The 55,334-nt window shown below is 66.5% G+C and carries 53 protein-coding genes, 1 other RNA gene, 2 pseudogenes and 1 riboswitch (2 of these 57 cut by a window edge); of the genes and pseudogenes, 26 read left to right on the top strand and 30 right to left on the bottom strand.

Features of this window, described 5'->3' with window-relative positions; all coding sequences use genetic code 11:
• From LZ012_RS01640 to LZ012_RS01590, 11 genes are all read right to left on the bottom strand, one after another.
• A protein-coding gene (locus tag LZ012_RS01640) for an ExbD/TolR family protein (protein ID WP_275706862.1) crosses the window boundary here: on the bottom strand, window positions 1-283 show its 5' portion. 119 nt of this gene lie to the left of the window's left edge; the window shows 283 of its 402 coding nt (coding positions 1-283); the start codon lies at window positions 281-283; its stop codon lies beyond the left edge, outside the window.
• A gap of 3 nt (window positions 284-286) precedes the next feature.
• Window positions 287-964: a protein TolQ gene (tolQ, locus tag LZ012_RS01635; RefSeq protein ID WP_275706860.1), complete on the bottom strand. Its 678-nt coding sequence runs from the start codon at window positions 962-964 to the stop codon at window positions 287-289.
• Window positions 961-1,383, bottom strand: a complete 423-nt coding sequence (gene ybgC / locus LZ012_RS01630) for a tol-pal system-associated acyl-CoA thioesterase (RefSeq protein WP_275706858.1) — start codon at window positions 1,381-1,383, stop codon at window positions 961-963. Before ybgC ends, tolQ begins: the two co-directional genes overlap by 4 nt.
• A 128-nt stretch (window positions 1,384-1,511) precedes the next feature.
• Window positions 1,512-2,570: a Holliday junction branch migration DNA helicase RuvB gene (gene ruvB / locus LZ012_RS01625; RefSeq protein ID WP_275706856.1), complete on the bottom strand. Its 1,059-nt coding sequence runs from the start codon at window positions 2,568-2,570 to the stop codon at window positions 1,512-1,514.
• The gene (locus tag LZ012_RS01620; RefSeq protein ID WP_275706854.1) at window positions 2,567-3,622 is read right to left on the bottom strand and encodes an AI-2E family transporter; all 1,056 of its coding nucleotides are present in this window, start codon (window positions 3,620-3,622) and stop codon (window positions 2,567-2,569) included. Before LZ012_RS01620 ends, ruvB begins: the two co-directional genes overlap by 4 nt.
• A complete protein-coding gene (gene ruvA / locus LZ012_RS01615; RefSeq protein ID WP_275706852.1) occupies window positions 3,622-4,200 on the bottom strand; it encodes a Holliday junction branch migration protein RuvA in 579 nt (192 codons plus the stop codon). The genes LZ012_RS01620 and ruvA overlap by 1 nt, the downstream gene beginning before the upstream one ends.
• 33 nt (window positions 4,201-4,233) lie before the next feature.
• Entirely contained in the window at window positions 4,234-4,767 is a 534-nt protein-coding gene (ruvC, locus tag LZ012_RS01610; RefSeq protein ID WP_275706850.1) for a crossover junction endodeoxyribonuclease RuvC, read from the bottom strand.
• On the bottom strand, window positions 4,764-5,612 hold the full coding sequence (locus tag LZ012_RS01605; protein ID WP_275706847.1) for a DMT family transporter: 849 nt from the start codon (window positions 5,610-5,612) through the stop codon (window positions 4,764-4,766). Before LZ012_RS01605 ends, ruvC begins: the two co-directional genes overlap by 4 nt.
• Window positions 5,613-6,116, bottom strand: a complete 504-nt coding sequence (locus LZ012_RS01600) for a 3'-5' exonuclease (RefSeq protein ID WP_275706845.1) — start codon at window positions 6,114-6,116, stop codon at window positions 5,613-5,615.
• Window positions 6,117-6,132: 16 nt separating this feature from the next.
• Window positions 6,133-6,609: a hypothetical protein gene (locus LZ012_RS01595; RefSeq protein ID WP_275706843.1), complete on the bottom strand. Its 477-nt coding sequence runs from the start codon at window positions 6,607-6,609 to the stop codon at window positions 6,133-6,135.
• 78 nt (window positions 6,610-6,687) lie between these two features.
• Window positions 6,688-7,413 carry a YebC/PmpR family DNA-binding transcriptional regulator gene (locus tag LZ012_RS01590; protein WP_275706841.1) on the bottom strand — a complete coding sequence of 242 codons (726 nt, stop codon included), beginning with the start codon at window positions 7,411-7,413 and terminating at the stop codon, window positions 6,688-6,690.
• A 146-nt stretch (window positions 7,414-7,559) separates the two neighbouring features.
• Between LZ012_RS01590 and LZ012_RS01585 the strand changes: the two genes are divergently transcribed.
• The 8 genes from LZ012_RS01585 (at window position 7,560) to LZ012_RS01550 (ending at window position 13,023) form a co-directional block, all read left to right on the top strand.
• Window positions 7,560-9,182: a helicase HerA-like domain-containing protein gene (locus tag LZ012_RS01585; protein WP_275706838.1), complete on the top strand. Its 1,623-nt coding sequence runs from the start codon at window positions 7,560-7,562 to the stop codon at window positions 9,180-9,182.
• A 94-nt stretch (window positions 9,183-9,276) separates the two neighbouring features.
• The gene (locus tag LZ012_RS01580) at window positions 9,277-9,882 is read left to right on the top strand and encodes a hypothetical protein (protein WP_275706836.1); all 606 of its coding nucleotides are present in this window, start codon (window positions 9,277-9,279) and stop codon (window positions 9,880-9,882) included.
• Between the two features lie 118 nt (window positions 9,883-10,000).
• On the top strand, window positions 10,001-10,714 hold the full coding sequence (locus tag LZ012_RS01575) for a hypothetical protein (RefSeq protein WP_275706834.1): 714 nt from the start codon (window positions 10,001-10,003) through the stop codon (window positions 10,712-10,714).
• A gap of 152 nt (window positions 10,715-10,866) precedes the next feature.
• Window positions 10,867-11,118, top strand: a complete 252-nt coding sequence (locus LZ012_RS01570) for a DUF1272 domain-containing protein (protein WP_275706832.1) — start codon at window positions 10,867-10,869, stop codon at window positions 11,116-11,118.
• A gap of 36 nt (window positions 11,119-11,154) precedes the next feature.
• Window positions 11,155-11,502: a GFA family protein gene (locus LZ012_RS01565; RefSeq protein WP_275706830.1), complete on the top strand. Its 348-nt coding sequence runs from the start codon at window positions 11,155-11,157 to the stop codon at window positions 11,500-11,502.
• A 9-nt stretch (window positions 11,503-11,511) separates the two neighbouring features.
• Window positions 11,512-11,865 (top strand): cupin domain-containing protein, encoded by a 354-nt coding sequence (locus tag LZ012_RS01560; RefSeq protein ID WP_275706828.1) that lies wholly within the window; start codon window positions 11,512-11,514, stop codon window positions 11,863-11,865.
• A gap of 40 nt (window positions 11,866-11,905) precedes the next feature.
• Complete coding sequence (locus LZ012_RS01555) at window positions 11,906-12,124, top strand: hypothetical protein (protein ID WP_275706826.1); 219 nt, start codon at window positions 11,906-11,908, stop codon at window positions 12,122-12,124.
• Window positions 12,125-12,162: 38 nt separating this feature from the next.
• Window positions 12,163-13,023, top strand: coding sequence for a LysR substrate-binding domain-containing protein (locus tag LZ012_RS01550; RefSeq protein WP_275706824.1), 861 nt, complete (start codon window positions 12,163-12,165; stop codon window positions 13,021-13,023).
• 15 nt (window positions 13,024-13,038) lie between these two features.
• On the opposite strand, the gene LZ012_RS01545 is transcribed toward LZ012_RS01550, so the two are convergent.
• The 5 genes from LZ012_RS01545 to LZ012_RS01525 form a co-directional block, all read right to left on the bottom strand.
• A complete protein-coding gene (locus tag LZ012_RS01545; protein WP_275706822.1) occupies window positions 13,039-13,605 on the bottom strand; it encodes a c-type cytochrome in 567 nt (188 codons plus the stop codon).
• Between the two features lie 37 nt (window positions 13,606-13,642).
• Window positions 13,643-14,611 (bottom strand): alpha-ketoacid dehydrogenase subunit beta, encoded by a 969-nt coding sequence (locus tag LZ012_RS01540; RefSeq protein ID WP_275706820.1) that lies wholly within the window; start codon window positions 14,609-14,611, stop codon window positions 13,643-13,645.
• Between the two features lie 10 nt (window positions 14,612-14,621).
• Window positions 14,622-15,584 (bottom strand): thiamine pyrophosphate-dependent dehydrogenase E1 component subunit alpha, encoded by a 963-nt coding sequence (locus tag LZ012_RS01535; protein WP_275706818.1) that lies wholly within the window; start codon window positions 15,582-15,584, stop codon window positions 14,622-14,624.
• A 168-nt stretch (window positions 15,585-15,752) separates the two neighbouring features.
• On the bottom strand, window positions 15,753-17,087 hold the full coding sequence (locus LZ012_RS01530) for a GAF domain-containing protein (protein WP_275709592.1): 1,335 nt from the start codon (window positions 17,085-17,087) through the stop codon (window positions 15,753-15,755).
• Window positions 17,087-17,569, bottom strand: coding sequence for a hypothetical protein (locus LZ012_RS01525; RefSeq protein WP_275706815.1), 483 nt, complete (start codon window positions 17,567-17,569; stop codon window positions 17,087-17,089). Before LZ012_RS01525 ends, LZ012_RS01530 begins: the two co-directional genes overlap by 1 nt.
• 325 nt (window positions 17,570-17,894) lie before the next feature.
• Here LZ012_RS01525 and LZ012_RS01520 point away from each other — a divergent pair, with 325 nt between their 5' ends.
• A complete protein-coding gene (locus LZ012_RS01520) occupies window positions 17,895-18,809 on the top strand; it encodes a branched-chain amino acid transaminase (protein WP_275706813.1) in 915 nt (304 codons plus the stop codon).
• A 51-nt stretch (window positions 18,810-18,860) separates the two neighbouring features.
• Here the strand turns inward: LZ012_RS01520 and LZ012_RS01515 are convergent, their stop codons facing one another.
• Both LZ012_RS01515 and LZ012_RS01510 read right to left on the bottom strand, forming a co-directional pair.
• Complete coding sequence (locus LZ012_RS01515; protein WP_275706811.1) at window positions 18,861-19,745, bottom strand: DMT family transporter; 885 nt, start codon at window positions 19,743-19,745, stop codon at window positions 18,861-18,863.
• 14 nt (window positions 19,746-19,759) lie between these two features.
• A complete protein-coding gene (locus LZ012_RS01510; protein WP_275706809.1) occupies window positions 19,760-20,077 on the bottom strand; it encodes a chorismate mutase in 318 nt (105 codons plus the stop codon).
• A gap of 300 nt (window positions 20,078-20,377) precedes the next feature.
• Between LZ012_RS01510 and LZ012_RS01505 the strand changes: the two genes are divergently transcribed.
• Entirely contained in the window at window positions 20,378-20,944 is a 567-nt protein-coding gene (locus tag LZ012_RS01505; RefSeq protein WP_275706807.1) for a Tll0287-like domain-containing protein, read from the top strand.
• A gap of 33 nt (window positions 20,945-20,977) precedes the next feature.
• Here LZ012_RS01505 and LZ012_RS01500 read toward each other — a convergent pair whose 3' ends face one another.
• Window positions 20,978-21,868 (bottom strand): LysR family transcriptional regulator, encoded by an 891-nt coding sequence (locus LZ012_RS01500; protein WP_275706805.1) that lies wholly within the window; start codon window positions 21,866-21,868, stop codon window positions 20,978-20,980.
• A 100-nt stretch (window positions 21,869-21,968) separates the two neighbouring features.
• Between LZ012_RS01500 and LZ012_RS01495 the strand changes: the two genes are divergently transcribed.
• From LZ012_RS01495 to LZ012_RS01475, 5 genes are all read left to right on the top strand, one after another.
• Entirely contained in the window at window positions 21,969-22,850 is an 882-nt protein-coding gene (locus LZ012_RS01495; protein WP_275706803.1) for a DMT family transporter, read from the top strand.
• A 114-nt stretch (window positions 22,851-22,964) separates the two neighbouring features.
• Window positions 22,965-23,354, top strand: coding sequence for a PTS sugar transporter subunit IIA (locus LZ012_RS01490; protein ID WP_275706801.1), 390 nt, complete (start codon window positions 22,965-22,967; stop codon window positions 23,352-23,354).
• Window positions 23,355-23,368: 14 nt separating this feature from the next.
• Window positions 23,369-23,638: an HPr family phosphocarrier protein gene (locus tag LZ012_RS01485; RefSeq protein ID WP_275706799.1), complete on the top strand. Its 270-nt coding sequence runs from the start codon at window positions 23,369-23,371 to the stop codon at window positions 23,636-23,638.
• 5 nt (window positions 23,639-23,643) lie between these two features.
• On the top strand, window positions 23,644-25,386 hold the full coding sequence (gene ptsP / locus LZ012_RS01480) for a phosphoenolpyruvate--protein phosphotransferase (protein WP_275706797.1): 1,743 nt from the start codon (window positions 23,644-23,646) through the stop codon (window positions 25,384-25,386).
• Window positions 25,387-25,401: 15 nt separating this feature from the next.
• Window positions 25,402-26,232 carry a phosphate/phosphite/phosphonate ABC transporter substrate-binding protein gene (locus LZ012_RS01475; protein ID WP_275706794.1) on the top strand — a complete coding sequence of 277 codons (831 nt, stop codon included), beginning with the start codon at window positions 25,402-25,404 and terminating at the stop codon, window positions 26,230-26,232.
• 520 nt (window positions 26,233-26,752) lie between these two features.
• Here the strand turns inward: LZ012_RS01475 and LZ012_RS19760 are convergent.
• A pseudogene (locus LZ012_RS19760) lies at window positions 26,753-26,818 on the bottom strand (hypothetical protein); the annotation flags it as partial.
• Window positions 26,819-26,825: 7 nt separating this feature from the next.
• On the opposite strand from LZ012_RS19760, the gene LZ012_RS01470 reads away from it, so the two are divergent.
• From LZ012_RS01470 to LZ012_RS01445, 6 genes are all read left to right on the top strand, one after another.
• Window positions 26,826-28,136 (top strand): response regulator, encoded by a 1,311-nt coding sequence (locus LZ012_RS01470; RefSeq protein ID WP_420839489.1) that lies wholly within the window; start codon window positions 26,826-26,828, stop codon window positions 28,134-28,136.
• A 143-nt stretch (window positions 28,137-28,279) separates the two neighbouring features.
• Complete coding sequence (locus LZ012_RS01465; protein ID WP_275706790.1) at window positions 28,280-30,490, top strand: TonB-dependent receptor; 2,211 nt, start codon at window positions 28,280-28,282, stop codon at window positions 30,488-30,490.
• A gap of 182 nt (window positions 30,491-30,672) precedes the next feature.
• The gene (locus tag LZ012_RS01460; protein WP_275706787.1) at window positions 30,673-32,775 is read left to right on the top strand and encodes a TonB-dependent receptor; all 2,103 of its coding nucleotides are present in this window, start codon (window positions 30,673-30,675) and stop codon (window positions 32,773-32,775) included.
• Window positions 32,769-33,983 (top strand): sialidase family protein, encoded by a 1,215-nt coding sequence (locus LZ012_RS01455; protein WP_275706785.1) that lies wholly within the window; start codon window positions 32,769-32,771, stop codon window positions 33,981-33,983. The genes LZ012_RS01460 and LZ012_RS01455 overlap by 7 nt, the downstream gene beginning before the upstream one ends.
• An 11-nt stretch (window positions 33,984-33,994) precedes the next feature.
• Window positions 33,995-34,450: a TlpA disulfide reductase family protein gene (locus LZ012_RS01450; RefSeq protein WP_275706783.1), complete on the top strand. Its 456-nt coding sequence runs from the start codon at window positions 33,995-33,997 to the stop codon at window positions 34,448-34,450.
• A 4-nt stretch (window positions 34,451-34,454) separates the two neighbouring features.
• On the top strand, window positions 34,455-35,132 hold the full coding sequence (locus LZ012_RS01445) for an energy transducer TonB (RefSeq protein ID WP_275706780.1): 678 nt from the start codon (window positions 34,455-34,457) through the stop codon (window positions 35,130-35,132).
• Window positions 35,133-35,163: 31 nt separating this feature from the next.
• Here LZ012_RS01445 and ssrA read toward each other — a convergent pair.
• From ssrA to LZ012_RS01430, 3 genes are all read right to left on the bottom strand, one after another.
• Window positions 35,164-35,496: a transfer-messenger RNA gene (ssrA, locus tag LZ012_RS01440) on the bottom strand.
• Between the two features lie 3 nt (window positions 35,497-35,499).
• Window positions 35,500-36,027: a hypothetical protein gene (locus LZ012_RS01435; RefSeq protein ID WP_275706778.1), complete on the bottom strand. Its 528-nt coding sequence runs from the start codon at window positions 36,025-36,027 to the stop codon at window positions 35,500-35,502.
• Between the two features lie 8 nt (window positions 36,028-36,035).
• Window positions 36,036-36,629, bottom strand: coding sequence for a riboflavin synthase (locus LZ012_RS01430; RefSeq protein ID WP_275706775.1), 594 nt, complete (start codon window positions 36,627-36,629; stop codon window positions 36,036-36,038).
• Between the two features lie 128 nt (window positions 36,630-36,757).
• Here LZ012_RS01430 and LZ012_RS01425 point away from each other — a divergent pair, with 128 nt between their 5' ends.
• The 5 genes and pseudogenes from LZ012_RS01425 to LZ012_RS01405 all read left to right on the top strand — a co-directional run bounded on the left by LZ012_RS01425 (window position 36,758) and on the right by LZ012_RS01405 (window position 42,836).
• Window positions 36,758-37,897 carry an ABC transporter substrate-binding protein gene (locus LZ012_RS01425; RefSeq protein ID WP_275706772.1) on the top strand — a complete coding sequence of 380 codons (1,140 nt, stop codon included), beginning with the start codon at window positions 36,758-36,760 and terminating at the stop codon, window positions 37,895-37,897.
• An 81-nt stretch (window positions 37,898-37,978) separates the two neighbouring features.
• A complete protein-coding gene (locus LZ012_RS01420) occupies window positions 37,979-39,118 on the top strand; it encodes an ABC transporter substrate-binding protein (RefSeq protein WP_275706770.1) in 1,140 nt (379 codons plus the stop codon).
• Between the two features lie 107 nt (window positions 39,119-39,225).
• A pseudogene (locus LZ012_RS01415) lies at window positions 39,226-40,260 on the top strand (branched-chain amino acid ABC transporter permease); the annotation flags it as partial.
• Window positions 40,261-40,317: 57 nt separating this feature from the next.
• Window positions 40,318-42,081, top strand: coding sequence for a branched-chain amino acid ABC transporter ATP-binding protein/permease (locus tag LZ012_RS01410; RefSeq protein WP_420839488.1), 1,764 nt, complete (start codon window positions 40,318-40,320; stop codon window positions 42,079-42,081).
• A complete protein-coding gene (locus tag LZ012_RS01405; RefSeq protein WP_275706768.1) occupies window positions 42,081-42,836 on the top strand; it encodes an ABC transporter ATP-binding protein in 756 nt (251 codons plus the stop codon). The genes LZ012_RS01410 and LZ012_RS01405 overlap by 1 nt, the downstream gene beginning before the upstream one ends.
• 64 nt (window positions 42,837-42,900) lie before the next feature.
• On the opposite strand, the gene LZ012_RS01400 is transcribed toward LZ012_RS01405, so the two are convergent.
• The 7 genes from LZ012_RS01400 to LZ012_RS01370 form a co-directional block, all read right to left on the bottom strand.
• On the bottom strand, window positions 42,901-45,258 hold the full coding sequence (locus tag LZ012_RS01400) for a DUF6600 domain-containing protein (RefSeq protein ID WP_275706767.1): 2,358 nt from the start codon (window positions 45,256-45,258) through the stop codon (window positions 42,901-42,903).
• Window positions 45,259-45,395: 137 nt separating this feature from the next.
• Window positions 45,396-47,108 carry a response regulator gene (locus LZ012_RS01395; RefSeq protein WP_275706764.1) on the bottom strand — a complete coding sequence of 571 codons (1,713 nt, stop codon included), beginning with the start codon at window positions 47,106-47,108 and terminating at the stop codon, window positions 45,396-45,398.
• Window positions 47,109-47,189: 81 nt separating this feature from the next.
• Window positions 47,190-49,289 carry a TonB-dependent receptor gene (locus LZ012_RS01390; RefSeq protein ID WP_275706762.1) on the bottom strand — a complete coding sequence of 700 codons (2,100 nt, stop codon included), beginning with the start codon at window positions 49,287-49,289 and terminating at the stop codon, window positions 47,190-47,192.
• 70 nt (window positions 49,290-49,359) lie between these two features.
• A riboswitch (cobalamin riboswitch) is annotated at window positions 49,360-49,566 on the bottom strand.
• A gap of 45 nt (window positions 49,567-49,611) precedes the next feature.
• Window positions 49,612-49,932, bottom strand: a complete 321-nt coding sequence (locus LZ012_RS01385; protein WP_275706760.1) for a DUF2149 domain-containing protein — start codon at window positions 49,930-49,932, stop codon at window positions 49,612-49,614.
• Window positions 49,929-50,372, bottom strand: coding sequence for a MotA/TolQ/ExbB proton channel family protein (locus LZ012_RS01380; protein ID WP_275706757.1), 444 nt, complete (start codon window positions 50,370-50,372; stop codon window positions 49,929-49,931). Before LZ012_RS01380 ends, LZ012_RS01385 begins: the two co-directional genes overlap by 4 nt.
• Window positions 50,365-54,711, bottom strand: coding sequence for a cobaltochelatase subunit CobN (locus LZ012_RS01375; protein ID WP_275706755.1), 4,347 nt, complete (start codon window positions 54,709-54,711; stop codon window positions 50,365-50,367). Before LZ012_RS01375 ends, LZ012_RS01380 begins: the two co-directional genes overlap by 8 nt.
• Window positions 54,708-55,334 carry the 3' end of an adenosylcobinamide amidohydrolase gene (locus LZ012_RS01370; RefSeq protein WP_275706753.1) on the bottom strand. Its footprint extends 993 nt past the window's final position, so only the last 627 of its 1,620 coding nucleotides appear in the window; its start codon lies beyond the right edge, outside the window — the gene reads right to left on this strand; the stop codon is at window positions 54,708-54,710. Before LZ012_RS01370 ends, LZ012_RS01375 begins: the two co-directional genes overlap by 4 nt.

Raw genomic sequence — 55,334 nt, 5'->3', positions numbered from 1 at the left:
TTTCGTCGTCGCCGCGCAACGGAAGCAGCGTGTCCTTCAGGTTCTTCAGGCCCTTGACCTTGGTCGGCTTGCCGTCGGCGTCGAACACGGTCAGCGCGCCATCCTGCTTGACCTGGACCTTCAGGTACTTGTCCGGCTTCTGCGGCGCGGTGCCGGAGGTCGGCAGGTCGACCGAGCCGGTGGTCATCATCGGCGTCGCCACCATGAAGATGACGAGCAGCACCAGCATGACGTCGATGTACGGCACGACGTTGATTTCGTTTTTCAGGCGGCGCTGGCGCATGGCTTACCGCATCTGCCGCTGGATGATGTTGGAGAACTCCTCCATGAACGACTCGTAGCGTACGGCGAGACGGTCGATGTCATGCGAAAAGCGGTTGTAGGCGAGCACGGCCGGAATGGCCGCGAACAGGCCGATGGCGGTGGCGACCAGCGCTTCAGCAATGCCCGGGGCGACCGAGGCGAGGGTCGCCTGGCCGACGTTGGACAGGCCGCGGAAGGCGTGCATGATGCCCCAGACAGTGCCGAACAGGCCGATGTACGGTGACACCGAGCCGACCGAAGCGAGGAAGGCGAGGTGCGATTCGAGGCCATCCATCTCGCGCTGGTAGGTGGCGCGCATGGCGCGGCGGGAACCATCGACGATATCCTTGGGGTCGAGGTTCTTCTGGCCGCGCAGCTTGGTGAATTCGCGGAAGCCGGCTTCGAAGATGCGTTCCATCGAGCCGGCATTGTGCCGGTCGTTCACCGCGCTGTTGTACAGGCTGTTCAGATCGCCGCCGGACCAGAAGTCGCGCTCGAAGGTCTCGGTCTTGCTGCGTGCCTGGCGCACGGCGAACCACTTCATGAAGATGTAGTACCAGGACATCACGGAGACGCCGGCGAGCAAGGCCATGACGGCCTGCACGACAGCACTGGCTTCGAGAATCAGGTGGAGGATGGAGAGGTCCTGGGTGACGTTCATTTAAGCGCTTCCAGCTTGGAATACAGAAAATCGGGAATGGGGGCGGGTTTCATGGTCGCCATGTCGACACAGGCGATTTCGACGGTGCCGGTGACCAGTTCGTCGTTGCCGCGGCGCACATGCTGGCGGAAAACCACGCGCACGCGGGTCAGTTTTTCCACTTCGAGACCGACCGTCAGCTGGTCGTCGAGGTGGGCCGGACGCAGGTATTCGCAATTGGCCTTGCGCGCCACGAAACCGATGCCCACTTCGAGCGCCAGCTGGCGCTGGTCATGGCCTGCCACACGCATCCATTCGGTGCGGCAACGTTCGAAGAATTTCAGGTAATTGGCGTAGTAGACGACCCCGCCTGCATCGGTGTCTTCGTAGTAGACGCGCACCGGAATGGAGAAGGCGTTGGGGTTCGGCTCAAATTTCATCCCGGGATTTTACCTTGCGTTGCAGCATTGTTTTGTAACGGTCTGTTTCCGCGAGGATTGCCACCGTTCGCGGAAAATTGCCGACGTCCCGATGCTTAACGTCTGCCGCGCCAGTCGGATGACATAGATTATTCGTCGGCGAGCAGATCGCGGACCACGGCGCTGGCCGGCTCGGCCAGGCCCAGGTGGCGATAGATCGCCGGCGTGGCGATGCGGCCGCGCAGGGTGCGCTGCAGGTAGCCCTGCTGGATCAGGTAGGGTTCCAGCACGTCCTCGATGGTGTCGCGCGCTTCGCCAATGGCCGCCGCCAGGTTGTCGACGCCGACCGGGCCGCCGCCGAACTTGTCGATCACCGCCGACAGCAGCTTGCGGTCCATCAGGTCGAGACCGGCCGGGTCGACGTCGAGCATGTGCAGTGCCTTGTCGGCCACGCCGCGCGTGATGTTGCCGTCGGCCTTGACCTCGGCGTAGTCGCGCACCCGGCGCAGCAGGCGGTTGGCGATGCGTGGCGTACCGCGCGAACGCTTGGCGATTTCCAGCGCGCCGTCGGCGTCGATCGGCGCATTGAGTAGGCTTGCCGAACGCGAAACGATGCTCTGCAACTCCTGGGCGTTGTAGAACTCCAGCCGGGCGACGATGCCGAAGCGGTCGCGCAGCGGGTTGGTCAGCATGCCGGCCCGCGTCGTGGCGCCGACCAGCGTGAAAGGCGGCAGGTCGAGCTTGACCGAGCGGGCGGCCGGGCCTTCGCCGATCATGATATCGATCTGGAAGTCTTCGAGCGCCGGGTAGAGGATTTCCTCGACCACCGGGCTGAGGCGGTGGATTTCGTCGATGAACAGCACGTCGTGCGGTTCGAGATTGGTCAGGATGGCGGCCAGGTCGCCGGCGCGTTCGAGCACCGGTCCGGAGGTTTGGCGCAAATTGACGCCCATTTCGGCGGCGACGATGTGGGCCAGCGTCGTCTTGCCCAGACCGGGGGGGCCGAAGAGCAGGACGTGATCGAGCGATTCGCTGCGGTTACGCGCAGCTTGGATGAAGATCTCCAGCTGTTCGCGGATTTTCACCTGGCCGGTGTAGTCGGCCAGCCGCTTGGGGCGCAGGGCGCGTTCGAGCGCTTCTTCCTGCGCCGACTTGCTTTGCGGGGCGATGATGCGGTCGGTAGCGACCAGCTTGTCGGTTTCGATCATGTGTCTAGTTCCTCACGCAGCCAGCGCTGCAGCAGCATGTCGCCGAGGGCCAGCAGCACCGGCCCGAGGAAGATGCCGATAAAGCCGAAGACCAGCACGCCGCCGAGCACGCCGAGGGCGATGAGCAGGATGGACAGCCCGGCGCCGCGGGCGATCAGGATGGGTTTGACGAAGTTGTCGATGCTGCTGATCACCAGCAGGCCGTACAGCACCATGAAAATCGCCCAGCCGGTCTGCCCGTCGTTGTACAGCCAGGCTGCGGCGCCGCCCCAGATCAGTGGCGGGCCGATGGGGATCATGGACAGGAAGAAGGTGGCGAAGCCGAGCAGCATGGCGGTCGGCACGCCGGCGATCAGGAAGCCGATCATCGCCACTGTGCCCTGCGCCGCGGCGGTGCCGACGATGCCGAGCATGACGCCGACCACCGTGCCGCGCGCCTTGTCGAGCATGTCCTCGCCGAGTTCGCCACCCAGCTTGCGGGCGCCGACGTAGAGCGCCTGGCTGATTGCCGTTCCGTCGCGGTACAGGAAGAAAACGACGAACAGCACCAGCGCCAGTTGCAGCAGGCCGTTGGCGACGATGCCTCCGAGGACGAGGGCGAATTGCCGGGCCGGCGCGACCAATTGACCGAGCAGCGCCGTCAATTCGGCGCGGCTGCGGGCGACGCGGTGCCAGCTGGCGTCGATCTCGCTGCCGACGACCGGCAGGCCGCTTAGCCAGCTCGGCGCATGGGATGGCAGGCCTTGCTCGAGATAGTCCTTGAGGAAGTCGATCAGCTGATTGGCGCCGCTGGCCAGCGAGCCGGCCAAGAAGAGCATGGGCAGCAGCATTACGAGGACCAGCCCCAGGGTCATCAGCGAGGCGCCGAGGGTGTCGCGTCCGGCCAGCCGGGGGAGCAGTTTTTCGGCATAGAAACGCCAGCTGCACATCCAGATCACGAAGGCGAACAGCACGGCGCCGATGAAGGGCAGCAGCAGGGCGATGCAGCCGATGATTAGCAGCACCACCAGCGCCATCTGCGCCAGTCGCTTGGGGTCCTGTTCCTCGATCATCAGACCTTGGACAGCAGCTTGAGGGCCTGCCGGATACCGTCGGAGGTGCCGACATCGGCCGGCAAAGCTTTCATCGCCGCGGTCGCCTCCTTCTCGTTGTAGCCTAGGGCGAGCAGGGCGTTGGCGATGTCCTGCTTGGCATCATCGACCGGCGCATGCAGCGAGACGCCGGTGGCGTCGGCCAGCTTGCCCTTCAATTCGAGCAGCAGGCGCTCTGCGGTCTTCTTGCCGATGCCGGGAATCTTGATCAGGCGACCCAGTTCTTGCTGCGCCACGGCGGCCGACAGGTCGTTGACCGACAAGCCGGAGAGCACCGATAACGCCGTCCGTGCACCGATGCCGGAGACTTTAAGCAACTGGCGGAAGGCGAACCGCTCGGCCTCGGTCAGGAAACCGTAGAGGAAATGCCCGTCCTCGCGCACTGCGAAATGGGTCAGCAGCTTGGTTTTCTCGCCGGCCGCCGGCAGGTTGTAGAAGGTGCTCATCGGCACGTCGAGCTCGTAGCCGACGCCATTGACGTCGAGCACGATCTGCGGCGGATTTTTTTCGGCGAGGGTGCCGGTCAGGCGTCCGATCATGGCTTATCGCGATACTGTATGTTCAAACAGGTGTCATCCTATCAGGCGGCCGCCGCGAACGCGATAGCCGGCGGTCGCCAAAGCGCCCAGACCTTGTCCGCCATGGGCATGGGCAATGGCGCAGGCCAAGGCATCGGCGGCGTCGGCGGTCGGCGCGCCGGGTAGCGAAAGCAGTCTGACCACCATGTCCTGCACCTGTTCCTTGGCCGCCTTGCCGTGGCCGACCACCGCCTGCTTGACCTGCAGCGCGGTGTATTCGGCCACCGGCAGCCCGCCATGGACCAGGGCGCTGATTGCCGCGCCGCGCGCCTGGCCAAGGAGCAGGGTCGATTGCGGATTGACGTTGACGAACACCTTTTCCACCGCTGCCTGATCCGGCCGGTAGGTGGCGATCACTTCGCTGATCCCGGCGAACAGCGTGGCGATGCGCTCGGGCAGGGCCTGCTTGTCGTTGGACTTGATGCAGCCGCTGGCTACGTACAGGAGCTGGTTGCCGTGCTTCTCGATGACCCCAAAGCCGGTCACCCGCAGGCCGGGGTCGATGCCGAGAATGCGCGGGGCGCTCATTTCGTCCTCGCCACCAGATAGACGCCGCTCACCGCCACCACCATGCCGATCACGGCGGTCAGCGTCAGGGTTTCGCCGAAGACGGCAAAGGCGATCAGTGCCGTGGTCGGCGGCGTCAGGTAGAACAGGCTGGCGACGTTGACCGCGCTTCCGCTGCGGATGAGCAGGTTGAGCAGGCTGATGGCGCCGAGCGACAACACCAGCACCAGCCAGCCCAGCGCGAACAGGAAATGGCCGTTCCACTCGATGTTGTAGTCCTCGAAAGCGGCGACGGCGATGGCCGTGACGATGGCCGTCGGCACGAATTGGATGACCGAACCGCTGCGCAGGTCGAATTTCGGGCAAAAGCGCTTCTGGTACAGCGTGCCGGCGGTGATGCCGAGCAGCGCGACGAAGGCGGGGATCAGCATCGGGCCGAGGGCGCCGGCGCCCAGCTTGCCGGAAACGACCAGGCCGACGCCGATGAAGCCGAGGACCAGGCCGCCCCACTGGCGAGCGCTCACTTTCTCGCCCAGCCATCCCGAGCCAAAGGCGGTGAGCAGGGGCTGCATGCCGACGACCAGCGCCGTGACGCCCGCCGACAGGCCGTGCTTGATCGCCACGAAAACCCCGCCCAGGTAGATGGCGTGGACCAGTACGCCGGAAACGCCGATGTGCAGCCATTCCTGCGGCCACTTCGGCCACGGTGCCCGCGTGGCCAGCGCGATGGGCAGCATCAGGGCGATCACCAGCACGTAGCGGGTGAGCAGGAAGGAGAGCGGCTCGGCATACGGCATGCCGTACTTGGCGCCGACGAAGCCGGTGCTCCACAGGAAGACGAACAGGAAGGGGGCGAATCGTTGCATTTAAATTCCGTGCCGCCCGCAGCGCTGGCGGGCCTCGAGCAGCGTTTCGAACAGCATGCGGGCATCGCTGCTCGCCCGGTGGCGGCGCAATTGCAGGCGCAGTTCGACGGCGGCGCGGGTGGCTTGCCACAGCGTCTTCTCGCAGTCGCCGAGCAGGTCGCGGATGTCCTTCAGGGTAAAGGTCGGCACCAGGCCGGCCGCGTCGTACAGCTTGCCGAGCCAGACGTAATCGTAGGACCACGCATCGCAGTAGATGAACTGGCCGCGCAACTGGCGATTCAGGTCGAGGCAGACCTCGACGGCCGGTTTGCCCTTGGCGAGCAGGATGTCGCGGCGGATGCCGTGCACCTGCTCGGCCGATTCATCCCAGTGCGTCCACTCGGGTTCCGGCGCGATCAGCGTGCAGTAGGCCCGGCCGTTCGGCAGGTAGTAGCCGACCTCGATCGGATAGCTGCCGCGGCCGAATCCCGAGGCTTCGATATCGATGATGGCCGGCTGGATCATGCAGCGGCCGTGCGGCTCAGTCGCAAGTGGCCTGGCAGCCGCCCGGTTTGGCCGCGCAGGCCTGGTCGTCGTCGACCTTGCAGGCGGCCTTGGTCCGATGGGTGAAACTCACACCGTTTGGATAGCTGCACACCACCTTGGTCAGCGAACCCTGCTTCTCGATCTTCATGCTGCTCGCCTTCAAGGCCTGGACCTTGGCTTTCGGCAGGTCGCAGGACACGTAGCCGTCGAAAACGCCATCGGCTGATTCCCACAGGGCGTTGTTCTTCATCGCCCGGTAGTCCTTGTAGCGGATGCAGTTGTCGGTCTCGCCGCCGTAGACCTTCTTGTCGTCGCTGCAGAAGCCGCTGTAGGTGTGCTTCAGCTCGTCCTCGGTCGGGCAGGCGTTGACCTGCTTGGCGCCGCCGAGGTCCGGACAGGCGTATTGCGCCGCGGTGGCGGACAGGCTCAGGCAGGCAAGCAACAGGGCGGGGGCGAGCAGGCGAAGTTTCACGGTAAATCCTTGGTGGCGCGAACGGCAATCAAAGCGGCGCGATCCCCGCCGAATGGCAAGGGATCGTCGGCTAACGTCTTATTCTTCGATGACGGCGGTGGTATAGATTTCCTGCACGTCGTCGAGGCTTTCCAGGGCGTCAAGCAGTTTCTGCATCCTGAGCGCATCGTCGCCGACGAAGACGTTCTCGCCTTCCGGCTTCATCGTCACTTCGCTGAATTCCGGCGTGAACCCGGCGGCTTCCAGCGCGTCCTTGACGGCGATGAACTCGGTCGGTGCGGTGATCACTTCGATCGAACCGTCGTCGTTGGTGTTAACGTCGTCGGCGCCGGCTTCGATGGCGGCATCCATCAGGGCCGCTTCGTCGGTGCCCGGGGCGAAGATCATCTGGCCGCAGTGCTTGAACTGGAAGGCCACACAGCCGTCGGTGCCCATGTTGCCGCCGTGCTTGGAGAAGGCATGGCGCACTTCGGCGACGGTGCGGGTCTTGTTGTCGGTCAGGCAGTCGACCATGATCGCCGCGCCGCCGATGCCGTAGCCTTCGTAGCGGATCTCGACGTAATCGACGCCTTCGAGTTCCCCGGTACCCTTCTTGATGGCGGTGTCGATCTTGTCCTTGGGCATGTTGATCGCCTTGCCCTTGTCGACGGCCACGCGCAGGCGCGGGTTGAAGCTGATGTCGCCGCCGCCCATCTTGGCGGCCACGGTGATTTCCTTGGCGATCTTGGAGAAGGCGGCGCCGCGCTTCTCGTCCTGGCGACCTTTACGGTGCTGAATATTGGCCCACTTGGAATGACCAGCCATGATGATTTCCCACTGCAAAAAACGAAGAAGGCGTGATTTTACCCGCCGCAAGCCTTCTCGTCAGTTCGGCGGCGTCACGCGATGTCACTAAGCCCGGCCCGGGCATTGCTAGAATGATTGGATAATTTTTACTAGGAGTCCCCGCCATGTCCGATCCCCTGTACCTCGCCAAATCCGAAGACGGTTATCCCGCCCTGCTGCCGCAGATGGCCAACCGCCACGGCCTGATCACCGGCGCGACGGGTACCGGCAAGACGGTGACCCTGCAATCGATCGCCGAGCGCCTGTCCTTTGCCGGCGTGCCGGTTTTCATGGCCGACGTGAAGGGCGACCTGTCGGGCATGGGTGCTGCCGGCACCCCCTCGGAAAAGCTGCTCAAGCGCATCGCCGAACTCGGCCTCGAAGGCTTCCAGCCCTACGCCAATTCCGTCGCCTTCTGGGACGTCTTCGGTCAGGGCGGCGTGCCGGTGCGCGCCACCGTGTCCGACATGGGCCCGCTGCTCCTCGCCCGCCTGCTCAACCTCAACGATACCCAGGCCGGCGTGCTGCAACTGGTCTTCAAGATCGCCGACGACCAGGGTCTGCTGCTGCTCGACCTCAAGGACCTGCGCGCCATGGTCCAGAACGTCGGCGACAACGCCAAGAGCTACACCACCGAATACGGCAACATCGCCGCCGCCTCCATCGGCGCCATCCAGCGCGGCCTGCTGACGCTCGAACAGCAAGGCGGCGACCAGTTCTTCGGCGAGCCGATGCTCAACATCCACGACCTGATGCAGACCGACAGCAACGGGCGCGGCGTCATCAACGTGCTCGCCGCCGAAAAGCTGGTGCAGGCCCCGGCGCTCTATTCCACCTTCCTGCTCTGGCTGCTCTCCGAACTGTTCGAGCAACTGCCGGAAGCCGGTGACCTGGACAAGCCGAAACTGGTTTTTTTCTTCGACGAAGCACACCTGCTGTTCACCGATGCCCCGCAGGCGCTGACCGACAAGGTCGAACAGGTCGTCCGCTTGATCCGCTCCAAGGGCGTCGGTATCTATTTCGTTACCCAGAACCCGTTGGATGTGCCCGAGAAAATCCTCGGGCAGCTCGGCAACCGCGTCCAGCATGCCCTGCGCGCCTTCACGCCGCGCGACCAGAAAGCCGTGCAGGCCGCGGCCCAAACCATGCGCGCCAATCCCAAGTTCGATGCCGCCAGCGTCATTACCGAACTCGGCGTCGGCGAGGCGCTGGTCTCCTTTCTCGATGACAAGGGACGTCCCAATGTCGTCGAGCGCAGCATCATCTTCCCGCCCGCCTCGCGCCTCGGCCCGCTGACCGCCGACGAGCGCCAGGCCATGATCCAGGCCTCGCCCATGCTTGCCGCCTACGGCCAGACCGTCGACCGCGAATCGGCCTACGAAGTCCTCAAGGGTAAGCCGGCCGCCACCCAGGCCGCCCCCGGCGCCATCCCCGCTCCTCAGAACGGCGGCATGAATGGCAACGACTGGGGCAACCACGCCGGCCAGCCGCAGCCGCAACCGCGCTACGAACAAGCCCAGCAACGCCAGAGCGCACCGGCGCCGCAGCAGGAATCCGGCGGCGGCCTGTTCGGCGGCCTCGGCGAAATCCTCACCGGCAGCACCGGCCCGCGTGGCGGCCGCCACGAAGGCGTGCTGGAAAGTGCCGCCAAGAGCGCGGCGCGCGGCGTCGCCGGCACGGTCGGCCGCGAAATCGGCAAGCAGATCCTGCGCGGCGTGTTGGGCTCCATCCTCGGCGGCCGCCGCTAAGGCGTACTGGCGTCGAGTGCCGCACCGGCATTTGACGCCATCCCCGGCTGGCGGGACACTGGCTATCCGATGCCACTAGGCGAACCGGCCCGCGATGCCCCGCGACGATCCATCGAACATCTTCGGCTACATCGAACGCTCGCAAAAGCGCGGCTATGCCACGTTTTTCGAATGGCCGCTGAATCGTGACCTGGCCGAGCTGGGCGTCGTCCGCTACCTGCTCGCCTCCATGGAAGCTGATGGCCAGACGGCGTTCCATCAGGTGCGCAGCCGCGGCCGGGGCAGCGATCCGCCGGATTGCGAGGGAGTCGATAGCGAACACCGGCGCGTCGCCATCGAAGTCACCGAACTGGTCGATCCGCGCGGCATCGTCAACTATCAGGCCGGACGTACCGACCAGTGGATCGTGTGGACCCGCGAAACCTTCCTTGCCGGCATCAGCGAACGCCTGGCCACCAAGGCCAAACGAACCCACGCCTTGAAAGACGGTCCCTACCCTGGAGGTTATGCGGTAGTTATATTCACCGACGAGCCCAACCTGACTCAATCCGCCGTCGGTAGTTATCTGGAAAGTCACGCCTTCCCGATGTTCACCGGTTTAACGATGGCCTTCCTGCTCCTGGGCTACGACCCTGTCATCGAGCGATGCCCCTGGTTCCCGCTGCGAATCGACGACATCTCCCGGTCGACACCGCTATAGCCCCGCGGACACACGACATTCCGTGCCATTGCGAGCCAAGGGGTTGGTTACCAAAACCTGGCCGGCACACCCCTTGCGTAGTAGCACCCCATTACGATGATTTTTATGGGGTTGCACCATGGCAATTGCCTCTCTGGCCGCGTCGGCGGCGCTTTCGCTGGTTGGATCGGTCGCCAAGAGTCTGACTTCACCCAGTCGGCCGGCGGCAAGTTCAGCCGGCGGGGCGGAAAATTCTGCCGTCGTAAAAATTTCCGAGGCCGGGCGAGCACGTCTGGCGGCGGAGGCGAATAAGCTGGAGGGCAAGGCGAAGGCGGCGTACGACACCTCTCAGGGCAGCAAGGCGCTCGATATCGACACCTATTTCACGCCCGATCCATCCCAGTCGCTGCTGTCGATCCCGCTGCTGATGCCGACGCAGAACAATATCGACGCGCTGAGCCAGCAGGTATCGGCCAAGATGCCGGGCTTCCTCGCGGCGCACGGCATTCCCGAGGCGCCGGCGAGCATCAGCTATGATGCCTATGGCCAGATTCAGTTGCCGGGCAACTACGCCTACGCCGCCCAGTTTCGCGAAGCGCTGCATGACAACCCGGTCCTCGCTCGTCAGTTGAGCACGGTGAACGCCTTGTCGTCGCAGAAGACAGAAATGGCGAAATCCTTGCCGTTCGACGCCGAATACCGCGCCGCGCGAACCCCGGCGGAGCTTCAGGCCGTCATCGCCAAGTACCGCTCCCTGCTCGACGGCCACACCACGCCGTCTACGATCGCGCTGCATTTCGACGGCCAAAGTCGCCTGTCGGTGACTGCTGATGGGAAGGCGTTGGCGGCATAAAATGACACGTTGATTTCGCCGGCAGGCGAATGGACAATGCGTGAAGGGGTATGGTTGCCCGGTTGTCGGTAGCCGCCCGAGAGTCCATTGCTGAATCAGTCGTCGACTTTGAGTCGGAAAGCCCGCACTAGTCCTCATCGGAGAACAGCCCCATGCTGCAACTCAGACCGAATTGCGAATGCTGCAACAAGGATCTGCCGCCCGATTCGACGGAAGCGCGCATCTGTTCCTTCGAATGCACCTTTTGTGCGGACTGCGCGGAAGGCGTGGTGGCCGGAACATGTCCGAACTGCGGGGGCGAGTTGGTGGCGCGTCCGCGGCGGCCGGCCGAAAAACTGATCAACAATCCGGCGTCGACCGAGCGCATCCACAAGCCGGCGGGGTGTGCCAAGGCAGCCTCGTAGGGCCACTACCGATTTCATCCAGCAAGGAGAACGAACATGATCTACAAGGGTAGCTGTCACTGCGGGCAGATCGCTTTCGAGGTCGAGGGCGAGCTTTCCAAAGTCATGGATTGCAATTGCTCCATCTGTTCGCGCATGGGGTCGCTGCACTGGTTCGTGCCGCGCGACAAGCTGCGCCTGCTGACGCCGGAGAGCAATCTCGCCACCTACACCTTCGGCAAGCAGCGCATCAAGCATCACTTCTGCCCGAAATGCGGCATCCATCCTTTCGGGGAAGGTGTCGATCCGGCCGGGAACGCCATGGCGGCGGTGAATGCGCGCTGCCTTGAAGACGTGGATCTGGCGGCGCTGTCGGTCAAGCATGTCGATGGTCGCTCCTTCTAGGTTGCCGGCATGACGCAAGCCGATGCGCTGGTCGCAGCGATGAATCTGGACGGCGTGGTGGCCAGGCATTGGCAGGACGTACCGGCCCGCGAGTCGTGCCATCCGGGGTTCAGCACCCGCCTGCTCTGGTCGCAGCCGGACGGGCGCAAGGCGCTGATGTTCGAGATCGCGCCCGGCGCCGTGTATCCGGAACTCGATGTGCATACCCCCGGCCCGGAAGAGGTGTTCGTCGTCTCCGGCGTCTTTTGCGACGGACGGAACAGCTATCCGGCCGGCACCTTCATCCATCATCCCGCCGGAACGTCGCATGTGCCGCAGTCGCAGGAAGGCTGCGTGCTGTTCGTGTTCTTTCCCGAGGGCTAGTGCCCATGCGGAAATCACGTTGTCAGGAGTTCGTGTCGAAATGAGTCGAAAAATGTCGTTTGTCGCGTTGATGCCGGCAATATCGGCGCTGTTGCTGCTGGCCGGTTGCACCACCGAAACCTGGTACAAAGGCTTTCAGCAGTCGTCGGAGAGCAGGTGCCGCAATCAGCCGCCCGGCGAAAGCCAGCGCTGTCTGGATGACCTGAACCGGCAGACCTATTCCGAATACGAGAAGGAGCGGAGCGGGCAAAAGCAGTAGCATCGGCATTCCCGAACCGCCGACAACCGCCCGCGACCATGCACGATCTTCCGCCGCTCCACACCCTGCCCGCCTTCGAAGCCGCCGCCCGTCTCGGCAGCTTTCAGGCGGCGGCGGAAGCCTTGCACCTGACGCCGTCGGCGATCAGCCACCGCATCCGCCAACTGGAGGAGCATGTCGGGCAGGACCTGTTCGAGCGACGGCATCGGGCCATTGCGCTGACGGCGGCCGGGCGGCGCTACCTGACGGTGGTGCGCGACGCCCTGCTCCGGCTCGACGAGGCGAGCGCCGTGCTGCGCGCGCCACAGCGGGAACGCCTGCGCATTTCGGCGGCGCCGGCCTTGGGCAGCAAATGGCTGGTGTCGCGGGTGGCCGAGTACCAGGCGGCGCATCCCGACGTCGAATTCAGTCTGGCAACCGCCACCGGCCTCGGCCCGCTGCTCAATGGCGAGGCCGACATCGGCCTGCGCTACGGCGAAGAGGAATGGCCGGGTCTGCTCGCCTGGAAGCTGTTTCAGGAACGGGTGTTTCCGGTCTGTTCGCCAACGCTGGCCGCCAGCCTCAAGACACCGGCCGACCTCGACGCCGTGCGCCTGCTGCGCCACCCGCTGCTTTCCTGGCAGCGCTGGTTCGCCGCCGCCGGCATCCGTCATGCCGAACCGGCCGCCGGGCCGGTCTACGAGGATGCCCTGTTGATGCTGGAGGGCGCCGTGGCCGGGCATGGCGTGGCGCTGATGGCGGCGACGCTGGCCCAGCCCTACCTCGACGCCGGGCAGCTGGTGCGGCCCTTTGTCGAGGACTGCGCGGACCGCAGCTTCTACGTCGTGGCCCCGCCGGCGGTGCAGGACAAGCCTGCGCTGGTCGGTTTTATCCGCTGGCTCCAGCGGTCGACGCGCTGAGCCGGCGGTGGCCGGTCATTTGGCAGCGATGGCCGCAGACGGCGGCGTGTAGTCGGGCACCCGGTTGTTCACCGCCGGCCGCGACATCAGGTAGGCGTAGATAGCCCGCAGATCCTTGTCCGACAACGACCCGACGGCCTGCCAGGGCATCGGCGGCACGATCGGACGCCCGGCGCCCAGATGCTTGCCGGACCGCATCGCCTGGATGAAGTCGCCGACGCGCCAGGCGCCGATGCCGGTGTCCTTGTCCGGCGTCAGGTTGGCCGAATAGGAGGTGCCCCACGGCCCGGTGAAGGCCGTCATGGTGGCCGAGCCGGCCCAGTTCCAGTAGGCGTCGAGCTTGGGCTGGGCGGCGCCCGGTGCGTCGGCGGGGTGGCCGGACAGGCCGCGGGCTACGTCTTTTTCCGGTCCCTTCGGGCCCATCTTGAGCGGAATGTGGCAATCCTTGCAGCCGCCGAATTCGATTAGCTGGGCGCCGCGCTTGATCTCGGCTTGATTGCCGGCGGCTACCGATAAAGCTGGAACAAGGCCGAGGCAGGATAGGGCAGTGGCGACGGCGGCGGATTTGAGGGTGATGTGCATGGAAGTTCTCCTGTCGGGGTTGGGGCGGGGGGGCAAATCAGGCCGCGTGCGGCAGGCAGCTGCGCCGCGCCGCGTCGGCTATGGCTGCCGCTTGCGGCACGTAGGCCTGTTCGAGGGGGTAGCTGGCGGCGACCGGGGCATCCGGCCCGCCGAGGCGAACGACCGGTGCCTTGAGCGCGGCGAAGGCTTCTTCGGCCACCTGGGCGGCGATCTCGGCGCCGACACCGCACAGGCGGTTGGCTTCGTGCACGACGACCAGCCGGCCGGTCTTGCGCACCGAGGCGAGGATGGTCGCCATGTCGAGCGGCTTGATGGTGCGCAGGTCGATGACTTCGGCGTCCAGCCCTTCGCTGGCCAGCGTTTCGGCGGCGGCCAGGCAGTGATGGACGGTCTTGCCGTAGGAAACCAGGGTCACGTCGCGGCCCGGGCGGACGATGTGGGCCTGGCCAAGCGGCAGGATGTGCTCGCCTTCCGGCACCTCGCCCGGGGCGTAGAGCAGGCCGATGTCGAGGAAGAAGAGCACCGGGTTGTCGTCGCGGATCGCCGCCTTGAGCAGGCCCTTGGCGTCGGCCGGGGTCGAGGCCATGACGACCTTGAGGCCGGGGCTGTGGGCAAACCAGGCCTCGACGCTGTGGTTGTGCTGGGCGCCGACGCCCCAGCCGGCGCCGGTCATGGCCAGGGTGACGAGGGGGAAGGAAAACTGCCCGCCGGAAATGAAGCGCAGCTTGCCGGCGCTGTTGACCAGCTCGTCCATGGCATAGCACAGGAAGGGGGCGAACAGTAGGTCGACCACCGGGCGCATGCCCATGCCGGCGGCGCCGACGGCGGTGCCGGCGATGATGCCTTCGGCCAGCGGCGTGTTGCGGATGCGCCGGCCGCCGAATTCGCGGACCAGTTCCTGGCGCTTGGTGGCGATGCCTTCGCCGAAGGCGATCACCTTTTCGTCGCGCCGCATTTCCTCGGCGAGGGCGGCGCCGACGGCATCGTGGAGAGTCAAAGCAGGCATGGTCGTTTCCTCAGGCGTAGATGTGGCGCAGCATCTGTTCGGGCTGCGGATAGGGGGAGTTCTCGGCAAAGGCCAGGGCCGTCGCGATGCGGTCTTCGACGCGGGCGGCCAGGGCGTCGGCGGTCGCCACCGTCAGCCGGCCGCTGTCGATGAGCTGCTGCCGGCACAGGGTGATCGGGTCGCGGGCGAGCCAGGCGTTGCGCTCGGCCGGATCGACGTAAGCCTGGTCGTCCGGCTCGAAATGGCCGCGCGTGCGGTAGGTCAGCGTTTCGAGCAGGTAGGGACGGCCGGTTTCGCGGATCGTTTCCCGCGCCTGACGGGCCGCTGCGAGGACGGCCGAGACGTCGTTGCCGTCTACGGTGGCGGCCGGGATGCGATAGGAGGCGGCCCAGTCGGCGACGTGGTCGCGGCTGTTGGCTTCGCGGCGATGCACGAAGGCCTGCCAGTGGTTGTTCTCGCACACGTAGAGGATGGGCAGGTTCCACAGCGAGGCGAGGTTGAGCGATTCGTGGAAGCTGCCTTCGCAGGCGGCGCCGTCGCCGAAGAAACAGGCGACGATACCCAGCTGGCCCTGCATCTGCTGCGCCAGCGCGACGCCGGTGGCCATCGACAGCTCGGCGCCAACGATGGTCGAGGTGAGGACGACGCCGAGTTCCTTCACCGAAATGTGCAGCGAACCGCTCATGCCCTGGCAGTAACCATCGCTGCGCCCCATCACTTCGGCGAGCAGGCGCCCCGGATCGGCGCCGCGCGCCAGCAGGTGGCCGGCGCTGCGGTGGTTGGTCAGGATCAGGTCGTCGCCGCTCAGGGCATTGACGATGCCGACGGCGGCCGCTTCCTGGCCGACCGAGGTGCAGGTTCCGGGCACCTTGCCGGCGGTGCTGCCGGCGACGATGGCATTCTCGTAGGTACGGACCAGCAGCATTTGCGCGTACAGGCCGGTGAGGTCGTTGGGGTGGGGTGTCTGGGGCATGGCGGCTTTCCTCGGTGGACGATGAGTCCAGTCTAGCCACCCCCAAATCGCCGACAAGAGCCATGCCGGCTGCTTACGATTCTTTTAAGAAATGCTGAGTGAAGATTTAAGGTTTCGGCCGGATTTGGCCGAAAAGCGTCCGCAAACCGGCCGTCAATCAGCCTTCGATCAGCCTTCGATCAGGCTCAGCGGCCGGGTGATATCGAGGCTGTAACGGCCGCGCCCGACCTTGCCGATCTGGATGCCGGCGCCGCGTTCGGCCAGCCGGCGCTGGAGCAGGACCAGCCGCGCTTCGAGGTTGTCGCTGACGCCCGGCAGGCGGATGCGCGAATCGACGCGCAGCCCCTTGTTGGTGAAGCCGGTTCGCCCCCGCTTGGCGTAATCGCTGAGGATGGCCCACAGGATGGCGCCGGCCACGCCCTTGATCAGGTAGTCGTCGTCGATAAAGACACTGGCGTTGGCGGCGAAGTAGCGCACGGCCACCGGCGGGCCGTCGGGCGGGGCGCTGCGGACCTCGCCGTCGTCGGCCTCGTCCGGCAGTTCCTCGCTTTGCTGGTGGTGGGCCATCGCCAGGCCGAGCTGGCCGGCAAAGGCGATCAGGGCGTCTTCGTCATCGTAACCGAAGTGCAGGTCGTTCACGCTTTCGACATAGAGCACGCCGAGCAGGCGATCCGGCGCGCCGATCGGCACCGCCAGCTGGCTGCGCGCCGCGGGTAGCCCGGGCAGCGGGATGAGCGTTTCCAGCGTGGCACCCTGGCCGTCCTCGGCGATCTGCTCGCGGATGGTGCGGCCGTAGCTATATTCGGTGGTCATGAAGCCAATGCGGATCGGCGTCCGCTCGCGGGCGGCAATGCCGATCACTCCGGCCCCGACCGGAATTTCGGAGCCGACGCCGGATTCCGGGTAGCCGCGGCTGGCCAGGGTGTACAGGCAGCCGCGCGCTTCGTCGAGCATCAGCAGCATGACCTGGCCGATGCCGAAGTCCCGCGTCACTGCATCGAGCGCCGATTCGAGCAGGCAGTCCAGGTTGGGGCAGCCGGCCAGGCGCTCGGTGGCCCGGCGCAGCGCGGTCAGGTAGTTTATCGGCAGAATGGGCGGCGGCAGGGTCGGGCCGGCCATCTGCACGATGGCGTCGACTCGGTAGAGGTCCGATCCGCGCAGGCGGAAGACGCCGGACATGCCCTCGTGCGAGGCGATCCCGGCCAGCTTGGCCTTCATCTGCTCGAACAGCGGCCCGGCCGTTTCGGTGCGCAGGTAGGTCAGCTTGAGCAGGTATTCGGCGCCGGTCAGGTAGCTGTTGAGCAGCAGGCGCACCGGCGATCCGGCCAGCAGGTTCTGCCGGGTCTTGTTGAAGAACTGGTAGGACAGCGCGACGTGCTCGTTATCGACGAACTGGACCTGCGACAACAGCGCCAGGTTCGGCGTGCCGGCCTCGTCGCAGGTCGAGATGATGCCGGGGATGACGCCGTCGAAGCACTCGCGGATGGTTTCCAGGCGCGGCATCACGCGGCTCTCCCCAGCAGTTCGCCGGCCTTCGGACCCGGCGTCTGGGTAAAGACCGCGTTCGGCACATAGCTCAGCATGACCAGATCGGCCGGGTCATAGGCGAAGATGGTGCGCGCCACGCTCTCCGGCACGCCGAGCGGCACCACCTGCTTCAGGAACAGGGCAAGATGGCCCTCGATCAGCGCCAGATCGGCTGCCGGGAAGGCCTCCACGCGGACGTCGTCACCCTTGATCTGGATGGTGCGGTTGGTGCTCGGCAGGCAGAAGACGTTGGCGATACGGCCGGTGGCCTGGACGAAGCGGAAGAAGTCCGGCGAGCGCGAGTGGCGCAGAAAAACAGCGATCCGGCGCCCATCATCGACGAACTTGCAGCCCACGGCGCGGATAACGCAGTTGTCGCGGTCGTCACCGCAAGCCGCCAGGCTGATGCTGACGCCGCTGCACAGAAAGTCGCGTTGCTCCTGGTCGAGTAATTCCATGAGGCTTTGTCCAATGCCGTATGCGTGGCGATTAGAGCATGAAAGCGGGCGTTTGTTCATGTCATCCGGATGAGCGACCGGCGGCTTTCTTAATAGCCTCGCCATTCCGGTTTTTGCATCTGTCGTCATGCGTGAATTAAGTTCATCTGAACGTGTGTCAATTCGTTTGAGCGCGTGCGGCGGGGGCGGCATGCTGGCTTCACCGCCTTCGTCCGTCTGCGCCTCGCCTACCCGGCGACGACGCCCCGGGAACTGGCCCACCCCACCCCCGGTGAGCCTCCACGGCCGCTTCGGCGGCCATTCCACGGTTACCAGGAGAACGATCATGCAAGACCGCGACGGTTACATCTGGCTCGACGGCCAGTGGCTGCCCTGGCGCGAGGCCAAGGTGCACGCGCTGACCCACACCCTGCATTACGGCTACGGCTGCTTCGAGGGCATCCGCGCCTACGAGACGGCGCACGGCCCGGCCATCTTCCGACTCGACGAGCATTTGCGCCGGCTGCAGGATTCGGCCCACATCCTGGCCATCGACCTGCCGTTCGACCGCGCCGCGCTGGCCGCTGTCTGCCGCGAGGCGGTCAGCCGCAATGGCCTGCGCAGCGCCTACATCCGGCCGCTGGTTTTCCTCGGCGCCGAAAAACTGGGCGTGGACCCGGCCGGCGCCGACACCCACGTCATGGTCGCCGCCTGGCCGTGGGGCGCCTATCTCGGTGGGCAGGCCATCGAGGCGGGCATCCGTGTCCGCGTCTCGTCCTATGCGCGGCACCACCCCAATGTGCAGATGTGCCGGGCCAAGGCGATCTCGACCTACGCCAACTCCATCCTCGCCGTGCGCGAGGCGCGACGCGACGGCTACGACGAGGCGCTGCTGCTCGATACCGAGGGCTACGTGGCGGAAGGCTCGAGCGAGAACGTGTTCATCGTGCGCGACGGCGAAGTGCTGCAACCGGAGACCACCTCGGCGCTCGACGGCATCACCCGCCGCACGGTGGAAACGCTGGCCCGCGAGGCCGGGCTGGCGGTGCGCGCCAAGCGGATCACCCGCGACGAGGTGTATTGCGCCGACGAGGTCTTCCTGACCGGCACGGCGGCCGAGATCACCCCGGTGGTCGAGGTGGATGGCCGGCGCATTGGGCGGGGCCAGCCGGGGGCGGTGACCCGCCGGCTGCAGGAGCGTTACTTCGCTTGTGTGAAGGGTGAAGATGTCGCCCACACCGACTGGCTGAGCGCCGTGTGATGCCCGTCAGACGGCCATCGGGGCCGGGTTAACCCGCCCCGATGACCTGACTCAGACGCGCCGCCGCAAGCCGGCCAGCATCTCCCACTGATGCACGCTCAGGCCGAGCAGGATCAGCGCCGTGCCCAGCCACAGGCGCAGGCCGATGCTTTCGCCGTTCAACCAACTGCCGAGCAGCAGGGCGAGGACCGGGGTGATCAGCGTGATGAGGGCCACCTTCGCGGTTTCGAGGTGCTTGATCACGTAGTAGTACAGCGCGAAGCCGATCACCGAGCCGAACACGCCGAGGTAGGCGACGGCTGCCCCGGCGCGCGGCGGCACAATCGCCGGCAGCTGCCCGTCGGTGCTCCACCAGACCAGCGCGAACAGCGGCAGCGACACGCTCAGCGAGCCGACGGTGGTGGCCAGCGGCGGGCTGTCGTCGCCGATCTGCTTGAGCCAGACCATGCCGCCCGAATAGATGGTCACCGCGCACAGTACGGCGAATAGCCCGGCCAGCGCATGTTCATGACCGAGGCTGTCGCCGTGGACGAAGATGGTGGCCAGCCCGCCGGCGCCGAGCAGCATGCCGATCAGCTTGACCCGCGTCAGCGAGCGTTCGCCGACGAACACGGCGCCGAGGATGGCGGCGGCCAGCGGCGACAGCCCGAAGAGCACCGAAATCAGCCCGGAATGGATGTAGCGCGCGCCCCAGTAGGTCAGCGCCATGCCGCCGAACAGGGCCAGGCCGCCGACCAGGTAGGCGCGGCGCGCCCGCTCGTGGAGCGGAAAGCGGATGCGCCACAGCGCGATGATCAGCCCGGCGACGACGACGCCGATCAGCATGCGGAGCAGCACGGCCAGTGCGAAGCCGATGCCTTGCGTGCTCCACTGGATGGCGAGCGGGGTGGTGGCCCAGATCAGGACGATGGCGAGATAGGCGAGGGGGACGGACATGTTTTTCCTCCGGTTCAGTGCGCGTGGGGCGAGGGGGGATGCAAGGCGGCCTGGTGCCGCTGTTCGCTGTCGATAAAGGCGGCGATCATCGCCCGCCAGGTGGCGTCGACCACCGCCGGCTCGGCGCCGGCTTCCAGCGCTACGGCCTGGACGCGGGCCAGCACCTCGGCGACGCGCTGCGGGGCGGGCACTTCGGCCACCGTTTTCTTGAAGCCGGCGGCCTGGCGGACATAGGCGCCGCGTTCGGCGATCAGGGCGACCAGCTGGCGGTCGAGGCGGTCGATGTGCAGGCGAACCTCGGCCAGCGAGGCGCAGGGGGCGATACGGGTCATGGCAACTCCTTTCGACGGGCGGTGGAACGACGGAAAACAAAAAGGCCGCGGGTTCTTATGCCGCGGCCTTTGCTGAAATCGGGATGTATCGACGACTAATCCATCCCCGGCCCCGGACAAACGGCGGCGCGCCACGCACGCAGGATGCGGCGCGGCAGCGGAATCAGGGCAAACAGGGAAATCGCGAGAGTCATGGCTTTATTGTGGCGGCATATTGTGCGGTGCGTCAAGCGTCGGCCAGGTGGTCGGGGATCCGACAAAGGTTTAACATAAGCGTTTTCTGATTAACCAGATTCCATCATGAAGACACTGCTCCCTATGGCGCTGCTGTGCGCCGCCCTGCCCGCCCTGGCCCAGGATATCGGTGCCCTGACCGCCGAAACGAAACAGGCCGTGCTGCCGGTGGTGCCCAAGGTGGTCGCGGCCATGCAGGAGGCGGTCGCCGAGAAAGGCGTGGCCGGGGCGATTCCCGTGTGCAAGGAACAGGCGCCGGCGCTGATCCAGACCAAGCGCCGGGAAACCGGCTGGGACATCCGCCGCGTCAGCCTGAAGACGCGCAACCCCGAACGTGCCACGCCGGATCTGTGGGAAGCCCGTCAGCTGGCCGATTTCAACATCCGCGCCGCCAACGGCGAAAAGATCGAGACGCTGGAAAAGAGCGAGATCGTGACCATCGACGGCAAGCCGGTGCTGCGCTACATGAAGGCTCTTCCGGTCGGCGATGTCTGCCTGAACTGCCATGGCGCCGCCGACAGTTTTGCCGCCGGCCTGCAGGCCAGGCTGGCCGAAAGCTATCCGCACGACCAGGCCACCGGCTACAGCAAGGGCCAGATCCGTGGCGCGCTGACCGTCAAGCGGCCGCTGTAGAAACGCCCGGCCCGACTGCTGCGGCAGTCCCGCTCAGCCGGCGCCCATCCCGGCTAGGTGTCGGAACAGGGCCGCCGCCGCTGGACTGAGCGCCGGCAGCGAACGGACGCACAGCTGCAGGTCGCGCGGCGCCCAATCGTCGGTGATTTCGACGGTGACGACCCGTTCGGCCATTCCCGCCGACACCGCCGAGCGCGGCACCATGCCGATGCCGACCCCGGCCGCCACCATGCGGCACACCGCATTGAAGCTGCGCACCTGGATGCGCACGTCGAGCCGGCCGCCGAGGCGGGCGGCGTGGTTCATCATGAAGGTATGGATGGCGCTGCCGGCGTGCAGACAGACGAAGGGTTCGCCCAGCACCCGGGCGAAGGCGACGGCGGGTTGGCTGGCGAGTAGATGGCCGGCGGGAACGATCAGCACCAGACGGTCGCGGCGGTAGGGGCGGGTTTCCAGCCCAGCCAGATCGCCTTCGGCGGCGACCACGCCGATATCAACCTGGCCGGCCGCCACGGCCTGGATGATGGCCGGGCTCGGCTGCTCCTCCAGACTGATGCGCACCTGCGGCTGCTCGCGCAGGAAACCGCCGAGGTCTTCCGGCAGAAAACAGTTGATGGCGTTGGTGTTGGCGAACATGGTGACCTGGCTGTGCAGGCCGCTGGCGTAGGGGGCGAGGTCGGCGTGCATCTGCTCGAGCTGGGCGAAGACCTGGCGGGCGTGGCGGAGCAGCGATTCGCCGGCCGCCGTCGGCGTCAGGCCGCGCGCATGGCGGGCGAACAGCGGCACGCCGAGCGCCGCTTCGAGTTGGGTCAGGCGGTGGCTGGCCGACGAGGGGGCGAGGTGTACCTGGTCGGCGGCACGGGTCAGGCTGCCGCTGTCGGCAATGGCGGCGACCAGGCGGAGGTCGGGCAGGTCGTAGCGCAAAGTTTCGTTTCCATCGAATGCTCATTTTCGATAATACCAATTGTCGCTCCGATTGGAGCGGGTTTTAATTCGGCATCTCGATAGTGAACTGGAAACGACTTTGGAAAAATCGAACGCTTATGGTGCTGGCTTGGCCCTGGTTGCGGCGTTCGGTTTCTCGCTGAAAGCCATTTTCGTCAAGCTGGCCTATCCCTACGGCGTCGATGCCATCACCCTGCTCGTGCTGCGCATGGGCTTTTCGCTGCCGGTCTTCCTGTGGGTCGGCGTGGCCAGCCGCAAAGCCGGCGGCGACCTGTCCACCGGCGACTGGGGCAAACTGCTGACGCTTGGCTGCCTGGGCTACTACGGCGCCAGCTTCCTCGACTTCTGGGGCCTCGAATACATCTCGGCCGGCCTCGAACGGCTGATCCTGTTCACCTATCCGACGCTGACCATCCTGATCGGCGTGCTGTTCCAGGGCAAGCCCTTCACCCACCGCGAGGGCATTGCCGTCGTGCTGTGCTACAGCGGCATCGGCTTTGCCTTCCTGCACGACCTGAACCTGGGCGATACGCAGAGCGTGTTGATCGGCGGGGCGCTGGTCTTCGGCTCCAGCGTTTCCTACGCCATCTACCTGTCGGGCAGCGCGACGATGATTTCCCGCCTGGGGGCGATGCGCTTCTCGGCGCTGGCCTCGCTGGTATCGTCGGGCGTCATCCTGGTCCACTTTCTGGCCGCCCACCCGTTGTCCGCCTTCGTCCAGCCCTTGCCGGTCTATGGCTGGGGTCTGGCCATGGCCGCCTTCGCCACGGTCATTCCGGTTTTCGCGCAGGCCGCGGCTATCCGTCATGTCGGTGCCGGCCGTGCCTCCCTGTTCAGCATGGTCGGCCCCATCCTGACCATAGCCTTCGGCTGGTGGCTGCTCGACGAGCACATCTCGGCCGCCCAGATGGCCGGCGCGGCGCTGGTCGTCGTCGGAATCCTGATCGTCAGCCGCAAATAAACCGCTGCGGGACGCCCGCCAGGACGAAAAACCCATATCGGATAGGGCTTTGAGGTGTAAAACAAGCGGTCGACTGCGCTTTCCCGGGCAAAGGCTTCGGTTAGAATCCGCAGCATGATCGGCATTCTTCTCATCACGCATGGAAGCTATGGCGAGGCGCTCATCCAGAATGCCTGCCACGTGCTGAACAAGCGCCCGCTGCAACTGAACCAGCTCGGCCTGTCCCCGCAGGACGACCCGCTGGACCTGTTGCCGCTTGCCGAGCAGATGCTGCAGCTGGTCGACAGTGGCGACGGCGTGCTGGTGCTGACCGATATTTTCGGCGCCACGCCGGCCAATCTCGTGCTCAAGCTGCTCCAGCCGGGGCGGGTCGAGGGCCTGGCCGGCGTCAACCTACCGATGCTGCTGCGTGCCCTGAACTATCGCGACAGGGACATGGAGACCTTGCTCACCCGCGCCCGCGACGGCGGCCGCGATGGCATCCTCAACATGCTGGACCATTAACCGGAAACGAATTCATGCTCACCCAGGAAACCGAAATCATCAACAAGCTTGGCCTGCACGCCCGTGCCTCGGCCAAGCTGACCCAGCTCGCCGGCAAGTACAAGTGCGAAATCTGGATGAGCAAGGGCACCCGCCGCATCAACGCCAAGAGCATCATGGGCGTCATGATGCTGGCCGCCGGCAAGGGGTCGATGGTCACGCTGGAAACCGATGGCGCCGACGAGGCGGAGGCGATGGAAGCCCTGCTCGCGCTGATCGCCGACTACTTCGGCGAGGGAGAGTAAGCCACATGAGCTTTACGCTGCACGGTTTGGGAGTATCCGGCGGCATCGCCATCGGGCGCGCCATGCTGATGTCGCACGCCACCCTCGAGGTGGCCCACCTGACGCTGGCACCGCGCCTGATCGACAAGGAAATCGAGCGTTTCGACGCCGCCGTCAAGGCGGTCAAGGACGAGCTGATCCTGATGAAGGAGAATACCGAGCACGCACCGGCCGAGCTCAACGCCTTCATCGACATCCACACCATGTTCCTGGAAGACCCGGAACTCGCCGAAAAGCCGCGCGACATCATCCGCGAGCGGCGCTGCAACGCCGAATGGGCACTGGTCCAGCAGATGGAGCACCTGGTCGATCAGTTCGACCAGTTCGAGGACCTCTACTTGCGCGAGCGCAAGTTCGACGTCGTGCAGGTCGTCGAGCGCGTGGTCAAGGAACTGCTCGGCCACCCCGGCCGGGCGGCGCTGAAGAACGCCAAGAAGTCCAAGGAAGAAAGCCTGATCGTCGTCGCCCACGACCTGTCGCCGGCCGACACCATCGCCTTCAAGGAACACCGCTTCGCCGCCTTCATCACCGACGTCGGCGGCGCCACCTCGCATACCGCCATCCTCGCCCGGTCGATGGCGATCCCGGCCGTGCTCGGTCTGGAAAACGCCCGCGGCCTGATCCGTGAAGGCGAACTGCTGATCGTCGACGGCCTGCGCGGCGTCATCATCGTCAATCCCGACCCGCGCGTCCTCGACGAATACCAGTTGCGCAAGGAACAGATCGAGCTGGAGAAGTCCAAGCTTCGGCACCTGAAGAGCGCAAAATCGGAGACGATCGACGGCGTTGAAGTGCAGTTGTTCGCCAATATCGAATTGCCGGGCGACGTCCCGGTCGCCCTCGAATGCGGCGCCGAAGGCGTCGGCCTGTTCCGTACCGAATTCCTCTTTCTCGACCGCGGCGACATGCCCGACGAGCAGGAGCAGTACGAGGCGTACAAGAAAGTGGTCAAGGGCATGGCCGGCCGGCCGGTCACCATCCGCACCTTCGACCTCGGCGCCGACAAGGACCTGAACCCGCAGGCTTCGGCCGGTGACCGCGTCAAGACCAACCCGGCGCTCGGCCGCCGTGCCATCCGCCTGTCGCTGGCCGAGCCGCGCATGTTCCAGACCCAGCTGCGCGCCATCTTGCGCGCCTCGCGGCACGGCCCGATCAAGCTGCTCATCCCGATGCTGGCCCACGCCCATGAGATCGACCAGACCCTGGCCGCGCTGGAGCAGGCCAAATCCAGCCTGCGCGGCGAAAAGGCCGCTTTCGACGAGAACATCGAAGTCGGCGGCATGATCGAGATTCCGGCCGCCGCGCTGGCCATCGGCCTCTTCCTGCGCCGCCTCGATTTCCTGTCGATCGGCACCAACGACCTGATTCAGTACACGCTGGCCATCGACCGCACCGACGAACAGGTGTCGGCGCTCTACGACCCGCTGCACCCGGCCGTCCTGATGCTGGTCGCCCACACGCTGGCCAGTGCCGAGAAGGTCGGCATCCCCGTGTCGGTGTGCGGCGAAATGGCCGGCGATCCCGAATTGACCCGCCTGCTGCTCGGCATGGGCCTGCGCACCTTCTCGATGCACCCGTCGCAGATTCTGCGCGTCAAGCAGCGCGTGCTGAAATCGGAGGTCAACGAACTGGCCCCCAATGTCCGCAAGATCCTGCGTCTCGACGAGCCGGGCAAGCTGCGCGAGGCCCTCGCCCGGCTCAACGCCTGAGCCGCCGACCCCCACATGCGCCGCCCCTTCCTCAAACTCTGCCTGGCCGTGGCCCTCGCTGCGGCGGGCGGCCTGGCCGCCGGCCAGGAGCAACGCCCCTTCGTGCTCGGCATCGCGCCGCACACCAGCGCCCGGGTCATCCTCGAAATGTACCAGCCGCTGCGCCGCCAGCTCGAAACGAGCCTGCAGCAGCCGGTCGAGGTGCAGACGGCGCCGGATTTCACCGAATTCGCCCGGCGCGCCCTCAACCAGGAATACGACATCGCGGTGACTACCGGCCACCAGGCCCGGTTGTTCCAGCTCGATGCCGGCTACCTGCCGCTGCTCACCTACGTCGCCGACTTCAAGGCCGTCGCCCTGGTCGACAAGAACGGGCCGGTCAAGAGTCCGGCTGATCTGAAGGGCAGCAGCGTTCTCGGCCTGTCGCCGAGTTCGCTGGTTACCCTGTGGGGGCAGCAGTGGATGAAGAAGCAGAACCTCGGCGATGTGCCGGTGCGCTACGTTTCGGCCGCCGACAGCGTCAGCCTGCAGGTGCTGGCCGGCGAAGCGGCCGCCGGCTTCACGTCGCTGGCCAATTTCCAGAAACTGCCGGCCGAGCAGCGTATCCGCCTGCGCATCCTGGCCCAGAGCGAACCGATGGTCGGCCGTGTCTACATGCTGAACAAGCGGTGGACCAAGGAGCGCAAGGCGGTGGACAAGGCGCTGGCCGGTTTCGCCGCCAGCGACGACGGCAAGGCCTACTTCGCGCAGAACAAGCTGGACGGCTATCGGCCGCTCAAGCAGCGCGAGCTGGAGGCGATGGACCCCTACGTCGCTGAAACGAGGCAGGTGCTGGGCGGCAAATGAAATTCGCCTCGCCCCTGCGCTCGGTTCGCGGCCAGTTGCTCATCGTCGCCATCGTCATCGAATCGGTAATGCTGAGCCTGCTGGTGGCCAACAGCCTGCGCCTGCTGACCACCCATATGGGCCGGCAGGCACAGCAGCACGTCGATGAAATCGTCCCGGTGCTCAGCGCCGCCATCGTCGCGCCGCTCGCCCAGCGCGACTATGCCACCGTGCAGGCGGTGCTCGACGAAAGCACCAAGGTCGGCGGCATCGACTACGTCGTCGTCGCCAACAAGGACGGCCGGTTGGTCGCCAACAGCGGCTGGCCGGTCGGTACGCCGCTGCCGGCGGCCGATTCCCGGCTCGACCTGTTCGACAACCAGAAAGACAAGCCGCGCTACGACGTTGTGGTGCCGATCACTGCCTACGGCCAGAAAATGGGCAAGCTGCACATCGGCCTCGACCTGTCGCAGATCCGTACCGCGCACGACCAGCTGTTCACCCAGGGCATCGGCATCGCCTTGCTTGAAATGCTGTGTTCGGCCGGCCTGATGATCCTGCTCGGCTATTTCCTGACCCGCCACTTGGGCGACCTGACCCGGGCCAGCGAAGCGGTGGCCGCCGGCAACCTGACGCCGCCGCCGGTGCCCGAAGGCAAGGACGACGTCGGCCGCCTGGGGGCCGCCTTCAATGCCATGTCGCGCGCCGTCGGCGAACGCATCCACGAACTGACCGCCGCCCGCGACGAGCAGGCCCGCCTGGCGCGCAGCGCCGAACTCGCCGCGCAGGCCAAGACGGCCTTCCTGGCCACCATGAGCCACGAAATCCGCACGCCGATGAACGGAATCCTCGGCATGACGGAACTGGCGCTGAAGACCGAACTGACCGAGGAGCAGCGCGAATACCTGACCTGGGTGAAATCGTCGGGCGACAACCTGATGCGGGTGCTCAACGACATTCTCGATTTCTCCAAATTCAATGACGGGAAACTGGCCCTGGAAAAGACGCCGCTCGACTTGGCCGGCATCCTCGACAGCGTCGTCAATCTGTACGCCATCGTCGCCGGCAACAAGGGCCTGCGCCTGTATTGGGAAGCGGAGGGCGAAATTCCGGACCACCTGCTCGGCGACCCGGTGCGCATCCAGCAGGTGCTCAATAACCTGGTGTCCAATGCCATCAAATTCACCGAGCGCGGCGAAGTCGCCATCCGCATCGGCTGCCAGCCGGAGGCCGACAGCCGGTATTGGCGCGTCCGGCTCACCGTCAGCGACACCGGCATCGGCATTCCGGCCGACAAGCTGACCGCCATTTTCGACCCCTTCGCCCAGGCCGAGGAGTGGACGACCCGCAAGTACGGTGGCACCGGGCTCGGCCTGTCCATCGTCGACCGCCTGGTGCGCCTGATGCACGGGGCCATCCAGCTCGACAGCACGCCGGGCCAGGGCTCGCGTTTCGTCATCGACATGGTGCTCGAGCGCAGCGACAGCGGGCAGCCCGAAGCGGCCGAGCTGGACCAGGAACACGCCCGGCGCACCCTGGCCGGCAAACGCATCCTGCTGGTCGAGGACACCCCGGTCAATCAGAAAATCGCCGAAAAGCTGCTTCAGCGCTATGGCTGCCGGGTGGCCATCGCCGCCAACGGCGTGCAGGCGCTGGCGGTGGCGGACGGCCAGGAATTCGACCTGGTCCTGATGGACATACAGATGCCGGAAATGGACGGCCTCGAAGCGACCCGCCGTCTGCGCCGGCGCGAAAGCGAGCGCACGCTGCCGCGCTGCCCGATCATCGCGATGACCGCCAACGCCATGCAGGACGACCGCGACCAGTGCCTCGCGTCCGGCATGGACGATTTCATCGCCAAACCCTTCCGCGCCGACGAGTTGGTCGCCACCGTCGCCCACTATCTGCACGCCGCCGAAGAGTAAGGCAACCCGCCGGGCCTAATCCGGCCACCTAGTTATTTGGCATGTGACGAATTGTCGCGCGGCAATTTGCCACATTCCCGCCGCCCTGACCGATGCGGACAATCTGCCCCCGCACAAATACCAATAAAGTCAGGGAGAAAGATATGGGGTACTCACTCCGCCCGTTGGCGGCAGCGGTCGCTGTCGCCTGTTCCACCATGGCCTGGCAGCAGGCCTACGCGCAAACGACGCTGAACGAGGTCGTCGTCAGCGCCGGCAAGATCCGCGAGGCGGCCACGCCGCAACAGGTCGGTTCCGCGGAAATCGCCGCCCAGCACGCCATCACCCGCGATACCGCCAGCCTGCTGCGCGATGTGCCCGGCGTCAGCCTGTACGGCGCCGGCGGCGTCTCCAGCCTGCCCGCCATCCATGGCCTGGCTGACGACCGGCTGCGCATCACGGTGGACGGCATGGATTTCATTTCCTCCTGCCCCAACCACATGAATCCGCCGCTGTCCTACCTCGACCCGACCAACGTGGCGAAAATCAGGGTCGTTGCCGGCATTGCGCCGGTCAGCGTCGGTGGCGACAGCATCGGCGGCGCCATCATTGCCGAAACCCTGCCCCCCCAATTCGCCGCGCCCGGCCAGGGCACGCTGGCCAAGGGCGAAGTCGGCGCCTTCGCCCGCAGCAACAACAACGCCGTCGGCGGCAACCTGGCGGCGACGCTGGCCACCGAGAACCTCAGCATCAGCTACAGCGGCGCGCTTGCCAAGGCCGATAACTACAAGGCCGGCGGCGATTTCAAGCGGACCACCGCAACCGGCCGCAGCGGCCACACGCTGGCCCTCGACGAAGTCGGCTCCACCGCCTATGACAGCCGCACCCACACCCTCGGTTTCGCGGTACGCGGCGGCAATCACCTCGTCGAGGCCAAGCTCGGCTACCAGGACGTCCCCTACCAGCTTTATCCCAACCAGCGCATGGACATGCTCGACAACGAGCAGAAGCGGCTCAACCTGCGCTATCTCGGCCAGTACGACTGGGGCCTGCTCGACGCCCGCGCCTACTACGAGGCGGTCGATCACTACATGAATTTCGGGGACGACAAGCAACTGGTCTACGGCACGGCGGTCAATGGCATGCCGATGTACAGCCGTGGCCGCACCACCGGCTTCAACCTGAAGGCCGACATCGATCTCGGCGACCACGATCTGCTGCGCGTCGGCGGGCTGTACCAGCACTACACGCTGCATGACTGGTGGCCGGCCTCCGGCACCGGCGGCATGTCGCCGCTCAGCTTCGAGAACATCAATGCCGGCCGGCGCGACCGGCTGGGTGTGTTCGCCGAATGGGAAAAGCGCGTCAGTGCGCAGTGGACCTCCCTGCTCGGCGCCCGCTACGAGCGGGTGGAAACCGACGCCGGCAATGTCCACGGTTACGGCAACGCCATGGGCAGCCAGCTGACCGACACGGCGGCCTTCAATGCCCGCAGTCACGCACGGGCCGACAACAACGTCGACCTGACCGCGCTCGCCCGTTACACCGCCAGCCAGACGGCCGATCTCGAATTCGGCCTGGCGCGGAAGGTCCGCTCGCCCAATCTGTACGAACGCTACACCTGGTCGACGTGGAGCATGGCCGCCGTCATGAACAACTTCGTCGGCGACGGCAACGGCTACGTCGGCAATCCCGACCTGAAATCCGAAAAGGCCTACACCGCCTCGTTCACATTTGACTGGCACGCCGCAGACCGCAGCTGGGAACTCAAGGCCACGCCGTATTACACCTATGTCGACGACTACATCGACGCCGTGCGCTGCACCGCCGGTTCGGCCTGCACGGCGAACAACACGACGACCCGCAACCAGTTCGTCGTCCTCCAGTACGCCAACCAGGATGCCCGCCTCTACGGTGTCGACCTCTCCGGCCGCGCGCCGCTGGCCAGGACCGGCTTCGGCGAATTCGGCATCAAGGGCCTGATCAACTACACCAAGGGCGAAAATCGCGACACCGGCGACCACCTGTACAACATCATGCCGCTCAACGCCAGGCTGAGCCTGACGCACCAGTCGGGTGGCTGGGCCAACGCCATCGAGTGGGCCGGCGTCCACGGCAAGCGCGACGTGTCGGGCGTGCGCAACGAAATCGCCACTGCCGGCTACAGCCTGATCCATTTGCGCGCCAGCTACACCTGGCAGAACGTCCGTGTCGATTTCGGCGTGGAAAACCTGTTCGACCGCTTCTACTACCTGCCGACCGGCGGCACCTATACTGGCCAGGGAACGACCATGAGCATCAACGGCATTCCCTGGGGCATCGCCGTGCCAGGCATGGGGCGCGCCTTCTATGCCGGCCTGAACGTCAAGTTCTGACCGTCGCCCGCGACGCGATACCGGCCGCCGATGACATCCGCCTAAGATGGTGGTCGGCCGGGCGTCTGCGCTTCAGGTGCGACAATTTGCCACATTCCCGCACAGGGGGGCGATCCGTAATATTCGATCCTAACTGGCTGTTTAATAAAGAATTTTTGATACAGATCAATTAGGGTTCGATGATGAAGGCTTTCGCACTTGCGCCGCTGGCGCTGGCAGTACTTTCGGCATTTGCTTCGGTCAACGCAGGCGCTGCCGACACCGCCCTCGGTGAAGTGACCGTTACCGCCACCCGCGAAGGGCAACTGGTCAGCGAAACCCCGGCCACCGTCGGCGTCATCAAGGAAAAGACCCTGCGCGAAGTCAAGCCGACGCACCCGAGCGAGATCATGGGCCAGGTAGCCGGCGTGTGGGTCAACGTGACCGGCGGCGAAGGCCATCAGACGGCCATCCGCCAGCCGCTGACCACCAACCCGGTGTACCTCTACCTGGAAGACGGCGTGCCGACCCGCTCGACCGGCTTCTTCAACCACAACGCCCTGTACGAGGTGAACCTGCCGATGGCCGGTGGCATCGAGATCAACAAGGGGCCGGGCAGTGCGCTCTACGGTTCCGATGCCATCGGCGGCGTGGTCAACGTGCTGACCCGCAAGCCGCCGAGCAAGCCGGAAATCGAAGGCTCCATCGAAGGCGGCAGCTACGGCTGGGCGCGCACCATGGTTTCCGGCGGCAGCGCCTTCGGCGACCATGCCTTCCGCGCCGACCTCAACCTCAGCCACACCGACGGCTGGCGCGATACCACCGCCTACGACCGGCAGAGCGGCACCCTGCGCTGGGACAGCGCCATCGGCGACGATGCGACGCTGAAGACGGTCGCCACCTTCTCCAAGATCGACCAGCAGACGGCCGGCAGTTCGGCCATCTCGAAGAGCGACTACGACAACAACCCGAAGGCTAATTACACGCCGATCTCGCTGCGCAAGGTCGATGCCTTCCGCCTGTCGACCGCCTATGAAAAGGAGTGGGGCAACTCGCTGCTCAGCATCACCCCCTACTACCGCAATGACTCCATGGACCTGCTGGCCAACTGGTCACTGTCCTACGACCCGACCATCTACACCACCGAAAACCAGTCCTTCGGCGCCCAGGTCAAGTACCGCCACGACTTCGAGCCGCTACGCACCCGCGTCATCGTCGGCGTCGACCTCGACCATAGCCCGGGCAGTCGCGTCGAGAACCGCATCAACACGACGTCCATCGGCAGCGGCTACACCAAGATCTATACCGGCTACACGCTGGGCGCCCGGATCTACGACTACGACGTGACCTACCAGGGCGTTTCGCCTTACGTGCATGGCGAGGTTTCGCCGACCGACAAGCTGCGCATCACCGCCGGCCTGCGCCAGGATCATGTCACCTATCGCTTCGACAACCGCTACGGCACCTCGCCCATCGTCGTCGGTTCCGCCTATTACGGCCAGGTCGCCGACGGCGACCACACCTTCAACCACCTCAGCCCGAAGCTGGGCGCGACTTACGCCTTCAGCGAATCGCTGAATGGCTTCGCCGCCTACAACCACGCTTTCCGCGCCCCGTCCGAGGGCCAGCTGTTCCGCCCTGCCGTCGCGTCCAGCGCCGCTGCGGCCGACGCCGCCGCCGTCTCGGCCAGCAACCTGAAGCCGATCAAGGTGGACAGCGTCGAAACCGGCCTGCGCGGCAAGGTCAATTCGGCCGTCAATTACGAAGTGTCGGTCTATTACATGACCAAGACCGACGACATCCTGAGCTACCGCGATCCGGTCACCAACATCACGACCGCCACCAACGCCGGCAAGACCCTGCACAAGGGCATCGAAATCGGTCTCGGCGTCCAGCTCGCCGCCGCCTGGCGCCTCGATGCCGCCGTCTCGCATGCCAAGCACACCTACGGCGACTGGCGCGTCGGCAATGTCGATTACACTGGCAAGGAAATGGAACTCGCCCCGCGCACCATCGCCAACACCCGCCTGACCTGGGGCGATGCCAAGACCGGCATGGCCCAGGCCGAGTGGCTGCATTTCAGCAGCTGGTGGTCCGATCAGGCGAACACCACGAAATACGACGGACACGACCTGCTCAACCTGCGCGGCGCCTACCCGCTCTATCGCGACATCAGCCTGTTCGGCAATGTGCATAACGTGACCGACCGCCGCTACGCCGAAAGCACCGGCGTCACTTCCGGCAACGCCACCTTCGCGCCCGGCCTGCCGCGTACCTTCACCGTCGGACTGCAGGCCAAATGGTGAGCCTGAGTACTCGCTGCGCTATTTGGCTGGCCGGCGCCCTGCTCGCCGGCAGCGCCTTGGCGCATGACCATGGCAGCCATGCGCCAGCCGACGGCAAGCCGGCGGCCAAGGTCGATTACGCCAAGGTATGGCTTGAAAAGCAGCAAACCGCGCCGCGCTTGGCCGTTGCCGCCGACTTCGACGCAGTAGGCAAGCTGTGGCTGGCCCGTGTCGTCGGGCAGCAGATTTTCGTCAGCCATTCGCCGGCCGCCGGCAAGCCCTTCACCGAGCCGGTCGCCGTCAATCGCCAGCCGGAGCTGATCTCTGCCGACGGCGAGGCCCGCCCGCAGATCGCCGCGGTCGGCGACCGCGTCTATGTCAGTTGGACACAGGCCCTGCCGCAACCCTTCGCCGGGCATGTGCGCTTCGCCGTCTCCGAGGATGGCGGCCGGACTTTCAGCGAACCGGTCACCGTCAATGACGACACCCGGCCGATCACCCATCGCTTCAACGCCATGCTCGCCGACTGCCGGGGCGTGACGCTGGCCTGGATCGACAAGCGCGATGGCGAAGGCAATGTGGACTATCGCGGCGCCGCCATCTACACCGCCCGATCGACCGACGGCGGGCGCAGCTTCGCAGCCAATCAGAAGCTGGCCGACCATTCCTGCGAATGCTGCCGGCTGGGCCTGGCCGCCGATAGCGACGGCACGCCGGTCGTCTTCTGGCGCCAGGTTTTCGGCAAGAACGTCCGCGATTTCGCCCTGGCCCGTCTCGACGAGCCGCTGCGCCGGGTGACCGAGGATGGCTGGGAAATCGACGCCTGCCCGCACCACGGCGGCGGACTGGCCATCGACGGCCAAGGCAGCCGCCACCTGGCCTGGTTTACCGGTGCCGAGAAATCGCCTGGTCTGTACTACCGCCGGATCGACGGCGAAACGATGAGCCCGCCCCTGCGCTTCGGCAATCTCGACGCCCAGGCCGGCCACCCGCAGGTCGCGGTGCTCGGCCAGCAGGTCGTGCTCGTCTGGCGCGAATACGACGGCCGTCAGCACAGCGTTCGCCAGATGGTCTCCCGCGACCGCGGCGGGCACTGGTCGTCCCCCTCGACCATCACCCGTACCGCCGGGGCAGCCGACGATCCCCTGCTGCGCGCTGACGGCAAGGCGGTCTGGCTGATCTGGAACACCGCCGCGGAGGGCTTGAAGCGCGTGAAGGTCGCCTTATGAAACGGCTATGCATGCTGTCTGCCGCCGTGCTGCTAAGTTTTTCGGCCCAGGCCGACATGACCCCTTTCATCGGCGGCTCGCTGCAGAAAATCGAACGCCAGCACAAGGGCAAGCCCTTCATCCTCGCCTTCTGGTCGGCCAGTTGCACGCATTGCCCGACCGAACTGAAGGCGCTCGGCGAGCTGTCCCGCAGGTATCCGAAGCTGGAAGTAGTCCTCGTCGCCGCCGATACCCCAGCCGAAGCGCCGGAGCTGGAGCGCCTGGCGCAGGATTACGGCGTCGCGAAACAGGCCCGCTGGGTATTTGCCGATGCCCAGCCGGAACGCCTGCGCTACGAAATCGACCGCCGCTGGTACGGCGAACTGCCGCGCACCTACTTCTACGACGGGCGCGGCGCCCGGCAAGGCCGCTCAGGCGTGCAGCCCGCCGAGCAACTCGAACAATGGGTCGTCGAGCATCTAAAATAAAGACATGTACGCCGATCCCGCCCTCCATTTCGCACCCGAAACGCCCGAATGGCGCAGGAGTGGCCGTTTTTTCCTGATCGCCACGGCGCTGCACGCCGCCGTACTGTTCTATCCGCTGAAACTGGCCATCGGCAAGCTCGATATTCCCGAACCCAGCGCCATTCTGGTCAAGCTGGTCGAAAAAACCACGCCCCCTAAGCCGGTCGTCGCGCCACCCATGCCGACTCAACCGAGCAAGCCGCAGCCGACCCAGGCCAAGCCGACGCCCACGCCGCGCCAGGTCATCGCGGTCGCTGCCGAGCCGACTGCCAGCCCGGCCAATTTCAGTGTTCCGGCCCCGGTCGCTGCACCGCCGGCCCCGGTCGCCGCGGCGCCGAGTGCGCCGGCCCCGGTGGCGGTCACCGCCGCCCGTTTCAACGCCGCCTACCTGAACAATCCGGAGCCGAAATATCCGCCGCTGTCCCGCCGTCTCGGCGAGGAGGGCAAGGTGCTGCTCAAGGTTCGCGTATTGGCGGACGGCAATCCGGCCTCGGTCGAACTGGAGAAGAGCAGCAGCTTCGACCGCCTCGACGAAGCGGCCAAGCAGGCCGTGGCACGCTGGCGTTTCGTACCGGCCAAGCGCGGCGACGAAGCGATAGAGGCCTCGGTCATCGTGCCCATCGTTTTCCGTCTGGATAGCTGAAAAGGGAAATCCGGAAGAAGGATTCCGGAATTGACGACGGGGACCGAAGTCCCCGCCGGCTATCTTTGGTAACAAGGCTCTAGCAGCCCCGGCTAACCGTTTTTAGGCGGCAATAGCGAATTGCTCATCATTGGCAATTATGGAGTTTGCTTCATTAACGTCGATCGCCTGACGAGTTGCCTGCGCACCTTTGCCCGCCCTGTCGAAGCCAGTACACCCCCATCCAAACGCACTCAGCGGAATGCCCTTGGGTGGAGGTGAGGGGAATCGAACCCCTGTCCAGAACGCCTCCAGATTGCCGGAATTACAACCATGCTTTCAATTATGGGGGCGGGGTGGGGGATTTTCAAGCCGGGCAGGATAGATTTCAGCGACCGCACCAGCTCCGTCTATCGCCAATGCCGAAGGCGAAACGCTGGCGTTCGGTGGCGGACAGGGTCGAGCGCACGCGCAGCGTCGTGCCGTCGAACAGCACGTTGAAGCGGGCCGGTTCGTTCCAGTCGTCGCAGTAGCGCCATTCCCAGACCAGTTCGTCGCGGGCCTTGAAATAGACGGTCCATGCCGGTTCCGGCGGGCCGATGGTATGGACGACCTCGTCCTGCGTCATACCGGCGGCGATACGGGCGAAATGCTTCATGGTCAGCACGTTTTCGCGGGAGACAAAGCGGCCGTCGGCGTCACCGTGCACGAAGAAGGTGTGGTAGCCCATGCTGCCGAAGGGATAGACCAGGGTTTCGCCACCGTCGGCTTCACGCCAGCGCAGGGCCGGTAGGCCCATGCTGCGCTCGACGTCGGCCAGGCGGGCGTCGACCGGCACCCGGCCAGCCGCGTCATAGGCCGCGCAACCGGCCAACAGGCCGGCGGCCAGTAGCCAGACGGCGACGCGGCCTTTCATGTGAGTGCTTACTCGCGCTCGGCGCTTAGCAGTCGCTCGCAGTAGCGCGCGATCAGGTCGACTTCCAGATTGACCTTGCTGCCCGGCTGCAGGCGGTGCAGCGTGGTGTTTTCCAGCGTGTGCGGGATCAGGTTGATGGTGAAGTCGGTGCCATTGACTGCATTGGTGGTCAGGCTGGTGCCATCGACGACAATCGAGCCCTTGCGCGCGATGTAGCGGGCGATGTCCTTCGGAGCGCGGATTTCGAGCAGGCGGTTGTCGCCGACCGGGTCGAAGCGCAGCACTTCGCCCACGCCATCGACATGGCCGGACACCAGGTGGCCGCCGATCACGTCGGACAGGCGCAGCGCCTTTTCCAGATTGACCGGCCCGGGGGCATCGAGGCCGACCGTGCACGACAGGGTTTCCGGCGACACGTCGACGGCGAAGCTGTTGCCTTCCTTGGCCACCACGGTCAGGCAGACGCCGTTGTGGGCGATCGAGTCGCCGAGCGCCACGTCGGCCAGGTCGAGCTTGCCGGCGTCGACATGCAGGCGGAAGCCGACTTCGCGGGGGGTGAGTTGGGTGATGCGGCCGACCGCCGCGATGATTCCAGAGAACATGGCAAACCCTGTTTTGCGCAAAAAAAGTGACTTTATCACGCCCGGTTGACCGGCTGGCTTGCGCGAAAGGGCGTTTCCCCCTAGGTTTTCACCTTTGCATAATCGATTCATCCAGGGGAGACAAAACAATGAAAAGAACCGTGCTTGCTTCGCTGCTGGCAACACTCGCAGCCACGGCCATGGCGGACATCAATGTCGGCGTCACGCTGTCGGCTACCGGCCCGGCCGCCTCGCTCGGCATTCCGGAAAAGAACACCATCGACCTGCTGCCGAAGACCATCGCCGGCCAGAAGGTCAATTACATCGTGCTCGATGACGCCTCGGACACGACCACCGCCGTCAAGAACGCCAAGAAGCTGATCAGCGAAAGCAACGTCGACCTGATCATCGGCTCGACCACGACGCCCAACTCGCTGGCCATGGTCGATGTCGCCGCCGAGGCCGAGACGCCGATGATCGCCATGGCCGCCTCGGCGCGCATCGTCGAGCCGATGGATGCCAAGCGCAAGTGGGTGTTCAAGACGCCGCAGAACGACGCCCAGATGTCCACCGCCATCGTCGAGCACATGACCAACAACAACGTGAAGACCGTGGCCTACATCGGCTTCTCGGACGCCTACGGCGAAGGCTGGTGGAACGAGTTCTCCAAGCTGGCCGAGGTGCGCAAGGTCAAGGTCGTCGCCAACGAACGCTTCAATCGCGCCGACACCTCGGTCACCGGCCAGGTGCTCAAGGTGCTCGCCGCCAAGCCGGACGCCGTGCTGATTGGCGGCGCCGGCACGCCGGCCGCCCTGCCGCAGAAGTCGCTCAAGGAAAAGGGCTACAAGGGCATCATCTACCAGACGCACGGCGTTGCCAACAACGACTTCCTGCGCGTCTGCGGCAAGGATTGCGAGGACACCGTGCTGCCCAGCGGCCCGGTGCTGGTCGCCGGCCAGCTGCCGGCCGACAACCCGGTCAAGAAATCGGCCGCGGACTACGTCGGCAAGTACGAGGCCGTGCATGGCAAGGGCAGCGTCAATGCCTTCGGCGGCTACGCCTGGGACGCCGGCATCCTGCTTGCCAATGCCGCGCCGCTGGCCTTGAAGAAGGCGCAGCCGGGCAGCAAGGAATTCCGTGCCGCCCTGCGCGATGCGCTGGAAGCGACCAAGAACGTTCCCGGTTCACACGGCGTTTTTAACATGAGCGCCAACGACCACCTCGGCCTCGACCAGCGCGCCCGCGTCATGGTCACCATCAAGGACGGCGGCTGGAAGCTGGCCAAGTAAGGGTTAACCGACATGTCCGGCCCAGGAAAGGGCCGGACCCCGCATGGTAAACTCGCTTTTTTCCTTTTCCGGGATACGTTCATGATCAAGAAACTGACCCTTGCCGTTCTGGCCACCTTGTCCACCGCCGTGCTGGCCGACGTCAACGTCGGGGTTTCCGTCGCCGCGACCGGCCCGGCCGCCTCGCTCGGCATTCCGGAAAAGAACACCTTCGCCCTGCTGCCGACCACCATCGCCGGTCAGAAGGTCAATTACATCATTCTCGACGACGCCACCGACCCGACCGCGGCGACCAAGAACATCAAGAAGCTGATCAGCGAGAACAAGGTCGATGTCGTCGTCGGCTCGTCGACCACCCCGAGCTCGCTGGCCATGATGGACGTCGCCGTCGAGAACGAGACGCCGCTGATCTCGATGGCCGGTTCGGCCATCGTCGTCGAGCCGATGGACGCCAAGCGCCAGTGGGTGTTCAAGACCGCCCAGAACGACGCCCACATGGCCACCGCGCTGGTCCAGCACATGACCGACAAGAACGTGCAGAGCGTCGCCTTCATCGGCTTCGCCGACGCCTATGGCGAAGGCTGGTACAAGGAATTCGCCAAGATCGCCGAGGCCCGCAAGCTGAAGATCGTCGCCAGCGAGCGCTACCAGCGCAACGACACCTCGGTGACCGGCCAGATTCTCAAGATCATGGCCGCCAGGCCGGATGCCGTGCTGGTCGGCGGCGCCGGCACGCCGGCCGCCCTGCCGCAGAAGGTGCTCAAGGAAAAGGGCTACAAGGGCCTGATCTACCAGACGCACGGCGTCGCCAACAACGACTTCCTGCGCGTCGGCGGCAAGGATGTCGAAGGCGCCTTCCTGCCGGTCGGCCCGATGGTCGTCGCCGCCCAGTTGCCGGCCGACAACCCGGTGCGCAAGTCGGCCCTCGAATACGTCACCAAGTACGAAGCCGCCCACGGCAAGGGCAGCGTCAGCTCCTTCGGCGGTCACGCCTGGGACGCCGGCGTGCTGCTGCAGAACGCCATCCCGGCGGCGCTGAAGAAGGCCAAGCCGGGCACCGTCGAATTCCGCCGCGCCCTGCGCGACGCGCTGGAAGGCACCAAGAACGTCGCCGGCGCCCACGGCATCTTCAACCTGTCGGCAAACGACCACCAGGGTTTCGACCAGCGCGCACGCGTGATGGTCACGATTGAGAACGGTGCTTGGAAGCTGCTCAAGTAAGTCGCCAATATCCCGTCACTCCCGCGTAGGCGGGCATCCAGATACACCGACCTGGACTCCCGCCTACGCGGGAGTGACTTTTTAATCTTTCGGGTTTTCAAGGTCACATGGACCTCCAGATTCTCCTTCTCCTCGGCCAGGACGGCATCACCAACGGTGCCATCTATGCCCTGCTCGCCCTCGCGCTGGTCCTCGTCTTCGCCGTCACCCGCGTCATCTTCATCCCGCAGGGCGAGTTCGTCGCCTTCGGTGCGCTGACCCTGGCTGCGCTGCAGGCCGGCCAGGTGCCCGGCACGGTGTGGCTGCTGCTCGGCCTCGGCACGGCGGTCGCCCTGCTCGACGGCTACAAGCTGGTGCGCGACGGCCGCTACGCCAAGCTGCCGACCCTGCTCATCGTCAATGTCGGTGTGCCGCTGCTCGCCGCCGCCGGCCTGTTCGCCATGCCGCCCAACCAGATGCCGCTGTGGGCGCAGGTCGTCCTCGCCATGCTGCTCGTCGTGCCCCTCGGCCCGATGATCTACCGCGTTGCCTTCCAGCCGCTGGCCAGCGCCTCGGTGCTCGTCCTGCTCATCGTCTCGGTCGCCGTACACCTCGCCCTGATCGGCCTCGGCCTGCTCTTCTTCGGCGCCGAGGGTTGGCGCACACCGGCCTTCACCGACCTCAGCTTCGAACTGGCCGGCGCGCCGCTGCAGGGGCAGACCATCCTCGTCGTCGTCGCCTCGGCCCTGCTCATCATCGGCCTCTATTTCTTCTTTGAGCGCACCATTTACGGCAAGGCCCTGCGCGCCACCGCCATGAACCGCACCGGCGCCCGCCTGATGGGCATTCCGCCGGTGCTCGCCGGGCAACTGTGCTTCACGCTGGCCGCCGCCATCGGCGCCTTCTCCGGCATCCTGATCGCGCCGATCACCACTATCTACTACGACTCCGGCTTCCTGATCGGCCTCAAGGGCTTCGTCGGCGCCATCATCGGCGGCCTCGCCTCGTACCCGATCGCCGCGCTGGGCGCAGTGCTGGTCGGCCTGCTCGAATCCTTCTCGTCCTTTCACGCCAGCGCCTTCAAGGAAGTTATCGTCTTCACGCTGATCATCCCGGTCCTGCTCTGGCGCTCGCTGACTACGCACCACATCGAGGAAGAGGAAGAAAAGGGCGATGACATCGCTGTCAGCAACGCGCCAGGTAAATCGGCCCCGCGCAGCTTGCTGCGCCGCCACCTGCCGCTGCTCGGCTTTGTCGCCGTATTGGCCGTCGCGCCGCAAGTGCTGCCGGAATTCTCGGTTACCCTGCTCAACTACATCGGCCTCTACGCCATCGTCGCCGTCGGCCTCGTGCTGCTCACCGGCGTCGGCGGCCTGACTTCCTTCGGCCAGGCGGCCTTCGTCGGCCTCGGCGCCTACACCACGGCCTGGCTGACCACCGTGCACGGCGTTTCGCCGTGGCTGACCCTGTTCATCGGCCTGGCGCTGACCGCTGCCGTCGCGCTGTCGCTCGGCTTCATTACGCTGCGCATGGGCGGCCACTACCTGCCGCTGGGCACCATCGCCTGGGGCATCAGCCTGTACTTCCTGTTCGGCAACGTCGAATTCCTCGGCGGCCACACCGGCATCACCGGCATTCCGGCCGTGTCGCTGGCCGGCTGGGAACTGAAGTCGGGCCGCGAGTTCTTCTATCTGATCTGGCTGGTCGTCCTGCTCGCCATCGTCAGCATCAGCAACCTGCTCGATTCCCGCGTCGGCCGCGCCATCCGGGCGCTCAAGGGCGGCACGGTGATGGCCGAGGCGATGGGCGTCAATACGGCCCGCGAGAAGATCGTCATCTTCCTGATCGCCGCACTGCTGGCCAGCGTTTCCGGCTGGCTGTACGCCCATCTGCAGCGCTTCGTGAACCCGACGCCCTTCGCCCTGGGCCAGGGCATCGAATACCTGTTCATGGCCGTCGTCGGCGGCATCGGCCACGTCTGGGGCGCCGTGCTCGGCGCCGGCGTGATCACCATCCTGAAGCAGTGGCTGCAGGATTGGCTGCCGCAACTGCTCGGCCAGAGCGGCAATTTCGAGATCATCGTGTTCGGCATCGCCATGGTGCTGATCCTGCAGAAGGCGCGGGCCGGGCTGTGGCCGGTCATCCTGCGCCTGCTGCCGGCGCGTGCCGTCGCCCGCGACGTGCCGCAGGGCGAGCCGCTGCCCAGACGCCAGCCGGTCGCCGCCGGCAGCGTGCTGCTCGACGCCAGCGAAGTGACCAAGCGCTTCGGCGGCCTGGTCGCCAACAACAACATGTCGCTGAGCGTGAAGGCGGGCGAGGTAATGGCGTTGATCGGCCCGAACGGCGCCGGCAAGAGCACCATGTTCAACTGCATTTCGGCGGTCAATCCGGCCACCGAGGGCAAGATCGCCTTCCTCGGCGCATCGACGGCTGATCTAGCAGCGCGCGACATCGCCAAGCGCGGCATGAGCCGGACCTTCCAGCACGTCCGCCTGCTCGGCAACATGAGCGTGCTCGAAAACGTCGCCATCGGTGCCCATCTGCGCGGTGGCAAGGGGGTGCTGTCGGCCGCCCTGCGCCTCGACCGCGCCGAGGAGAACCGCCTGCTTGCCGAGGCGGCGCGCCAGATCGAACGGGTCGGCCTCGCCGAGCACATGTTCGACCCGGCCGGCAGCCTGGCGCTGGGCCAGCAGCGCATCGTCGAAATCGCCCGCGCCCTGGCTTCCGATCCCTGCCTGCTGCTCCTCGACGAACCGGCCGCCGGCCTACGCTACCGCGAAAAGCAGGCGCTGGCCGAACTGCTGCGCAAACTGCGCGCCGAGGGCATGGGTATCCTGCTTGTCGAGCACGACATGGATTTCGTCATGGGACTGGCCGACCGCGTGGTGGTCATGGAATTCGGCGAGAAGATCGCCGAAGGCCTGCCCGAAGAGGTGCAAAAAGACCCGAAGGTGCTCGAAGCCTACCTCGGGGGAGTCGAATAATGAGCATGACCCACCTGCACGACAACGAGGTCATCCTCGACGTCAAGAACCTGCGCGTCGCCTACGGCAAGGTCGAGGCCCTGCACGAGGTCAGCCTGACCATCCGCCGCGGCGAGATCGTCACCGTCATCGGCCCCAACGGTGCCGGCAAGACGACGCTGCTCTCCGCCCTGATGGGCTTGCTGCCGTCGGACGGCGACATCGTGTACATGGGGCAGGCGCAACGCCACGAGCGTTCGGTCGAACATCTGGTGCGCCACGGCATGACCCTGGTCCCGGAAAAGCGCGAGTTGTTCGCCGAAATGAGCGTCGAGGACAACCTGCTGCTCGGCGCCTTCGACCGCTACCGTACCGGCCACCGCGACGAGATGGAAACCATGGACGAGGTCTTCGAGCTGTTCCCGCGCCTCGAGGAGCGCCGCGCCCAGTTGGCCGGAACCCTGTCCGGCGGCGAACGCCAGATGCTGGCCATGGGCCGCGCCCTGATGGCCAAGCCCAAGCTGCTGATGCTCGACGAACCCAGCCTCGGCCTGGCCCCGCTGATCATCAAGGAAATCTTCCGCACCATTTCGGCGCTCAAGGAAACCGGTGTCGCCATCCTGCTCGTCGAGCAGAATGCCCGTGCCGCGCTGCAGGTGTCCGACTACGGCTACGTGCTGGAAACTGGCGAGGTCAAGCTGGCCGGGCCGAGCAACGAACTGGCGGCTGACCCGCGCGTCATCGAAGCCTACCTCGGCCTCGGCCAGAAGCACTGAAGGCGGGGCGTAGGAAAGGAAAAGGCCCGCTCAGCGGGCCTTTCGTCATTCAGGGTAGCGAATTTCAGCGAGGGCCGCGCTCCTCGTCGCGATGGCGATGCTGCTCGTTACCCCCTTGCGGGGCCGGCTGCTGGCGCGGCGGTTCGGCCTGCGGCGGCGGGGGGGCCGGTTGCGGGGCGGGCATGCGCACTTCCGGTGCCGGGCGTGGCATCTCGCGCTGCGGGGGCGGCGCCACCGGCGCGGCCTGTTGAACCGGCCTTTCCATGCGCGGCATTTCACGCGGTACTTCCCGAGGCATCTCACGCGGCATTTCCCGGCGCTCCTGGACCTGGAATGAAGGCCGCGGACGTTCCTCGCGGCGCATTTCGGGCGGCGTTTCGCGCCGGGGTGGGGCCGGCATGGCTTCCGGCAAACGCTGCATTTCCCGTTGCGGCATGACTTGGGCGGCGGCCGGTGCCGGCTGCTGGCGCTCGCTGCGCGGCAAATCGCGCATGTCCCGGCGTTGCTCGCGTTCCGGCGCCTGGAAGGACGGCTGCGGACGCTCTTCGCGGCGCATGTCGGGCGGCGTTTCACGACGCACCGGGGCCGGCGTGTCGCGCGTATCGCGCATATCCCGGCGCGGCTCGCGTTCCTGCGGCGCCACGAGCGGCTGGGCCCGGTCGTCGCGGCGGGGGGCGTTCGTCTCGGCACCCGGGCGGCCATCCCCGCCCTCGCCATGGCGGCGGAAGAATTCGCGGCGCGATTCGTTGGCATCCCGGTTGGCATCGCGATTGGTTTCCCTGTTCATCTCGCGGCCTGCTTCCGGACGGACCGCCGCGGCGCCCGGCTCGGACCGGACGCCCGAGCGGGTTTCCGGGGCTGCGTCCGGTCCACGGCGGTTGTCCCGACGCGATTCCGGTATCGCGTCGCGGCCCATTTCAGGCTGGCCGCGGCGGCTATCCATGGCCGGGATGTCCTGGCGCAGCGGCTGGTTTTCCGACGGACGGGCGCGGTTCTCAACCGGCGGCCGGCGATCGTTGTCGCGCGACTCGAAGCGGGACGGGCCGCGTTCCCGGTCGTTCGGGCGCGGGCTGGTGAATTCGCTGCGCGGCGGCCGGCTGGCTCCGCGGTCGCCTTCATGCGGTCGTGTCGCGGCCGCGGCCGGCGCCAGCCACTGGGCGGTTGGGGCCTGCCGGGCCTGCGGCGCCCGATCCAGGTTGCGGCGGTCGGCCTGGCGCAGTTCGCTGCGCGAAATCGGCCGGCCTTCACGCAAATGGTTGGCGGGCACGACCGTCACCGCCTGCGGCAGAGCGCGATAGGCGTAGGTCGGCGTCGTGTTGCGCACGGCGCGATCGATGATGGTTACGTTATTGACCTGGGTGACGTTGATCTGGCGCACGTAATTCGGGCTGTAGCGATAGGCCGGTACATAGACCTCGCGCGGGGCGAGCGGGAACCAGCCGACGGCGGGGGATGAACCAAAACTGAAGCTGACGCTCCAGCCGGGGTTGCCGACCCAGCCGACCAGGGCGGGGGCATATACCGGGCGCGGCACGAGGCGGCCGGGTACCCAGCCCCAGCGCCCGCCTATCATCGCCCAGCGGCCGTAGTGGAAAGGTGCGAAGCCCCATGGCGACTGGTCGATCCAGGTCCAGCCCCAAGGCGCGACCCAGGCCCAGCGGCCATAGCGGTAGGGTGCCCAGTCACTGGCCAGGCCGCGCGGATACCAGACCGTGCCGTAATCGCTGGTATTGCGCCAGTCGCCATAGGCGTCGAGATCCTGGTAGCCGGTCATGTACGGCGACACGTAGCGGCGGGCCGGGCCGGCCAGCGAGGCGTTTTCGCGATTGGCCACCCATTGGTCGAAGGCATCGTAGCGGGGAGCGCCCTCCAACTGCTCGCTGCCGTCGCTGCCCAATACCGCCATCTGGCCGGCCGCCACGGGGATGACCCGCTGGCCGTTGTCGAAGGTGGCGCGGCCTGCCTGGACGACCAGTTCACTGCGGTCGGCATAGACGTTCAGGCGATAGCGGCCCGGAGTCAGGAAACGCACCGTGCCGTCCGGCGTCGTCACCAGCGCGTCGTCGGCCTGGTCGCGGTCGAGCACGCTGACCGCCAGGCTGCCGCCATTCAGGCGGGCATCGACCCGTCTATCGTCGATCAGCGGAAATTCGACCTGGCTGTCGCCGCTCAGGCGGTAGGCCGTCGAGCCTATCCATACCTCGGCGCGGCCCTGGCGGCCGCTTTCCAGCACGGCGCCGCTGCTCACCGGCCAGTTCAGCGTCGCCGGCCCGCCTTCTTCGCGGCGATCGACCCGGAAGCCGACTTCGCCATCGAGGTAGGAGACGCGGCCGACGCGGCTCGGCGGGTCGCTCTGGGCGAGGGCCGGCAAGGCGAGCAGCACAATGGCGGCAAGGAAAATTCGGTGCACGGACTTCAGCATTTCGGACTCCCGGAAAAGGGGCGGGCCTGCATCACGGGCAGGCCGATAAGCAATCAACGCGGCAGCACGGCAAAAGTATGAACGGCGGGCCGCCTAAATGGTTTCAAAATGTTGCGGCGCCGGCCCGGCCAGGCGGTTCAGATGTTCTCGGTGGGCATGCCGTATTTCTTGGCCACCGTCATGTACAGCTGGCGAGCCGAGGCCACCTTGGCACTCTTGCGGTCCTTACGCTGGGCGCGTTGCAGGTAGCTGAGCGCCCGTGCGGCCAGGTCGTTGTCCCAGCCCTGCTGGTCCATCAGGGTGTAAATGGCCTTGGCCGCATTGACCAGGAATTGCAGGTTGGGCACCTGTTCAGCGGCCTGGATCAGGAGCTGGACGGCGCCGGCCAGGTCACCGCTGCGCGCCGCCAGGACCCCGCGGTTGTTCAGTTCGATGATTTCCTTGCCCACCTCGTCGAGGATGGCTTTGCCGGCGTCGCCTTGGCCGGTCTGCTCGAAGACCTGGGTGATGTGGCTGATCAGGTGCTGGTCCTCGTGGTTCTCGGCCGCCACCTGGCGCATGATGCGGGCACCCTCGCCTGCCTGGCCGGTAGCGTAGCAGGCATGGGCCAGATCGACCGCCAGGCGCTGGGAGGGATGCTTGCCCTTTTCCGCCGCTTCGGCGGCGACCTGGCGTTGCAGCTCCAGGGCTTGGGCGACCATTGCCTGCGCCTTGTCCTTGGCCCCCTCGGCATGCAGGCACAGGGTCTCGGTGACCAGGGCGGCCAGTTCGGCCTGCTTGTCGCCGCGCCATTCGCGCTTCATTTCCGCGGCGATCTTGCGCGAGCCCTCGACTTGGCCGCGCTCGACCAGCACGCGCGACAGGTTGGCGAAGTCGTCCACCGTCCGCAGGCTGGACCCCTTGCTGCGCTCGATGACCTTGCCGTAGGCCTTTTCGGCGGTCAGCATGTCCTTGTTGCGCGCCGCCACGTCGCCGACCATGCGCTGGCGCAAGGTGTTGTGCGGCGAGGCGTCGGCCGCCCGCTGCAAGGCGTGCTGTGCATCCTCCAGCCGGCCCTGCGCTTCATGCACCGAGGCGAGGAAATCGTAGGCCGACAGGAAGTCGGGCGCTTCCTGCGTCACCTGCTCGGCCATCTGCTCGGCTTCGTCGAGCGCGCCGCGGTCGCGCAGGGCCATGGCCAGGCCCATCCGCGCCCACGGCACGACCCGCCCTTCCAGCACGCGGCGGAACACTTCCTCGGCCTCGCGCGTCTTGCCCAACTGGTGCAGCAGTTCGCCCTTGAAGCGCAGGGCGTCGTACATGTACGAGGGCTGCTGCTGGATGACCCGGTCGCAGGCGGCGATCGCCTCCTGCAGGGCACCGCGCTCGATCTGCTCGTAAATGCGGTGCAGGATGTGCTTCTTGTAGATGACCTTGACCAGCCGGCCCTGCAACTGCTCGGCGGTGAACGGCTTGATCAGGTAATCGTCCGGCGCCAGTTCGGCCAGCGCCACGACATTGGTGTAGCTGCGCTCGCTGGTGATGATCATGTACACCGTGGACAGCGGAATGAGGTGGGCATGGCGCAGTTCCTCGAGCAACTGCTGGCCGTCGCGGCCGTCGTCGAGAACGAAATCGGACAGGATGATGTCGAAGCGGTTGCCCTTGACTTGGCGGATCACCTCGGCCGAATTACCGGCGCCATGCACAGCCGTGACGCCCAGCGCGCCGAGCATCAGGCGCAGCGCCTCGCGCGCCGGCGGATGACGGTCGACGATCAGGACGCGCTTTTTGGTCAGCGACTGCTGCAGGACGAGCAGCATTTCGTCGTTGTCGAGCGCGCCAACCCCCTTGGCTGGACTGGTGTTCATTCCCGCAAATTACTTGAGTTCGCCAGGCGCGGCAAGCCATTCGGCATGTCCGCCCTGGATAAACCACGTCCCGACGCCCGCCTAGAAGCTGGCGCGCAGTCCGATGCGGAAGGTGCGCGGCTCGAGCGGATGGACCAGACGGCCGTCGATGGCCGTGCCCGCGCCGCAGCCGCCGCTGCCGCCAATCGCTTCGTTGCGGGTGCAGGCGCCGCCCCAGTATTCGATGTCGTTGGCCTGCTTGTCGAACAGGTTGAGGACGTCGAGCGTGACCTGCAGCTGCGGCGTGATGCGGTAGCCGGCCTTCAGGTTGGCCATCCAGAAGGCGGCCGATTTCTGTTCGCCGGTTTCCTCCAGCGCATAGGCGCCCAGGTAGCGCAGGCGCAGCCCGCCGAACCACCGGCCGCGGTCGGCGATCAGGCCGAGCGAAGCGGTGAGCGGAATGGCGTTGGGAACGCGCCGGCCGCCGTTGTCCGGGTTGGCCTCCTTGAAGCGGGCCTGCGACCAGGCGATGTCGGCATCGACGATCCAGCCGTCGGCCGGCGTGATGTAGTTGGACCATTCGATACCGTGCCGGCGCGAGGCGCCCTTCGGCTCGGTGATACCCTCGTCGCCGATGAAGACCAGTTCCGAGGCGAGGTCCATCTGCCATACCGACAGGCTGCTGTGCCAGCCCTTGAGCGGCGCGGTGCGCACGCCCAGTTCGCTGCCCTTGGCCTTGACGATCAGTGGCACGGCGTCGACCGCGCTGCCGTCCTGCGGATTGCTGCGCGCCGTCGTGCCGCGCGCATCGTTGCTGTGGAAACCGCGGCCCCAGTTGGCATAGAACTCGGTCGGCCCGAGCAGGTCGAAGGGGCCGAAGACCAGGCCCACCTTCGGGCTGGTCTGCCCGACCGAGGCGTCGCCGCCGTTGCTCATGTTGAACTGCCCGGCCAGCGGCGTGACGCGGGCGTCGATCTGGTCGCGGCGCAGGCCGAGCGTGCTGCGCAGCCAGGGGGTCCATTGCGTGCGGGCGTCGAGCAGGAAAGCGAGGGCGGTTTCGCGGATGCGGTCCTCGCGGATGGTCTGCGTGCGCTGGCGGTTTTCGGTGGCGTACAGGCCGAGCAGGCCGATGCGGTCCTGGCGCAGCTGGGCGCCGACGCTCAGCTCGGTGTCCTTCCATTGCGGCCCGAGGAACCAGCTGTGCTTGACCTGGCCGCCCCACAGCGTGCGCTCGTCGGCCTGCTCGTGCTGGTCGCCCTGCACGCCGTTGATATAGCCGGACGGATTGGCGAAGTAGTTCAGGCCGTAGTCGATGACGTAGAGATTGAGCTTGCTGGCGCCGGCTTCGGTGGTCCGCGCCCAGTCGCCGGACAGGCTGTGGCGGTGCGTGCGGCCGCCGTCGCTCGGCGACAGGGCGCCGTAGCGGCCGATTTCGCCGCTCGTGATGGCGCGTTCCGGCACATGCTCGGTGGCCGTCCAGTCGGCCTTGTAGCCCATGCCGGTGAGGGCGAAGCCGTTGGCCGCGCTGCCCGAGGTCAGTCGCAGCACGCCGTTGTATTTTTCCAGGTTCTGCGGCTGGTTCCAGGGGCCGTCATAGCCGCCGACTTCGACTGCGCCGAGCAGGTTGAGGTCACCGAGACTCTGCCCGCCGGCGGCGAGCAGGCGGCGGAAATTGTGCTGGCCCATGCCGAGTTCGACGAAGCTCTTGTCCAGCTTGCGCAGGTAATCGATGCGCGCCGCGCCGGTGGTGGCGAAATCGCCGTCCTCGACGGCATAGACGCCCTTGCGGTACTGGATGCCGCCGATTAACTCGGGGATCAGGAAATTGAGATCCATGTAGCCCTGGCCGTGGGCGTGGCTGGCCATGTTGACCGGCATGCCCATGACGTGGGTGGCGAAATCGCTGCCGTGGTCGAGATTGAAGCCGCGCAGGAAATATTGGTTGGCCTTGCCGTCGCCGGAGTGCTGGGTGACGATCATGCCGGGCACCGTTTCCAGCCCCTCGGCCGGGCGCAGCAGCGGCCGGTTGGCCAGCTGTTTGGCGGTGACCGTGCCTTCGGTGGCCGAATCGGCGACACCGGTCAGGTCCTTGCTGCCGCTGGCGACGGTGACCTCCTGCAAGGTCGGTACGCCGGCGGCGTGCGCACTGCCGACGCTGCCCAGGGCGGCGAGCGCGGCGGGGAAAAACAGGCGATGCTGCATGGTGAAACTCCATCGAACGACCGCCCGCATTCCCGCAGCCGGTCCGTTGCAATCACTGCCGCATGAGGCGGACAGCACGAAGCGACAGGCCGGTCTCCGGGCTGGCAAGTCTTGACGCACCGCCTTCCCAAGTTTTCACTCAGTGGCTTCATGGCGCATCCGCACTCGCTTACCGTTGCGGGGGCAGCCGGGGCATTGCGATCGCTCGGATCGCGCACCCCGTTCCCGTTTCACCCGCCGCCGTATGGCGGCGAGCACCTGTTGCGTGTTTCCGGCGTACTGCTCTGTGCGTCCTGCCGCCGGAAAGGCAGGCGCAGCATTCCTACGGTTTGGCCGGTTCGATCAGCACCAGCTTGCCGGTCTTCGGGTCGCGGAACACTTCGCCGACCCGGTCGTAGCCGCTGCCGGCCTGCTGGGCGCCGACGGCGGGGCGCTCGATTTCCTGGCCCTTCTCGACCGGCTGCGGCACCTTCAGGGCGCTTTGCGTGCCGGCGGCCAGCGCGGCGAGCAGGCCGCAGGCGAAGACCAGCATGACGTCGACCAGATTGACCAGGCTGGCGCGCGGGTCTTCGTCGTGGTCGTCGAAGCGGGCGTCGAGCTTGGAATAGAGGCGCAGGCGCTTTCTCGGCTGCAGGTCGCTCATTGGCCGTCCTCCATGGCTTCCAGCGCTTCCTCGTACCAGCGGCGGCGCAGCTTGCCGACGACCAGGCCGCCGATGCCGGCGACCAGGCCGAGCACGGTGGCGTCGAAGGCGACGGTGACGGCGCTGGCCAGCTGCGCCGGATTGCCCTGGCCGAGCGCGGCGAGGCCCGGCCCGAGCGGGATGATGGTGGCCATCAGGCCGAGCATGGGCGGGATGCGGGCGAGCAGGTCGGCGCGTTCCAGCCGGTGGCGGGCGATTTTCTGCAGGGCGCCGACGTCGCCGGCGGCGCGCAGGCGGGACAGGCCGCCGAAACGTTCGCCGACGGCGATGCCGGCTTCGATGGCGGCCACGGCACAGGCGAAGAGCAGGGCAGCAAGGGCCGGGGTGAGCAGCCAGGTGACGGCATCGTGCAGCCAGGCAAAGGAAGTGGCGTCAGACATGGGTTTCTCCGGAAGAAAGGCGGTGGGCGTACAGGCCGCGCCACAGGCCGAGGGTGAACAGGGCCAGCGTGGCGGCCAGCAGGCCGAGGATGTGGAGCAATCGGTCGGCGATGGACGGGGTGTCGGCGACGGCTTGCAGTTCGTAATAACGGGCGACGGGTGCCGTTTCAGGCGTGGCTTGCTGCGCCCGGTCAGGGGCAGTGCCAGGCGCAGCGACGGATGACGCCGGGCGCGCGGCCTTCTGTCCGGTGGCATTCGCCGCCGGGGTCGGCAGCAGGTCGCCGCGCGCCTTGGCCAGCGTGACGCCCAGCGCCTGCGCATCGGCTGCGTCGAGCTGCGGAGCCAGCCATTGCCACATCGGATGGTTGGGCGCGGTGTGGCCGCTGCCGGGCAGGCCATTCTTGGCGACCAGACGGGCCAGCTCGCCGCCCAGCTTCTTGATGGTCGCGGAGTCGGTCTGCCAGAAGCCCTTTTCGGCCGCGACCATGAAGATGGCCAGCATGTGCGCCTTGACGTGGGCGTTGTGGCCCTGGCCGAGGAATTGCGGCAGGCCCAGCTTGTGGGCGTCATCGAAATACACCGATTTGACCTCGTCCCAGGCCCAGTTCTTGACCAGGTCGGGACGCGTCACCTGCCAGCCCCAAAGGTTTTCGAGGAATTCGGTGCCCATCGTGCGCGCACCGGCATAGCCATGACCCATCAGCGGCTTGAGCCAGGCCGGATTGAGGAAGCGACCGCGCAGTTCGCTCAGCAACGCGCTGGCCAGCGGCTCGACGTCTGCCCGGCCCGGCTCGGCGTGCTGCAGGACGTAGGCTTCCGGCGGACGGCCGGTCCGTTGTTCGATGGCCATCGACAGGCCGCCAAGATAGTCAAAGGCGTCGTTGTTGTCGAGCAGGCCGTACAGATTGCTGGCCCGGCCGTGGTAGGTACGGGCAATGCCGTCGAGGGCGGTGTCGAAGGCGGCATGGGCGGCTTCGCCGCTATCGTCGAGGCCGTAGGCATGACCCATGCGGTTGCGGTAGGCGCGGCCGATCTCGTCGCGTTCGCGCCAGGCGCCGGAACGCTCGGTCAGGCGATTGACGCCGGTACCGTAGGCGCCAGGCGCATCGCCGAAAATGCGCTGGGCGGCGGCGCGGCCGGCTTCGGCGGGCGGCAGGCCGGCCTGTTCGAGGGCGGCCAGGCGGACCAGCCATTCGCGGGCGACGCGGTTGTTTTCCGGCGCTTCGCGGCCGCGGCTGACCGTCGGCACCGGCGCCAGCGCCGCGTCCAGGGCTTCCTTCAGCTCGGGGTGGCGCTCGGCCAGGCTGGCGGCGGAGGCGGCCAGGGCCAGGCGGCCGGCACGGTCGATCAGGTTGATCAGGTTGGGGTAGAGGTCGCGGAACAGGCCGGAGGCGGTGACCACCACGTCGCGGCGCACGGCGTCGGGCTTGAGGCGCACGTCGGTGACGATGCCGCGGGCGTTCCATACCGGCTCGGCGCCCATCAGGGCGAGCGCGAAGCCGACCATGACGCCTTCGTCGCGCACGGCGTCGGAAGCCCACAGGATGATCCCCTCTGAACCTTGCTCATTGCGGCCGCGGGCCAGCGCCTTGGTGGCGAGATCGCTACCCAGCCGGTAGCCGAGGTGGGTGGGCAGGATGTCGCCATCGACGGCGTGGAAATTGCGGCCGGTGGGCAGCGATTCCGGCGAGCGCAGCGGGTCGTTGCCCTTGCCCGGCGGGATGTAGCGGCCGGCCAGCCCGGCCAGCAGGCCCTGCATTTCGAGGTGGGGCGAATCCTTGAGCTTTTGCGCCGTCACCGGGTCGTCGATGCCGCCCCTCTTCATCGAGTCGAGCATCAGATCGAGCGATTGCTGCGTCCACGGCCGGCCGAAGACGTGCAGGCCGTAGGGCATGAACTTTTCCTGCAGCTTGGTCAGGTAATGGCCGACCTCGTGTGCCAGCAGGTCGTCGTCGGCCGCCTCGAAACCGATGCCGCGCACCTGCAGCACGTCGGCCATCGAGGCTTCCAGCTCGGCCTTCAGGTTCAGTTCGACCACCTTCTCGCGCATGGTCCGCGCCGCCTGCAACTTCAGCGATTCGGACGAAGCCGCCTCGTAACTCTCGACGATCTGCCGGAGAACCAGCAGCTGGTCGTAGAGCGGCGTCGCGGCGAGCGGCGGCGTCAGGTGGTCGACCATCACCGCCAGCCCGCGCCGCTTGGCCTGGGTGCCCTCGCCGACGCCGTCGACGATGTAGGGGTAGATGCCGGGCAGGTCAGAGGCGATCAGGCTCGGATAGTCGTCGGCGGCCAGGCCGACCGCCTTGCCGGGCAGGAATTCGTAGGTCGAGTGGCGGCCGACGTGCACCACGGCATCGGCCCGGAACGTGTCGCGCAGCCAGTGGTAGAAGGCCAGGTACTGGTGCGGCGGCGTGACGCTGGTGTTGGCGTGCAGCAGTTCCTCGTCGACTTCCCAGCCGCGCGGCGGTTGCGGGCCGACGAAAACGTTGCCGAAGCGCAGGCCGGGGACCAGCAGTTTGCCACTGTCCACCATGATGCGGCCGGGGGCGGCGCCCCAGCCCTTCATGCCTTCGATGCCATAGCCGGTCAGGTGGCGGACGAACGGCGCCAGGGCCGCACAGCGTCGGTTCGGCTTGTCGGCCAGGCAGGCCTGGTAGCCGGTTTCGAGCGCCTTCAGGTCGCGGATGGCCTTGTCGCGTTGGGGATGGTCGGCACCTTCGACCAGGTGGTGCAACTCCTTCAACACGGCATCGACCCGCTTGCGGCCGACCGCCCGTTCGCCGGCCACTTCCGCTTCCAGCACCTCGGCGTGCAGGCGACCGAGCGGGCCGTTCGTCATTTCGTCGCGGACGCGCGGCGGCAGCGTGGCGAACCACCGGGCGTAGTCGGCGGCCGGCACGTGGGCGACCGACTGCCCCAGTTCACGCAGCGCGGCGCGGTCTTCCGGCAGGTTCACGCCGTGCGCCATGATGCGGTCGAGCAGCGCTTCCGGCGAGGCGGGCAGTTCCCCGGTCGCGTACCCGGCGGCCTGCAGCGCCTTGAGCATGTCGAACAGCGAATTCGGCACGTCGAGGTTGTCGGCGCCGATGTTCTGGCGGCCCGGCGGGTGGTTGTAATAGACGATGGCGACGCGCTTGTCGGCATTGGCCTTGGCGCGCAGGGCCAGCCAGCGGTCGAGGCGGGCGGCGAGGCGGTCGATTTCGGCGGCGAGCATGACCGGCGGCCGGGTCTCGATGCCGGTCAGGCGGTCGGCCTGCGCCTTGCCCAGTGCCGAGACGACGATGGGCTGGCCGCTGCCTTGCAGTTCGGGCAAGGCGATGCGGTACTGCACCGAGTCGGCCGGCAGGCCGTCCGGCGACAAGCGCCATTGCGTGACGCCGCGCTCGGTCAGGCGGACGGCCTTGAACACCGGCACGTCGAGTTGTTTGAGCGCTTCGCTGACCGCCTCGCGCCCTTCGGCGGCGCCGACGACGAAATCCTGCAGCACGACCAGCGCCGCCGGTCTGGCCGGGGCGATCAGTTTGGGCAAGCCCTCCAGCGCCTGGCGCGAGGCGCCGCCCCAGCGCGGCAGGACCTGCACGCAAGGCTGGCCGCGCCGCTCGACGGCGGCGCACAGGGCGGCCGGGGCGGCGGCTTCTATGTTGGCGAGGTCGAGCACGACGACGGTGGGTTTTGCCGACAAGCCGAGCTGGGTGCCCTGGCCCCAGGCTGCACTATCGTTCAGTTCGTGCGGGCCGACCCGGACGCGCAGCGTCGGCTCCGCCTGGATGGCGGCCAGCGCCTGGCGTGGCGCGAGCAGGTGGGCGAACAGGGCCTGCGTGTTGTTGGTGCCGCCGGCCTGCCAGATGCGGCGGGCGGCCAGCCAGCGGCGGGTGGCGGGGTTGGCGGCGGCCGCACTGAGGGCTGCGGCGGGCGGATTTTCCAGGGTCAGGTCACGCAGCGTTTCGCCGGGAAAGCCGGCCAACGCCCCTTCGGCGCTGCGCGACATCAGGCTCAGGCCGGCCTCGCCGTTCATGGCCAGCAGTGTCATCTGCGGCCGGGCGTGGCGGGCCAGCGCGTCCTTCAGCTTGCGCGCCGGGTCGCCGAAGACGGAAACGGCCAGCACGCCGTCGGCCTTGCCCAGCCACTGCGCCACCTGTCGGTCGCTGGCAGCCATCAGTTGCGCTGGCGTGCGCAGCTCGATACGGTCGCCGGGATGGCTCGCGAGGTGGCGGTGGGCAGCTTCGATGGCGGTCGGCGCGGCGCGTTCGGTGACGATGCCGAACAGGGTCGCGGCCGCAGCGAGCAGGGGCACACTGCCGAGCAGCAGGCCGGCCAGGGTGTTACGGAGCAAGTTCATGGCGCCGGCTGGCTGAAACCCTGCCGACGATCCCAGTCGACGAAGAACAGCCGCGTCTGTTTGGCGGCAAAAACGAAACGGCGCTCGCCGCCGGTTGCAATGACGCTTTCGCCGGTCGAGAAATCGAGTTCCGGCTCGCGGCCGGTGCGGTTGTTGACGACCAGCGGTAGGCCGGTTTCGGCGCTGCGCCGCTCCCAGACATCGCCCGGCCCCATGCCGTCCACCGGCGGCCAGGCGGATGGTGCGAGCAGGATGGCGGCCCCCTGCTCGCGCAGGCGGGCGGCCGGTTCCGGTCGCCAGGTATCGGCGCAGATCAGCACACCGACCGGAATGCCGTCGATGACGAAGGGTGCGCCACCGGTGCCGGCTGTGGACCACGCCTCGACGCTGCCGACCGGGCGCTGCTTGCGGTAGGTGCCGCGCAGCGTGCCGTCGCGGTCGATGACGGCGACGCTGTTGTGCAGCTTGTCGCTTTTGGCGTCGCGCTCGGCAAAGCCGACGAAGAGCGCCACGCGGTTGTCGCGGGCGATGGCGGCCAGCTTGCTCATCCAGGCGTCGGGATAGGGGGCGATCCAGTCGGTGCCGATGCGCTTGGCGAAGTTGTAGCCGGTTTCGGCCAGTTC

It is taken from the genome of Dechloromonas hankyongensis (assembly GCF_022012295.1).
Classification (GTDB): domain Bacteria; phylum Pseudomonadota; class Gammaproteobacteria; order Burkholderiales; family Rhodocyclaceae; genus Azonexus; species Azonexus hankyongensis.
This window is presented reverse-complemented; position numbering and strand designations above follow the sequence as displayed.

What these genes read in the sequence shown, in the direction of transcription:
- LZ012_RS01565 (WP_275706830.1), top strand. Translation starts at nt 11,155, where the DNA reads ATGATCTACAAGGGTAGCTGTCACTGCGGGCAGATCGCTTTCGAGGTC.
- LZ012_RS01390 (WP_275706762.1), bottom strand. Translation starts at nt 49,289, where the DNA reads ATGCAGCATCGCCTGTTTTTCCCCGCCGCGCTCGCCGCCCTGGGCAGC.
- LZ012_RS01560 (WP_275706828.1), top strand. Translation starts at nt 11,512, where the DNA reads ATGACGCAAGCCGATGCGCTGGTCGCAGCGATGAATCTGGACGGCGTG.
- LZ012_RS01555 (WP_275706826.1), top strand. Translation starts at nt 11,906, where the DNA reads ATGAGTCGAAAAATGTCGTTTGTCGCGTTGATGCCGGCAATATCGGCG.
- LZ012_RS01570 (WP_275706832.1), top strand. Translation starts at nt 10,867, where the DNA reads ATGCTGCAACTCAGACCGAATTGCGAATGCTGCAACAAGGATCTGCCG.
- LZ012_RS01450 (WP_275706783.1), top strand. Translation starts at nt 33,995, where the DNA reads ATGCTGTCTGCCGCCGTGCTGCTAAGTTTTTCGGCCCAGGCCGACATG.
- LZ012_RS01545 (WP_275706822.1), bottom strand. Translation starts at nt 13,605, where the DNA reads ATGCACATCACCCTCAAATCCGCCGCCGTCGCCACTGCCCTATCCTGC.
- LZ012_RS01455 (WP_275706785.1), top strand. Translation starts at nt 32,769, where the DNA reads ATGGTGAGCCTGAGTACTCGCTGCGCTATTTGGCTGGCCGGCGCCCTG.
- LZ012_RS01465 (WP_275706790.1), top strand. Translation starts at nt 28,280, where the DNA reads ATGGGGTACTCACTCCGCCCGTTGGCGGCAGCGGTCGCTGTCGCCTGT.
- LZ012_RS01395 (WP_275706764.1), bottom strand. Translation starts at nt 47,108, where the DNA reads ATGAACACCAGTCCAGCCAAGGGGGTTGGCGCGCTCGACAACGACGAA.
- tolQ (WP_275706860.1), bottom strand. Translation starts at nt 964, where the DNA reads ATGAACGTCACCCAGGACCTCTCCATCCTCCACCTGATTCTCGAAGCC.
- LZ012_RS01490 (WP_275706801.1), top strand. Translation starts at nt 22,965, where the DNA reads ATGATCGGCATTCTTCTCATCACGCATGGAAGCTATGGCGAGGCGCTC.
- LZ012_RS01535 (WP_275706818.1), bottom strand. Translation starts at nt 15,584, where the DNA reads ATGCCCCAGACACCCCACCCCAACGACCTCACCGGCCTGTACGCGCAA.
- LZ012_RS01385 (WP_275706760.1), bottom strand. Translation starts at nt 49,932, where the DNA reads ATGAGCGACCTGCAGCCGAGAAAGCGCCTGCGCCTCTATTCCAAGCTC.
- LZ012_RS01405 (WP_275706768.1), top strand. Translation starts at nt 42,081, where the DNA reads ATGAGCATGACCCACCTGCACGACAACGAGGTCATCCTCGACGTCAAG.
- LZ012_RS01485 (WP_275706799.1), top strand. Translation starts at nt 23,369, where the DNA reads ATGCTCACCCAGGAAACCGAAATCATCAACAAGCTTGGCCTGCACGCC.
- LZ012_RS01520 (WP_275706813.1), top strand. Translation starts at nt 17,895, where the DNA reads ATGCAAGACCGCGACGGTTACATCTGGCTCGACGGCCAGTGGCTGCCC.
- LZ012_RS01375 (WP_275706755.1), bottom strand. Translation starts at nt 54,711, where the DNA reads ATGAACTTGCTCCGTAACACCCTGGCCGGCCTGCTGCTCGGCAGTGTG.
- LZ012_RS01525 (WP_275706815.1), bottom strand. Translation starts at nt 17,569, where the DNA reads ATGGAATTACTCGACCAGGAGCAACGCGACTTTCTGTGCAGCGGCGTC.
- LZ012_RS01590 (WP_275706841.1), bottom strand. Translation starts at nt 7,413, where the DNA reads ATGGCTGGTCATTCCAAGTGGGCCAATATTCAGCACCGTAAAGGTCGC.
- LZ012_RS01420 (WP_275706770.1), top strand. Translation starts at nt 37,979, where the DNA reads ATGATCAAGAAACTGACCCTTGCCGTTCTGGCCACCTTGTCCACCGCC.
- LZ012_RS01510 (WP_275706809.1), bottom strand. Translation starts at nt 20,077, where the DNA reads ATGACCCGTATCGCCCCCTGCGCCTCGCTGGCCGAGGTTCGCCTGCAC.
- LZ012_RS01515 (WP_275706811.1), bottom strand. Translation starts at nt 19,745, where the DNA reads ATGTCCGTCCCCCTCGCCTATCTCGCCATCGTCCTGATCTGGGCCACC.
- LZ012_RS01505 (WP_275706807.1), top strand. Translation starts at nt 20,378, where the DNA reads ATGAAGACACTGCTCCCTATGGCGCTGCTGTGCGCCGCCCTGCCCGCC.
- LZ012_RS01425 (WP_275706772.1), top strand. Translation starts at nt 36,758, where the DNA reads ATGAAAAGAACCGTGCTTGCTTCGCTGCTGGCAACACTCGCAGCCACG.
- ruvA (WP_275706852.1), bottom strand. Translation starts at nt 4,200, where the DNA reads ATGATCGGACGCCTGACCGGCACCCTCGCCGAAAAAAATCCGCCGCAG.
- LZ012_RS01580 (WP_275706836.1), top strand. Translation starts at nt 9,277, where the DNA reads ATGCCCCGCGACGATCCATCGAACATCTTCGGCTACATCGAACGCTCG.
- LZ012_RS01575 (WP_275706834.1), top strand. Translation starts at nt 10,001, where the DNA reads ATGGCAATTGCCTCTCTGGCCGCGTCGGCGGCGCTTTCGCTGGTTGGA.
- ybgC (WP_275706858.1), bottom strand. Translation starts at nt 1,383, where the DNA reads ATGAAATTTGAGCCGAACCCCAACGCCTTCTCCATTCCGGTGCGCGTC.
- LZ012_RS01605 (WP_275706847.1), bottom strand. Translation starts at nt 5,612, where the DNA reads ATGCAACGATTCGCCCCCTTCCTGTTCGTCTTCCTGTGGAGCACCGGC.
- LZ012_RS01475 (WP_275706794.1), top strand. Translation starts at nt 25,402, where the DNA reads ATGCGCCGCCCCTTCCTCAAACTCTGCCTGGCCGTGGCCCTCGCTGCG.
- LZ012_RS01460 (WP_275706787.1), top strand. Translation starts at nt 30,673, where the DNA reads ATGAAGGCTTTCGCACTTGCGCCGCTGGCGCTGGCAGTACTTTCGGCA.
- LZ012_RS01530 (WP_275709592.1), bottom strand. Translation starts at nt 17,087, where the DNA reads ATGCCGCGCCTGGAAACCATCCGCGAGTGCTTCGACGGCGTCATCCCC.
- LZ012_RS01400 (WP_275706767.1), bottom strand. Translation starts at nt 45,258, where the DNA reads ATGCTGAAGTCCGTGCACCGAATTTTCCTTGCCGCCATTGTGCTGCTC.
- LZ012_RS01435 (WP_275706778.1), bottom strand. Translation starts at nt 36,027, where the DNA reads ATGAAAGGCCGCGTCGCCGTCTGGCTACTGGCCGCCGGCCTGTTGGCC.
- ptsP (WP_275706797.1), top strand. Translation starts at nt 23,644, where the DNA reads ATGAGCTTTACGCTGCACGGTTTGGGAGTATCCGGCGGCATCGCCATC.
- LZ012_RS01540 (WP_275706820.1), bottom strand. Translation starts at nt 14,611, where the DNA reads ATGCCTGCTTTGACTCTCCACGATGCCGTCGGCGCCGCCCTCGCCGAG.
- ruvB (WP_275706856.1), bottom strand. Translation starts at nt 2,570, where the DNA reads ATGATCGAAACCGACAAGCTGGTCGCTACCGACCGCATCATCGCCCCG.
- LZ012_RS01550 (WP_275706824.1), top strand. Translation starts at nt 12,163, where the DNA reads ATGCACGATCTTCCGCCGCTCCACACCCTGCCCGCCTTCGAAGCCGCC.
- LZ012_RS01600 (WP_275706845.1), bottom strand. Translation starts at nt 6,116, where the DNA reads ATGATCCAGCCGGCCATCATCGATATCGAAGCCTCGGGATTCGGCCGC.
- LZ012_RS01585 (WP_275706838.1), top strand. Translation starts at nt 7,560, where the DNA reads ATGTCCGATCCCCTGTACCTCGCCAAATCCGAAGACGGTTATCCCGCC.
- LZ012_RS01445 (WP_275706780.1), top strand. Translation starts at nt 34,455, where the DNA reads ATGTACGCCGATCCCGCCCTCCATTTCGCACCCGAAACGCCCGAATGG.
- LZ012_RS01620 (WP_275706854.1), bottom strand. Translation starts at nt 3,622, where the DNA reads ATGATCGAGGAACAGGACCCCAAGCGACTGGCGCAGATGGCGCTGGTG.
- ruvC (WP_275706850.1), bottom strand. Translation starts at nt 4,767, where the DNA reads ATGAGCGCCCCGCGCATTCTCGGCATCGACCCCGGCCTGCGGGTGACC.
- LZ012_RS01430 (WP_275706775.1), bottom strand. Translation starts at nt 36,629, where the DNA reads ATGTTCTCTGGAATCATCGCGGCGGTCGGCCGCATCACCCAACTCACC.
- LZ012_RS01380 (WP_275706757.1), bottom strand. Translation starts at nt 50,372, where the DNA reads ATGTCTGACGCCACTTCCTTTGCCTGGCTGCACGATGCCGTCACCTGG.